Below are 57671 nucleotides of genomic sequence, written 5' to 3'. Positions count from 1 at the left end.
TACGCTTTCTACTTCACTGAGCAGGTGGCTGTTCAAGAAAACAGTTTTGCCTTCGTTACGTAATTCATCCATTAGTTCACGGACTTCACGGCGGCCAATGGGATCAAGTGCTGATGTTGGCTCATCGAGAAAAACAACCTCCGGGTCAGAGAGAAGGGCACAGGCCAGGCCGATACGCTGCTGCATGCCTTTGGAGTAGCTCCGAATTTTTTCATCTCCACGTCCATGCAGCCCTACTCGCTCCAACAGGTATGGGATTCGTGTTTTGCGTTCTGTGCGTGAAAGGCCGCATAAGTCTGCGTGGGTTTCTAACAGTTGGCGACCTGTTAGCCATTCAGGATAGCGGAATAATTCTGGAAGATAACCGACTCGCTTTCTTGATTCGATGCTTCCAATAGGAGCGCCGAGAATGGTTCCTTTCCCGCTTGTTGGAATAAGCAGGCCGAGCAAAGTTCGAACAAATGTACTTTTTCCAGCACCATTCGGGCCAAGAAAGCCAAAAACGACTCCGCGAGGTACCTGAAGCGTGATGTTGCGGCATCCAGCTTTTCCATCGTATTGCTTTGTTAGTCGTTGTGTTTCAATTACATACTCCGATTTCAATCTTTTTCCTCCTAACGCACAAAGAGAGCACCTCCTTGTTACAGGAGCCGCTCTTTGCTACTTACTTTACTTCATTTGATTTGCCAGTGAGAGTAAGGCATCTGTATGCGTTTCGTTCTTGCTGTCATATGCGTTCATGTAATGAAGTTTACCGTCTTTTTGCCAGATAAGGAATGTCTGGTTTTCCGCTTCATATATGATCCCCTTTGCACCTTGCACGGTTACTTCGCGTGTTTGGTGTTTTTCATCTATAATATACGGAATAGGCAGAGTACGCTGCCAGTCCTGGATGCTTGCGAGCTGCTGTTTTACGTTCTGCGGGATGAATGGCAAGGACAGAACGGTTTCACGAAGCTGGTTCAAGTCTACATCCTTTGGTACTTGTATTTGCGGAGCACCACTTTCCATATATGAAATGTGTGCAGACGGGTGTGCTTTTTTCGTGTCAGCATTCGCAGGCACCAATTCTATATGAACGGCTTCCGGTACTGTCAGTGAGAATGGTTTGTTGTCCAGTTTTTCGTCAAATTCTACATTGGCTTTCAACTGATGCAGCAAGGCATTTGTTTTCTTCGTATCCAGTTGCATGTGCAGTGTAAAGCTTGGAGACACAAAAATGTTTTCCGTTTTGTATCCTTCCGGTATTGCAGGGAGCGCGTAACCTGCCTTTATAGCATCCTCTCTCTTTTCAAAAGTACGTGTTCCACGGTCTCCATTTTGTTCTCCTACCCATATTTTACCGATCCCTTTAATCTCTTTCATTCCTTTTTCATTTCCCGCGACCCATCTTTCGATCTCTTGTAAATCGGATTGGGTCAGCTTAATCATTTCTACTTTATCCATGCGGAAAATGGAGAGGAACTGGCTTGCAGCCACTTGTACTTGTGGGATAGCCAGAGAGCCAAGAAGCACAGCAGCAGCAGCAGTACCTGCCATGAGTTTTTTGTATGGTTTCTTCATGTTTATCCATCCTTTTCGTTTGGTTTTTACAGGTTTAAGTTCGTGTTGCAAACGCTGTTCAAAGCGTTCCCAGGCTGCATCTGTGTCAATGGAGAGATGGGAACGCTTTGGCTCGGTAAAAGCCTCTTGTATTGCCGTTTCTGCCCATTGTTCTAGTTTTTTTGCCTGTTCCAGCGAAGTGCGGCAATTTGGACAATGCTCCAGATGGGCAGAGAATGCTTTGCGCATATCACGGTTTATTTCTCCGTCTATGTAAGCCTGAATAAACCCGATATCCGGACATTTCATTCAGCATACCCCCTTATATGTTTGTACATGTTGCGAAATTTTGTTTTAGCCCGCGCGAGCAATGTGCCGACAGATGATTGTTCCACGTTGACAGCCTGTGCTAGTTCTTTATAGGTAAAGCCAGAATATTTCATAAGGAGAAGAGTACGCTCACGTTCTTCCATATTCATGAGTACCTGTCGTACAGATGCAATTTCTTCTTGTTGAAACCATTTTTCTTCCGAAGAAGGACTATACGTTTCTGCTTCGATATTTTGCTTTTTATCTCGCGCAGTGCGTCGCTTTTCTGAGCGTAAGCTGTTATAGGCAGCATATATGGCGGCTTTGGTTAGCCAGGCTGGAATGTTTTGAATGACAGTGCGATCTGTGTGATAAAGCTGAAGGAATACTTCTTGTGCGATGTCCTCTGCTTGAGATTGATCCTTTATGATGCGCATAATTTGCCACACAACGTAAGGATAGTAGGCTTTGAACAGGTCTTTGAAATTATCGGACGCAGCCGAAGAAGTTTGCTTTTTTATCAAGGTTGCTCGAACCTCCATTTTTTCCCTCCTTTCTCGTCCGTTCACTTTATAGAAACCGCTCGCGTGGTTTTTGTGACACGTGACGTGGAAAAAATAATGAACAAACTTTCACTTCAGTGTAAACTTTCCAAGCTCTGCTTTTAATTCGTTTGAAAGAATCGTCGTTTCTTCAGCACCGGCCGCCATTTCTTCAATCGTAGCCGACTGTTGCTGTGCGGCGGTAGCCACCTCAGAAGCAGTGGAAGACTCCTGAATAATACTGGAGATTTCCTGCCATGCATATAATACATGCTCAATATTTTCACTTATGCAGTCAAGCCTTTTTTTCATACTAATCCTTTTAGACAACGATTCAAAAAAGATAAAGATATGCTTTCTTTGGAAGAATGGTATGATATTAATCTTTTCACCCAAGACGCTTGCCCTGCATACTTATGGATTATCAGTCATGATGCTGATCAGGGTGGCATGGATGAGGTGTGAAAGAAATGGATATGGTTGCACCCGTGATGGTTGCCCTGCATACACATGTAGGGAAACGTTGTATGGAGGAGGTAACAACATGTCGAGTACAAATAAAGAGAAGCAGCGTCGGGAAATCGTCACGAAAGCCGTCTGTGGCCGGGGACGAAAATTTTCCGAAGCCACTCATACCGTTACCCCATCCCACAAAATGGTCACTATCTTAGGTGCTTGGGTTATTAACCATACGTACCGGGCGGATAAGGTAGGTGAAATAGTAGAGGTGAGCGGAACGTACGAAATCAACATCTGGTATTCCTACAATAACAATACGGATGCAACATAATCTTAATTGATAACAAAGAAGCGGCAGATTTTTTGTCTTGCTTGCGTTGGATAACAGAACTAGAATAATATACAATAAAAGTAAAATATGTAAATGGAGGGGGAATCTGTGGAATTAGCCACCCGTGACATCTGTCTTAAAAAGAACACCTTATTAAAGAATACATACAGAATAAAAAACGTTATTTCTTGTAGTGAACTGTCGATTGTCTATACTGGTCGTCATGCAAAGAGTGGGGATATTCAAATTATTAAAGAGTATTTTCCAAAAGCATTAGTATTGCGAGATTTGGATGATAAAACTGTTTTATGTCGGCTTCCCTCTTCTAAAGGGAAGTATTACGAACTGATGGAGTCTTTTTTTAATGAAGCTACTATAATAAAAGAATTATGTCATAAAAACATAGTTAGATATATTGATCACTTTGAAGAGAACGGGACAGGCTATATTGTTATGGAATATTACCCAGGGAAAACGCTTGACAGATATATAGAAGAAAAAGAAGTTTCTATGACAGCCTTTTTTAATAAGACCTTGCTTCCTTTGATGGATGCGTTGGATTTTATACATAAGAAAGGAATTATTCACAGGGACATAAAGCCTGAAAATATTCTTATCAGTACAGACGGACAGCCTATACTTATTGATTTTGGCTCCGCTATTTATTATAAAAATGATCCCAAACATAAAATATTTACGACCCCTGGTTTTTCACCTTTAGAATTTTATTCAGAAAAGTCGAAGTTAGGGAGATATTCGGATATTTATAGTCTTGCGGCTACATTATACTATTATTTGAGCGGAAGGGCCCCTCTGGATGTGTCTGAAAGATTGATCGAGGATAGGATAAAAAATGTAAGGCATTATAATAGGGACGTGACGCCTCTGCTATCAAGCGTGATTATGTGGGGGCTTTCAGTAAATTATAAAAAGAGATGCTACTCACTGAAACTTTTTAAAATTGCTTTTTATCTAGAACATCTCCTTCGGAGAATCAAAAAGTTTATGAATGTATAAGGTGGTTCAAAACAAACAATACATCAATCCCAATTCATCCAGAATCGCACAAGATCCCCCGCCTCTAAGCATTAGCATAGGTGGGGGATGAATCGCGCTTCTTTTTCCTTTCGTTCTTTTTGTATAGAAAATTCTGTTTCTGATTTTGGGAAAGTCTGGTTATTTTTAGTTCGAATCCTCCTAAATATCCTCATGTTTATAGGAAGAAACATTTGCAAGGCGTACACCAGCCTTCCTTTTTTTATGAAGGGCGTGACGTAGATGGCAAATCAGATTAGAAACGCCGCGAGTTGTTTCTGTTTTCTACCCACATGTTAATTTTTTTAACAAAATCTCAATCGGAAATAATAAGAAATATGATAAACGGATATTTTATAAATTTTGTAAATAAAAATGTTTTTTAGGTATTAATAGACGGGGAAATTATACCGAATATATAAGGTGTAATTATCCTTTTTAGGTAAAAAATATAAAATAGGTATTTATAGTTAATCTTTAAAATGGAAATATTTCCTATACTAGTATATACATGTTTGATCAAGATATAAAGAGAGCTTTAAAAGATAGATCAAATAATAGGAAAAATAGCATAAAACAATAGTAGAATTATACTGTTATTTTTTATATTGACACGATACCAAGAAAAGGTTTAATTTATATGCTAGAAGTGCATTCCATATTTTTAAATAAAAGTTTTTTATTGTATATATTACAAAATAAAGGTATTTATTTTTGTCGATGCTGATAAGTCATACTTTAAATATGGCTACTCGTATATGTGGATTGTTAAAAATAGTTTTTTTTTACTATGTTATTCACTAAAAACATAGAAAGGAGGAGGCTATAAAAATTTATAAGTTGACGAGGGTTGTACTATGAAAAATTCTTTATAGTAGCTAGCTGTACAAGTCTTGGATACATAAAGTCCAAAGCGGCTTGTCTGTTTATGGAAATCACTTATAAATTTTTATGGCTGAAGATTATGGATATTATTCATCAGACCAATAGAACGATACTGTTTGAGGAAATTAATCCAGAGAAGCTTGACCTTATTACTCTCGTAGGAGATGTAAAAGGGATTGATAGTTTGAGTGATGACAAAATCAAGGAGATTAACCAGCATTTAGTTGTAAGAAGTTTTGACGAATTTTTGGATAAGTTTTCACCCAAGGTATACTCCTTCTACAATGCAGCTAACCAAAAAGTAATGTATACATTGAAAAAGCCAGAAGGTATCGCAGAAGATTGTATATCTGAAATTCATATCGATCAGAATAATGATTTTTTAAAAATGTTATTTACATTGATTGATACGAAGAGAATACAGGGGATAACCAATGTAGACTTTAAGTTTGAAAACCTACTGGACATGATATCTCCGAAAAAAGTTATGGATGATATCCGACAGGTGAGAAAAGAAATTCACTATTTATACAGTAAGTATGAGGAATTAGACGAAGGAGATCCTAAAAAGCTTGATCTTGGAGACAAGTTAAATCATTTGTTCGAAGATGCAAGTAGAAACTATAACAATGTTATGGCCATGCTGCCACTTGCTATTGATGATATTAAGACAAGACTTTTGCTTGGAGGGGCTCAGGAAGAAAATAAATCTGAAGATATACAGGTTGGTATGCTCACTATCGGTGACAACGGTGAGTTAAAAATCATTGAAGCTCCTAAAAGCGATAGCATGGAACTTATGGTAATTGATGAGAATACCAATGGACTGGCCGCCATTTTTGAAGAAGACTATGATTCTGTCACTGAAACTCCTTCTTCTTATGTGAGAGACCTTGTTGTACGCACCTTTTGCCCATTACCTGCAGTTCAGACTGAAATTGATATTGAAACAGAAGTGCAGAACTACAATACTTACCTTGAATTTTACAAGAATGCAAAAGATGACTTTGTGAAAACGGTCAAGCCTTTAGTGGAAAAGATTTTAGGTGTGAAAATGTTTTTTGACCAATATGCTACAAAAAATAAGGGGATGCAGCCTTCGCTTCTGATTACGAATAATAAGCTTGATATGATGGTTAAGAGTACCAACATAATGAGGCTGGAAACGTATCTAAATACGGTAAACTCAAAGAATGATTTTTCGGATACCGTATGGTTTGGTATAGTTCCTTCCGTAGAATTAGAGTCATCGGGAAATTCCAAAGTAAGTAGAGAGAGATTCAAGGGAAATAAAAAAATTGTAAAACAAGACGGCAATACGATGGAATCTTTGGCGATGTTGCTTCATGCAGTTAAAGATTTTAAAGTACAGATATTTTTTAGTTTTGTGACGGGAGAAGAAACCACTTTTAACAATATGGCTACTTCCGGCATTGATAAGTACATAGATAAATGCCAGGTACTGGTGAGAAAAGAATACAGTGAATTTGCTATTCCATGCCTTCCTAACTTTACGATTATTCCAAAAGATAAATCCGGGGTTGTTATTGATAGTAAGATGTTGAAAACCGAAGATGGAGTGAAGATCTCACATGAGAAGGAAGACATCCTTAAGCTGTGGATTGAGGGTGTCTATGTAGGTGCCAGTTATGTGGCCGCTGGCATTGTAGCGGCATACCAGTGTCCGGAATATTTGAGAGAATACTTTAAGAATGTAAGCAGGGAATATCCTGGAGTACGATTTGACATAGAAGCTGGGGATAACGGCCTCAGAGCCGTGACAACGATGGCCAAGGAAATATCGGGATTCACAAATAATATCAAGGACTCGATTAATAGAAAAAATTTTGGTTTTGTTTTCTCTTCTGAGAATGCACAACTAGAAGGAAAAGATATAAAAAGAATTACTGTTTATAAAGCGAGAAGCCTCGCAATGGCAGAGGATGGATTTGATTCGATCTATAAAACGCTTGTAAGCACTTATATAGAAAGGATTCTCCGATTCCAGACTAACGATTTTAAACATGATAACATTATAAAATTTTTCAGTAATAATCCGAGCAGTCAGAAGAGCAAATGGCTTGGTACGCGGGGGTTCATTAACTCCATTATCCAGGATGGAGACGACATAAACTATATCATTGATGACAAAAACAATTTGTGTCATATCGATCTTGTGTTTAATGGAAATGTGAAGAACCTTGAGGTCACAATAACTAAAGCAACGAGCGCAGCCAAAGCATAAAAAGCTGGTGCTATATTCATAAAGCGATTTTGTTAACGAACTTGTAGAGAATCCAGATGAAGTATTTATTTAGGAAAATAATAAGGATGTTAGAGGTGTGTTTTCAAAAGTACACCTTTAAACATAAACCTCGAAAGCACATCAAGTTTTCGAGAGCAATATTTAATAATGAGGAGGTTACTTCGATGGGATTTAAACTCAAAGTAGAGGGAGCCGAAACAATTGAACTAGGTATGGATAACATCATGACTGTAACTTATGAGACAGATACTCCCAATGATTCGAATGCAAGGTCTACAGATGTAGGCGCTACTCTCCAGATAACAGGAAAAATCATCACAGCGACAGATGGAGATAATGCTGATGACACGATGAAGCTAGCACTGTGGTCTCTGATACCGGCTGAAAAGGCTGATTGTTACAGAAAGGTTACTTTGGAAGTAATCGCTGCAGACCAGGTTGTGCGGAAAATTCATTTCCCTAATGCATTTGTGGTAGATTATTCTGAAAGATTTGGAGATACAGAAGGTGTAGGTGTATTTAATCTTTTAATTAAGCAGAAAAAAGATAAGACGGAGAAAACAACAATTGAAGGTGGATATAGCGTTTAATTATATGATGTGCTTTTAAGGATATCAAATTTCCAGGAAATAGCAGCTAAAATGTTAGAGGTGTGTTTTTAAAAGCACACCTCTAACCATAAAAGTAAACTTTTCTAATAGAGGAAAATACACCTGGGAATTCCTTTGAAAAGTATGGTTGGTAAAAAAGGGTAGCAAGGATGAAGAAAATGAAAAATTATTACGAAATACTAGGGATTGAAAGAAATGCTTCCCGGGAGGAAATAAAAAAGGCGTATAGAAAACTGGCGAAGCGATATCATCCTGATGTGAATTCTGGAAGTAGTGAGTCCGAGAAACTCTTTAAAGAAATTAATGAAGCATATCGTATTCTGTATGACGAGTCATTAAGAAAGACCTATGATGCCAAAATGAACGGTGTAAAGGAAGAAAAATCGAATGGAAAACAAGAATCTGATAAAAAAGCAGAAGTTCACCGAGAACATGGAGGGGATCAGTGGTTTGATATAAAGGATATGGAAAAAAATTTTGAACGTTTTTTTGGTTTTAACCCAAAAACTAAGGAAATGACATTGAAAAATAAGAGTATAAAAAATACAAATAAACATTCTATTAATACAACAAAATTTTTTGAAAGGTATTTCCGAGTAAACAAAAAATAATCATCATTTAAATTTGATTACTTTAAAGTTAGCATTAATTATCAAACGGGGGAATGGATGTGAGGGGTGTAGCGAATTTTTTTAAACGATACATAAGGAATTCAAATGAAACGGAAAGCTCCTTCTGGATAAATATTGTAGATATTTTGATTGTAGTAATAGCAGTAGCTGCCCTTATATATGTGTATGGGTTGAATATGAATACCAGCTTAAAAATAGGTGTTAGTCTTCTTCTTTTAATTGTTACGATAAGGTATGTGATAAAAAAATACCGAGTTTTTACAGTTCAACATGAGGAAAAAAAAGGAATTACAAGACTTGTTCTTTTGGATGAAGAGGGGGAAAGTGTAAAGGAATGGTATATACAGGGGGAAACCTCTTTGCTAATTGGTAAAAATTCAAGCCAAAACGAGGTTGACATCGATTTATCTGATGCTGAATATGCGTCGCTGATCAGCAAACAACATGCTGTGCTGAACTATGCTGCAGGAAATTGGTACATTGAGGATATTGATTCTAAAAATGGAATTGGAGTAAAAAAAGCTAACAAAAGTACAAAGAGAAGATTGGAGAATCAAACACCGTATAGGATTGATTCAGGTGACATTATATACATAGCGAACACACGGATATTGTTCAAATAAGAATACATCGTTTGATTCAAAATAAACGGAGGAATAAATGGTATGAGTCTGGCAAGATGCAAAAATGGACATATGTTTAGTACAAGAAAACACGGCAGCACATGCCCTTATTGCAACATTGTGATAGAGCCAGTCCTAAAGAGTGAAAATAGAAAAATGGTGGCAATGGGTGAAGATGAGAAGACAATGCCATATTTGGGGGAAGTAGAGGGAATCGAGCCTGTAACTGGGTGGTTAGTATGTATAGAAGGACCTCAAATTGGTCAGGATTATAGGATTATGGCAGAAAAGAATTTTATTGGAAGATCTGAAGAAATGCACATACGAATTATCGGAGATAATACGATCTCTAGGCGTAACCATGCTGTTATCGTATACGACCCCAAAAAGAGGAACTTTTTTCTGTTGCCCGGTGATGCGTCAGGACTTGCCTATCATAATAATGAAGCAGTGTATTCGCCTGTAGAATTAACCGCATATGATGTGATACAACTGGGCAGAAGTAAATTTATATTTATTCCTTTATGTGGCTCTCATTTTGAATGGGAAAGCAATGCGGCGGGCAAGGAATGATGATCATCATGGAAGAACAGCAATTGCTACCTTACCTGATAGTACTGGCATTTATCATATCTCTTCTTCTTTTATTTTATGTAAGACGGCTTTTGCTGAATAGGGATGCAAAGCCGAATATCCTGATTGGCAATGGGCAAACCATAGGAAGGCGGGAGGAGCAGGATGATTACTTCTCGACGGCAACGACCGCGAACGGAACGATAGCAGTACTGGCTGATGGAATCAGTGGGCTTGCAAATGGAAGGGTAGCAAGCACCATTGCTGTGACTACATTTATACAGGAGTTTTTAAAATTAAATAATACAAAAAACATCCCCCTTTTTTTTACGAAAGCTTCCCGTTTGAGCAATACAGAGATTCTGCGGAACTTCAAAGGAACAAGGGGGGGAACAACACTCGTTGCTGCTGTCATATCCGATGGCTACCTTTACTGGGGAGCTGTAGGAGATAGCATCATCATGATTTTTAGAGATGGTGAGTTTATCAATATAAATCAAAAGCATATTTTGGAGTCTTTGCTGGAGGAGCGCTATCTTGCGGGAGAAGTTACAAAAGATGATGTACTGGATCATCCGATGAGAAAGAGATTAATTAATTACTTGGGCTATGAAGGTTTTAAGAATATAGAAATTTGTAAAGCACCTATTCCATTACATAAAGGTGATAAGGTGATTTTGTGCAGTGATGGGGTTTACAACAGTGTAACAGAAATAGAATTAGAAAAAATTCTTTCCAAGAACATTTCTCCTTATGATGCTGCTCAGGAAATAATTGAAGCTGTGGAATATAAAAGACTGAGGAACCAGGATAATGCAACAGTTATCATACTAGAAAATGGCTGGTAGAATTCGGGGTTGCAGATAAAATTCTGAATGAAAAGGAGGAGTGGAGTGTACGAATGAGAAAGGACAACAGCGAGTTTAAAACAGCATTCCTATCTGAAGCAGGTACTTTCATAAATAACAAAGACTATTTTGCATTTACGGAACTTGACGATATGGCCTGCTGGGTGATAGCACACGGACTCGATTCGGATAGGGAAGTAGAAAGTGCTGAAATGGCAGTCAAAAGCATATTGGGGAATTTTATGAATAATCCTACGATGTCCAGAATGAGAATAAAAAAATACATACAGGAAGCTCACAGATTGTTGCAAGATGAGAGCAGAAGGGTAAGGCTTAAAGCGAGTCTGCTAATGGTAGTAACGGATTATTCAAAAATGATTTGGGCCGTTGCAGGCAACACGAGGCTGTACCATTTTAGGAACGGGAGACTCAATTTTAAAAGCAAGGATCAGAGTCTTGCGCAAATGATGGCAGATGAAGAGAAGATACCGGAAGATGAAATTGAAGAGCATGAAGAAAGAAACAACCTGCTGAACTATATGGGAAAACCCCATGATTTTGAACCTTTTGTATCGAAAAAGTATCAATTGATAGACGGAGATGTGATGGTGCTGTGTACCTCCGGGTTATGGGAGGGGGTAAGTGGCATCGAAATGCTGGATGCAATGGAAGAGGTAAAAGAACCTTCGGAATTGGTTGACATTCTGGAAGACGTTCTTTTGAGTAAACAGAAAAAGATAGTAAATAATTATACCGCAGTCGCAATTTTTGTAAACAAGACCTATCAAGAAGATCCCACAAAAAAAATAAGAGTAATAAAAAGAATCTCATTAGCACTGTTGCTTCTTGCATTAGTTGGGGGAGGAGCGATCGTATATAAGATACAGAACACGAAGAAAAAAGCAGAAGCAGTTGCCAGTATGTTCGAGCATGAGAAAAATGGGGATATTTTCGTGCAGGACGGGGATTATGCGAAAGCCTTAAAAGAATACAGCGAAGCACGGAATGCAGCTATAAAGATTAAAGATAAGATACATGCTCAGTTGCTCGGTAAGAAACAAAGGATAACACAGCTTATCACAGATGGGGACGCTTCCTTTAAGGAAGGCGATTACGCGAAAGCGGTAAGCAAGTATGAGAAGGCGCAAAAAGAAATGCAAGGTCGTAAAGATTTTAACATGAAAGAATTAGAGGAGAAAATACATAAATCTCAATCTTTTATCCAAGTCTTAAATTTGAAGAAAGATGGGGATATGAAATTTGAAAGACAAGATTACCAAGGAGCAAAGAATACATATCAAACAGCAAGGAAAGCGGCAATTGCAGTTTCCTTTGCTAATGGGGAAAAAGAGATAAAAGCAAAATTGGATGAAGTTGAGGAAAAAATATCCAATCTGGAAAAGGAAAAAAAGCAGCTGGATGGCGAAAAGTTAGAAAAAAAAGGGGATAAGAGCTATTCCTCACAGGATTTTGAGAAAGCCATTGAGTCCTATACTATGGCCCAGGAGGTTTATCAGGAGATTGACATGCTCGAAAAAGTTCTAAGCATAGAACGGAAGATAATGAAAGCCGAGGAAAAGCTAAATCCGATTCCAAAGGCCGGCTTAGCGGGTTCAGATGCTACTCCTAATGGCCAAGCACTCAATAATGACATGGGAGAAGCGGATGCAGTACCTAATAAAGCGGGAGGAATCAAGTAAATGGTCATGAAAGACATTGTAATGGAAAGGTTAAGTAAGATGGAAGACCTTGAGCAACGTAGATTGCTGAAAAATATTATCACAGGGGTTTTTTTAAATCTGGTGGAATATCAGGAAGAAATGAACAGGAAGTTGGAGGAACGGGTCTTTAACGAGGTGAGAGATAGCGAGGAGAAATATGATGTTTATGTGACAGTATGCTCTAGAGATAAATTGGATCCAGTCCATGAATTTCTATACCCGATGATACCTGAAGATGTAGAAGAGAAGACTTATGATATGAAGAGTTTGGCATGCAAAGTAGATCGAAAGGAAGAGGTTCGTCTACTGACGATATTTTTACAGTGCAACTTCATGAAAATAAAAAAACTTATAGATAGCCAGAGAATATTTTCAGGAGAGATAATCACCACAGGAGGACGTTATAGGATCGAGGTACGTCTTCAACAGAACGAAGCTTATATGCACGAAATAGAGAAATTATACAATATTTTCTTGATAAATGGAATTCATTGGAGAACTATAAACCATCCGTACGCGAATAAATTTTTTGATGTCATGTTGGTGGGATGTGAGGGAACGCTAAAGGAAGAGGAAGAAATACTGGAAATAACAATCGATCTGGAAGAATATGAAAAATATAAAAAACTCGATATGATCCCTTTATGGAATATAGAAAGGCTGCCTTTAAAAAACATCGGCTTTCCAGTTCCGGCTACTGACAAGGTAAATTTCGAACATGTGTTATCACTGCGAAAAATGGGCACAAAACATGGTTACCTTGTGGAGGGGAACGAGGAGATAATACGCTACATCAAACGAACGCCAGAGGAGCTTATTATTGTGTCACCTAGGGAAAAATCAGAGGTATGGAATGTGCTTAAAATCACACAACCTGTAGAAACAAACATCGGCAGGATAGAATACGAGCTGGTATCAAACAAGCGAGAAAACAGCTTCGTTAGCGGATTTGCCCGGAAGCAAGCAGTGAGCGTCAGAGCGAAAGGGGAAATTGTGAGGATCATAAACTCGTTTGAAGTCTCCAGGTACCTTGAATTAAAGCATATAGAAATTAGCAAACGGGCGCATGGAATGGAACAAACCTACGGGATGAACCGATTCATAAACGATAATATGGGAGTTGAAAGCGATAAAAAAATTATGCGGCTTCGATTCAAGGCACGCGAAAGCAGCAGCTTTATCCTCTATGATCTTATGAGCTTTCTAGTATCAGAGGTACAACTGTATTTTCCGGAATACAAATGTGAAGGAGCGTTATCTTGAATTACATATGGGACTTAATCATAAAGGCGGAACAGTCTGGCATCGAGAAACAGTATATCCGTTTCGTTCCTGCTAAAGTGTATTCGCCCTATATGGAGCTAAGCAATGAATTGATTAATACGCGGGTTATTGAACAAAAGGTAGAAATCAATCCTTACTATAGATTTTACGACATTTTCCGCGATCTGTTCGATGCCAATAACAACGATGATATAGAGTTAAGGGACACTTTGTTTGATATCATTATTCACTTTTTAGCGGATATTGATCTTATACAGGGGATGAACAAGCGGGAGTATTATATCAAGTTTGTACTCAGGGATATTGAAAGGGGTCTTCTCGGAAACAGTGTTAGAGAAAAAATAAGACGATTTAATAGAGAAGAAAGGGAAGTGCTCGCTCATAATATTTTGCGGCTATATGAAACAGGCGAGGCGTTATATCTGTTTAGAGATACGATGCGAAAAATATTTAAGAGTTGCATCATTTACGCAAATTGTGAAGAAAAGGATGAGTTGCTTATTTACATCGGTCAGGAAGAAAATGAGACAACTCAAGCAAAGCTTGAGCTTATTCAAGAAATTTTTCTCCCTGTGCGTTTTCATACGGAAATTTACTGGAAAAACCACTTTGGTATTATCGGTGTCGCGGAAACCATGCGAATGGACAACATTGCGCTCTACTAATTAGGCAGGCAAGGGAGGCAGGTTGCTATGAACACATATTCATACAGGCTGTATATAAATAAAAATAGCCGAGAAGGGGAACGAAATGCAGTAAGGTACACACGGGATGAACTGTTGGAGATGACGACATTTCAACTGAGAAACATATGTTACAAGGAAAAGTTAGTCAAAGGATTGATCAATACGTTAGACAGGGAGAGTCTAATTGATACTATCTTAAAGTTTAGAAGTGCCGAAGAAAGCTTGTTGATAAAGAGCTTTAAAAAAGACGGGTTTGAAAGAATAGAGTCCGCCCTTAAAAAATATTTGAATACACCGCTGTCGGATAACGGAAATATAAAAATTCCAGCGAAAATGACCATATATACTGGGTTAAAGGTAGACAAGCTGGATCAATATCGTGTGGAGGTTGGACATGACATTGTTGAATCTAATGTACTGCTTGTGAATGATGCTCTCGAATTGTGTGCGATTCTCAATCTCGTAAAAGACGATGTTGGGGATTATTACCTGTCTACAGAAAAAGAAGTTGAAATAAGAAGAACCGGAAACAGAAATTACAGCTTTTTGTTTTTTAGAAAGCAAGATTCAGAATATATTTATAAAACCTACTATGAGGACAGACCCCTTCCTCCTACAAACTTACACTACTATAAGATACCGATTGCAGATTTGGAGATTAGAGAGCTTGAGGAAACAGAGACAGCGCTGGCGATAGATTTTGGAACTTCCAACACAACAGCCGGAGCTTTTCTTGATAACGGATATATATCTTCTCCTTGCAGTAATGATTTGTTAAATGGAAGGATAAGGTTGAATAGCATTAATTTTGTTATGTTTCCTGATACGACTTCCAAGGAGGAATGGATAGAGCTTCTACCGACAGTAGTGAGTGTGATAGATTGCTCCGAACCTCAAGACATCAAGTATAATTTCGGCTATGAAGCACTGAAATATATGAAAAAGAACGGATACAGCGGTCATGCTACAACATTTCATGGGATCAAGAGATGGGTAAACAGCTATACGAAGATAGAGGAAGTAATGGATGGTCAGGGAAACACAGCGCAAGTGAAAAGAAGCGATATTCTAAGAGCGTATATCATGTATGTGATAAAGATGGCAGAGCACCAGTTTAAGTGCCGTTTTAAAAATCTACATATATCCAGCCCGGTAAAATTAAAAACACAGTTTATCGAGATGTTTACTGAAATATTGCCGGAGTATCACATTGAATCCGAAAATGCACTGGATGAAGGCATGGCGGTGCTTTTTAATACGATCGCTGATCAGATAGAGAAAAATAATTTTATAGATGGAGAAGAATACAAAGCTCTTGTCATTGATTGTGGTGGGGGTACCACTGATCTTTCCTCCTGCTTGTTTCGAATTGAAGATGGGCACATCTCTTATAAAATTGATATTCATACAAACTATGAAAACGGGGATACGAATTTCGGAGGAAATAACATCACCTATCGGATTTTACAATTTATGAAGATCGTATTTGCAGACTATTACAGTAATGGAAAGAGCGCAATTGATATCGACAGCTTAATTGATATTCCTGGAACGGATATTTTTCGGCATGTAGATGAGTTTGGGGTTCGATCAGTATATGAGAAATTTGAAGCTTACTACCGTGCAGCGGAAAAAATAATTCCGACCCGATTTAAGGAGTATGAGAACAGAACATTAGATGAATATCAGAGGGTAAGAAATAATTTTTATTTTTTGTGGGAAATTGCAGAGGATATGAAAAAAGAATTTTTTCGGAAAACCGGTATTTTGAGAAACCGGTTTTATTCTGAAACTAAGAACTATCGCGAAAATGACCTTAAAATCACAGCAGTGGATCGCTGGTTCTTATCAGTGTGGGAAAATGGACGATGTAAGGATGTGTATGATGTTCCAGATGTAGTCTTTAATATAAAAGAGATTAATCAGCTTATTAAAGCGGATATTTATGAAATCGTTCGTAAGTTTCTCGAAGACTTTTACCAGGAGGGAAGGCTTCAGGAATATTCAATCATAAAACTCACAGGTCAGTCATGCAGAATTGACGTTTTCCGAGAAGCGTTAAAGGAATTTGTCCCAGGAAGGAGTATCGAATTCAGACAGAAATCAGAAGATACGGGAAAGGTGCCGGACTTAAAGTTATCCTGCTTGAGAGGAGCCTTGCGATATCTCAATGCCCAAAAAGCGGGATATATCGAGGCCAGCATCACAAATCATGCCCCGGTAGTTCCTTATTCGTTAACTGCATTTACACATAATCGGCAGGAGAAAGTGTTGATCAGAAACCAGGAAAGACTGAGCCAGGTTCAGGGATCCATATCCAGGCCGATTGGGGTTACAGAGATCGAATTCTACTTAAAAGGAAACGAGGGAAGTATACGGCACAAGTATGTATACATAAATTGTGCTGAAAACTATAAGCCTGTATTGTACCGGAACATCGCCGAGAAATATGGTGGAAATATACCTCAGGACGATACGGATTCCATTGTAAATGGAGAAGTGAAATTTTTTGTGTTTGCTGACAAAGACAATTGGGGCTTTCATGTCGTTCCCGTTGCAAGACAAAATGAACAACTTTATTTAGGCAAGAAGAAATTTTTCGCCTTTGAAAACGACCTCTCGGAATTGGATTACTTTGATGGATGGAAATAATGAAATATAGAGGAAAGGGGAGGCGTCATTGTTTTTAGATCTTTATCCAAACTTCAAGAAAGGAAGAATCTTGAAGAAAGAGATGTTGGAGAGTCTAAGGGATTATCCCAGGAACTTCATCGACATTCGGTTTAAAGATTATTCGGATGGGGTTGTTGTAGGGGCTGAGATCCTCATTGAGGAAGACTGCCTTACCATCACAAGCGGAATCGTGAAGCACGGAGGCAGAATGTATATGCTTGAAAATGATTGCCAAATCCCTTACCGTGCTACAGGGGAAGAGATCTTAATTAAAATACAGTTTAAAAAAGAAGATGTACACGCAGATTTCATTTCTTATGGTACAGAAATATTTCTGGATGAAGATGTGCGGATAAAACAGGATGAACTGGAACTGGGACGGTTTAAATTAAAGCCAGGAGCCAGATTACGATCAGAATACCAGAGTTTTGCCGACTTTGCTACAGAATACAATACTGTGAATATCATCCATGTGAAATATTCCGGTTTTAGAAAAAGTACCCTTAACCCCGCTATCCTAAGGTACTTTGCAACCGAAATATTAAAAAGTGGCAGTGTAAACCCAAACCCTTATGACATCGCATTTTCTATGCAGTGCATGAACCAGGGCATTGTGGACAGGGAACTCATTCTTCACTATATAGCAAACAGGTTGGGAAAAGGATACAAGGAATACTCGAATGGACAGATACATAAATATTTGGGAAGCATTTTGGAAGAGGTCAAAGGTGGGAGCAAAGCGAAGCCAGGGCTTAGACCTGGCGGACCTCAGAGAGTGATTGTGGATTAAGTATAGCAAGGAATGGTGAGTCTGATGGAATATATGGATGAAAAAATTATTGAATTGATGAATGAAAAGCAGGAGGAACTCGCTCGAATTTTCAAGGAAAATAATGGTTATGAAGGAACTGTACGGCAGGATGTGCAAACAGACTTTATTGAAATAAACGATGAAATCATCCCATTTGAGGAAAAAAGTGTACTGGAGGATAAGGTCAAGCTACGTTTGCCTGAGACGTTTATCGTCATGCCTCCTGAAATTGCGTCTTTGAAATACCCTTCTGAAAGAAGGCCGAATCTGATCTACACAAATGAAAGTGCCTCCATTAACATTGCCTTCAACCATACACAAAGCCCGCTACATGATACAAATATGGAGGCGTTCAAAAAAAGCATGGTGCAAGTCATCAAAAAGACGCAGCCACTGGCCCGATGGTTTGAAGAAGGTGTAAGAAATGTGAACGGAAGAAACATTGGGTTCTGTGATTTTCTAGCTCCGGCATTGGACGTAAACATTTATAACTTACTATTTTTTGCTGAGCTGGAGGGAAGAGCCCTCCTGTGTACATTCAATTGCACGGAAGAAGAGATGAAGGATTGGAAACCTGTAGCAATGGGAATTATGGACTCGGTGAAAATAGTCCGATGAGAAAGGGGAAACTGATATATGAGTCTATCTGTTATTACATATAACAATTTGCAGGTATCTCCATATAAGCTCGTCAACCTGCTGGAGTTAAAAATCACGAAGAAAATCAATGATCATGCTAGATTGTACTTTACGGGAATTGTACCGGAGGAGCTAAAGGATAGTTATGTCGAGATGACTGATACTCACACACAGATCCAGATCAATCAGATAGATGAACAGTCCAACAGTACCCCTCTCTTTACTGGAATGGTATTAAGTATTGAAGTGAAAGCAGTTAGAGATATTTACTATATAGAGGTGGAAGCTGTATCCCATACGTATCGTTTAGATGTTAAACGGAAAAGCCGCTCTTTTCAAAACAAGGACATGCCTTATTCCGCTTTGCTACAAAAAGTAGCTTCTGACTATCCAGGTGTGGATGTTATGGATGTAGCTTCAAAAGCCGCTCGTATCGAAAAGTTCACCATGCAGTATCAGGAGACAGATTGGCAGTTTTTAAAAAGAATGGCCTCCCGTTTTAACACGGGGCTGGTACCGGCATCTACTTTCGACAGGCCCAAGTTTTACTTCGGGGTGCCAGAAGGCGGCTCAAAAGGAAAGCTGGAGGACTTTCACTACAGTGTAAGAAAAAAAATATCAGATTTCCGGAATGCTTCAGAGAACTACATCCAGAGTGTTGATGAAAACGACTTCATCTACTATGAAGCAGAGACAGATCAAGTGCTTGACATTGGCAGCAGGGTAGATTTCAAAGGAAAAAGTCTATTCGTTTGCGAAGCATATACACAGATGAAAAACGGCCTGTTAAAGCATCAGTACATCTTATGTTCAAAAAAAGGGATGAGTCAGAACACCTTCTATCATTCAGGAATTACAGGACTGTCTCTTCAGGGAAAGGTAATCGACGTAGAAAAAGACAATGTCAAGGTTCATCTTGACATTGATCCGGAACAAAGCGTAGCCGAAGCATACTGGTTCCCTTATTCATCGGTATATACAGCAGAAGGAAACACCGGCTGGTATTGTATGCCGGAAATAAATGACTATGTCCGCATTTATTTTCCAAGCAAGAAAGAAGAAGAAGGGATTGCGATCAGTTCGGTACGGAAAGATTCGGAGATCAGAGAAAAGAATAAGCTTGAAAATCCTGGCATTAAATATTTCAGAACGGCGGCCGGTAAAGAAATAATGCTTAGCCCGGAAGAGATTGTCATTACCGGAAAAGATGGAGAAATCTTCATCAAATTAAGTGAAAAAGACGGAATTCAAATCTTCAGCAAAAAAAATATCAAAATTGTCTCGCAGGAAGATATCTCGATGAGCGCGGGAAAGAAAATTGTCATGTCTGCTAAAGAAGAGATCAATATAACTTGTAAGGAAAGCAACATCAAGATGGATGGCAACACAAGCATCACAGGTAAGGAAGTAAAAACAAACTAAGCGCTATAGAATGAGGAGGGAGAAAGAGAATGGTTAAAGAGGAAGTAGTGCAGCAGTTCATAGAAAACGATGTAGAAAGCAAAAGTCTTGAAAGCCTGTTCGCTTTGGAAGAATACTTTCAAATGCATAAAGATGCACTCGCTCAGGGGTTTATCCAATCTTTTAAGCAACTATGCCTAAAAATAAAAGAAATGCAAGCACAAGGAGAAAAGAATAACATCGGATATATTACGTATTCCATGTTGCGTACGGAAATTTTGGAAGGAAGACATATTTATTTACTAGAGGCTTTTGATAATACCTGGTTTTTTGATCGAAAGGAATGCCAGATCGAATATGATGCTAGCTGGGCGTTTCAATTTCTAGATCGATTAGAAAGTGAACTGGAAAAAAGAAGTAAAACATACATGGGAGCCATCACAAAACCGGATATTGAGAAGATAAAGCTGAGAGAGGCTAAAAAATACAATCTGTATGTTGTCAGTCTTGCCAAGTATGCGATGTCACAGGCAACCGCATTGCCCGAATATTCGGATATCGAGAGAGAAGAGGAATTGGAAGTGCGGGTCGGAGAATACCTGGATATTAGCGAAATTGTCTATAAAGAGGATACAAGAGTAAAAGATTCCATAGAGATGAAAGAATGGCTAGAAGAAAAGCTAGAGTATGAGTACGCGTATGAAGTATTCTCCAACCTTGATTTGTCCCACGGGGATTATGAAGGCATTGACTTACGATATGCAGATGTAAAGCACAGTAACGTATCAAAAAGTAATTTGCGTGGGTGTATATTGCTTGGTACAAAATTTACTCATTGTAATTTGCAAGGAACGGATTTTAGCCACAGCCTAATTAGTGAAGCCGACTTTAGCCAAAGTAATCTAAAAGGTGCCATATTTCGTGATGTTGAAGGGTTAAGTGGTTTAATTGATTCAACCTATTGGGAAATGCCAGGACTTACTGCGGTGAACTTTGAAGGAGCAGACCTTGAGGGAGCTGACTTTGAAAATGCAAATCTCAAAGGCGCTGTGTTTGTAGGAGCCAACCTTACCGCTACTAACTTCAAAGGGGCTAATCTTGAAAATGCGGTATTCTCTGTGGAAGATATTGAAAAAGTAAGACTCGATAACAGTCAAAGGGAAAGCATTATTTTGAAATTCTAACTTCCAGGGAAGGGGACAAAGGATGAACTATTTTATCATTTCGCAGGATGAAAGGATACAGGATGCTGTCCAGCCGATGGGTATATCCCAGGTGATTACAAAAGAGATGTTGACAAAAAAGAAAGTCCGTGACATGGACAAGTTGAATCTTCAGTTTCAAATTAGGGAACAAGATACAACAGAATATGTAGACTTTATTGAAAAGCCTATTCCGTTGCTATCTGATAGAGGCAAGCAAATCATAGAAAAGTATGTGCCGAAGCTGTATTTTAAATCTGTTATGCTAAAGGACATGAAACGGTTGAGACAGGAGCTATACTGGCTGATTGTGCCGCCTCGTATAGATTGTCTGTCCGAGCAAACTGAATTTCATAAAGACGGTACGTTAAAAAGGCTAGTGATTGATGAAAGCAAAGCAGCGCCTTATAAAATTTTCAAAATAAAAGGGATTATGGAAGAGTACATTCTTATTAGTCTGGATGTGGCAGAAAGCTTATTGCGGAGAGATTTTACGGGGATTCGGCTCAAAAAAGTAGAAAAGGAAATCGTTGAAGAGAGGGGATAACCTATGGACGTCAAAATTTTTGATAGTAACGGGGAAGGGCAAAGCTATGTAGTGGCAGGGGCGGTGTTATCCTGCAGTTATGGAAGTACGAAGAGCAAACTGCAAGCTCCTTTCAGTCATGGCGTATACAGCAGGGGCAAGGCACAGTTGAACATTATGGATTATAAGCCAAACATTAACATCATGCCTTTCGGCTTGTGCAGCAGTATGGCCAACCCGGCAGTAGCGGCGGCCACAGCGGCCAATAAAGGTGTGCTTACAAGAATACTTTGCACGCCAGTTGTGACGATGCCATGGATAAACGGGAAACAGAATGTCCTGATCGGGAAATATCCCGCACTTCTCAACAAATGCACGAACCAGTGTATGTATGCTGGGATCATCAGTATTGTAGATGATGGACAGGAGTAAGAAATGGAAGGTAGATGTAGCGGGGACTGAAGAAGGAACATGTCACTTTATTATGGACTTCACAGGAAAAGTAAAGGAGGGGTGAGGTGGAAATGAGGGCAGGGTATGGAAATGTTGAGCTTATATCTCCTTATGAGGTGCAACGTCTAAATGAAATTAAAATTGTGAAAACAGTAAATGACCATGCGAAACTCTATGTCACAGGGATAATCCCGGAAGAACAACAAGACTTCTATATTGAAATGGCAAACAGTACGGATACGGTGAAAGTTAACCAGGTGGAAAATGGTCGCATCGTACGGCCACTTTTTAGCGGACAGGTGTCCCATATCGAGATCAAGGCTGTTAGAGGTATCTATTACATAGAACTGGAAGCCAGATCCCATACGTGCAGGATGGATGTGAAGCGGAAAAGCCGCTCCTTTCAAAATAAAGACATGCTATACACTGACTTGATCGAGACAATCCTCGCCAATTATTCTGGTTCTGACTATATTGATACTGTTTCGGAGACTTCCAAACTTAGGAAATGCATCATACAATATGAAGAGACAGACTGGCAGTTTCTGAAACGAATGGCCTCCCATTTTGGTGCGGTTCTTCTTCCAGAAGCGACGGCAGATGCACCAAAGTTTTGGTTCGGCATGCCGGAAGGAAGACCGGGAGAGCTATGGGAGCATCAATACAGCGTGAAGAAAACCCTTCCCATCTATATGAAAACAACAGAGAACGATTATGCAGCAGGGTTGAGCGGGAACGATTTTTTGTACTATCGAATAGAAAGCGAAGCCTATTTCAATCTTGGAGACAGAATAACCTACAAAGGGAAGGAGCGAGTGGTTGCTGAGTCTACGGCTGTGATGAAAAACGGCACCATGACCTACGAATACATATTAGCATCGGAAAAAGGCATCCGGCAAAACCTGATTTTTAACGATCAGATTACAGGGGCATCCCTGGAAGGCAAAATCCTCGATGTAGCCAAAGACACCGTCAAAATTCACCTCGATATCGATAAAACCCAGGACAAAAACGAAGCCTGCTGGTTTCCGTATTCCACACCCTACACCGCTGAAAGCAACAGTGGCTGGTACTGCATGCCGGAGCTAGGAGATACTGTGAAGCTGTACATCCCGGGCAACCGGGAAGAAGAAGCGGTAGCCATTTGCTCCATTCGCAGAGGACAAGACCGTTCTCCCAAGGTAGAAGACCCCACTATCAAATACTGGGGAACGCCGCATGGCAAAGAGATGATGCTGGGGGGACAGGAACTTATTTTTACCGCCAAGGAAGAGGGAATCTTCCTCAAGCTGCATGAAGAAGATGGCATCGAAATCCACAGCGAAAAACCGATCGTCTTTACCTCGGAAAAAGACCTGAAAATCGATGCAGGTAATGAGCTAAGTGTCCAGGCACAGGAAGCTGTCTACATGGTATGCGGTGCAAGCAGTATGATGCTGGATGGCATCACCGATATTCAGGGTTTGCGAGTGGAAATGGAAGGTACGGTGAAAGGGCCAGTTGTTGTAGACGATTTGATAGAAGAAGAGGAAGCTCCACAGAAAGAATGGGAGGGAGACAGGACGGAACTCGCCCAGCACGTAGCAGGATTGATCCCGGGATCAGGAGATGCGGACGGGAATCTTCAGGAAGGCGGGAAAGACATCGCTCGCACTGTTGCGGCATGTGTCCCTTTTGTTGGTGAGGTGGCCGCACGAGCGAAAATGGCGCTAAAAGCAGTCAAAGCTAAGAAAGCTGGGCGGAAGACATGAGCTGGTGGGGGACATTAAAAAAGAAGGCAGGACTGCAAATAAGGAAGTTTTCACAGTCGGTGTCAAGAGCGACAGCCGCTGTGCAGCGAACAGTGTCACGAGGAGTAACAGCGATAAAAAAAACGGCATCAAAAACAGGAACAGCCATAAAGAGAACGGTATCCAAGCTCACAACGACCATTAAACAGAATGGGGTAAAGGTACAAAAGTTTATAACATCGGCTGTGAAAGCAACAAAAATGGCTATAAAGAAGGGAATAAAAGTAGCCAAAACAGCAGTAAAGAAGATTGTAAAAGCGGGGAAAAAGATAGGGAAAGCAGCAAAAGCATTCGCAAAGAAGGCAGTATTACAAACACAAAAATTTTTGAATTCGATGGCAAGGGCAACGAAAGCATTTACAAAGAAGACAAAAGGGACATTGGAAGCAGCGAAACAAAAAGCGACTGCATTCGTAAAGCGTGAAGGGGGAAAGGTTGTTACCCAGGCAAGGAAGATAAAGAATAACCTCAGCCAGAATGAAAGGGTTAAGCGATTAAAAAATGACATGCGAAAGGCCCTTGTACTATCTAAAAGTTTTGGAAAGGGAGTTTGGGATGGTGGAAAAGAAGCGTTCACAGATACAGTGGAGTTAGCAAAACAACTTTGGTATAATCCAGAGCAAACGGTACAAAATATTGGTCAATCCCTGAGGGGAGAGTATAGCAAGGCAAAAAAATTTGCTGGACAAATGGTGAGTGACCCGTTCGGAACAACGAACAAAGTTATCCTTGGCATAGAGAAAGAATATGATGAATTTCAGAAATTGAGCCCTGAGCAGCGAGCTTATGTGATTGGGAAATTTGGGGGGAATAAGGTTGTAAACTTAGTAGGCGACAAAGGTTTATCGGTTGTTACTAAGCAAATGGCAAAGGCAGCAATGAGATTACCCCCCCATGTGATAAATGTTATAAATAATGAAAGAGGCTCAATATCAATTGGAGGAAGCAACAGGAATAAAACTACTCAGGGGACGGAAAAAGCTACACCTTCGAAACCTCCTACCAAGGTGAACTATGGTGACCATTATACAAGAGATGAAAAAAGAAGAAAGGTATTAAAACCGAACGTCGAATATACAACTCCATCGGGACACACCTACAAAACCGATGATAAGGGGCGTATAGTAAGTTGTGAAGGAAAACTTAATTTAGAACAAGGAAAAAGAAATACCCATGCTCAGAAGGTGGTGGGTAGAGAAGATAGACTACCAGACGATGAAGGCGGACATTTAATAGCAACTATATTTAAAGGTTCGGGTGGTCTTGACAACCTAGTTCCTATGAATGGTAATCTGAACAAAGGTGAATGGAAGAAACTTGAGAACATGTGGGCAAAGGCTTTAGAACAAAAAAAATCAGTAGAGGTAAAAATTAAGCCTAAGTATTTAGATGGCTCTCAACGTCCTGATAGCTTTGAAATAAAATATAAGATTGGAAAAGGCAGATGGGTAAAAGTCGATTTTGAAAATGTTTCGGGAGGGAAATCAGGTGGATGAAGCTAAACTAGGCAGTATATATCAAGCAATTGCACAGAATATTATTGAAACAATACCGGAGGATTGGGATAAAGTTTATTTGTATGCCGAATTAACTGAGGGAGTGCGTAAATCTTATTTCTTTTATTACCCAGTTGAGAGTGATGAACCTGTATATAGTCATGATATTCCTGAGTTGTTTGATATTAATGAAAACGAGTATGATCAATTGTGGTATCAATTATTAGATTTATTAAAAGAACTATGGGATGAATTTAAAGTTAATTCAAATCAACCTTGGTCAAATCTTACTTTGATACTTGATAATGAAGGTAATTTTAAAATTGATTACAGTTATAATGATCTTTCTAAGGCTGATCCTCATGAGCAGCAAATAATTTGGGAACATAAGTATCTAGGACTCATTCCAGAGGATGACGATGATAGGGAATTTTTAGAAGAATATCTAAAAAGTATTGAAGATAAAACTGAATGATTAGAACTATTATCTACCCCAAACGAGTATTCAAAGCTCGTCTGGGGTATTTTTTCGCCTAAAACCTTCATACACAAACCCCATGCAAGTTACGGAGGAATAGAATCATGATGCGAGGACAAACAACCATCTGCGGTGCGTTAACCCGAAAGGGGACAAGTTGCCAAAACATCCCGATGAAAAACGGGAGATGTCGGATGCACGGTGGAAAAAGTACAGGACCAAAAGACCGGAAAAAGTTGTGTAGAAACCAAAACGCCGCAGGCAACAAAGCAAGGGTTACAACCGGGGAGTATGAAACCATAACGTGGGAGACGTTGACAGCGCAAGAACAAAACAAGTTGCGGCAACACTATGGCTTACAACCTTACCAACGGATAAATAACCCATATGTCATGGAAGACGTGCGTATAGCAAGAATGCTACAGCGAAGCAGAGAGGAGACAGAGGATATCCGCTGGATTCAGATTGAAGAAGCCTTGACAAGGACACAAGGGAAAAGGTTTAAACAAATTTGCAGTATGTTACAGCGATAACCTACGAGAATCGGGTATGCTGCCATTCTACAAGGAATCCCACTGAATACACCGGACAGGGGAAGAGAACGGCATGAGCGAAAGCGCTCGTAGGCATACATGTTATTCTTGATGCCAAACGGGATATGTGTCATACTTTTGCCCATATCATACGCCTGTGCGTAGCTTGCGGATTGTCCGCATCCTTTGAAACCTTCTACACTTGCGAAAACTTATTATACAAACAAACTTCGAGCACTTGATTACCTTCTGGGTAATGCAGGTGCTTTTTTTGTTGTTGAGCCGGGAGAATGGGGAGGGGAAAATATAATGATATAGTCCAATAAGTGTTAAGTTTTTTATATATCCTACGAAAAAATTTGGTAAACAAGGGGGAGAACAAGGATGACGCCAACCGTTTCAGTAGACAAACTTGTGCTGGAATACAAAGACGTGCCGCTGTCTGTATTTTATCGGTTTTTTATGCGTGTGCTGTTGCAGAAGTACAAGGTACGCTGGAGAGTATATCGAAAATTATACTGTTATCAATTTCATATACGGATGGGAAAGGGGGAATATCTACATGTGTTTTACAAGAACTTTCGGGAGAAGGAAGGATTTTTACATACGTTGCGCCTGGAGACACGACCGGAATATTACGAACGACTGAGTGAGATATGGGAATGGTTGCGACAGAAAGCAAGCAGAGTAGAATTTGTAAGCTGTGACATTGCGTATGACGTGCCGTTTTCGCTAGAGAATGTAGTGGTGATGAGCCGCGATATACGGCGATCTTTACACTTGTATAAAACGACTCGATACTTCGGAGTGCCGCATCAGCGAAAACAAAATGGTTACTGTCGGGTGTATGATAAGAAGCAGGAGCTTTGGGACAGGCATGGGATACAAATGGAAGGGGAATTGACACGCATTGAGATTGTGTATAAGCCAGCCGAAAATATTGAACTGACACATATACGAGACTGTCCGCCGGAACAGAACAAGCAGTATTATGCGGCAGTGATAACAGACTGGGCAGCGATGAAACCGAAAAAGGCAGAACAAATACGAAACATACAGAACGGAACAAATCTATACACCCGGTATATACGAGAAGGAGTGAAAAAAGAACTTGCCAGCCAGTATGTGTTGGATTTCAACGGGCTGGCAAGGAAAGAGTGGGAGAGAATACTTGAACCTGTGTATACGGCGGTGCTAGGAGTGGCTTAGTGTTTCTCTAGAACAAGCAAGTCACTGATGGATACGTCAAGTGTTTCACAGAGAGAAGCGAGTGTACGTAGATAAATGCGCTGAACCGGTTGATTGCATAACGTACTGACAGTAGAAGGACGCAGACCAGCTTGGTGGGCAAGCTGTTTTCGCGTCTTTTTTTGTTCGGCAAGAATTTCGTTGAGACGAAGACGAACGGTATAGGACATAAGGGGACACCTCCTCTTGTATGAAATAACGGTTGCGTATAGTGTACGGTCTTCTGGTGAAGAAAACGAGCATAAAATTACGGGTTGTGCAGATTTTGGATGAGGTCGTATACTACGCATCAACGGTAAACCGTTACGAAAATTACAATTTTCTTTACGGGAGGGGAAATACATGCGACAGAAAGTCGTGGGATATGTACGGGTAAGTACCATAGGACAGGTAAAAGACGGGTACAGCCTCGCCTATCAGGTGGAAGAAATTGAACGATACTGTGAAGCGAACGGGCTTGACCTTATGCATATGTATGAGGACAGAGGAATAAGCGGCGCAAAAGTAGATGAAGAGGAGTTAACGATTGAACGGGAAGGGTTACAGGACATGTTGTATGACCTGCGATGGCGAGAAGTAGAGGGCATTGTTGTACTGAATACGTCGAGACTATGGCGTTCGGATATGGTGAAAGTAGTAGTGCAACGAGAGTTGCGCCGCTATAACGTAGATGTGAAGGCGATTGAACAGCCGAACTACAGCATTTATACGAAAGACCCGAACGATTTTTTGGTGAACGGAATGCTAGAACTGTTAGACCAGTATCAGAAGATGGAAATTGCGATGAAACTGGGAAAAGGCAGAACGAAGAAAGCGAAGGAAGGAGGGTATGCTGGAGGCAGAGTCCCGTTTGGCTATACGGCAAGAAAAGGACAAAAGAAGATACAAGTTCATGACGAACAGGCAACCATTGTTCGCCGATTGTTTGCGCTTAGAGAAACAAACTCATTATGGTCGCTGTCGCAGTTGGCGGAACAGCTAAACAGCGAAGGCTATCGTACACAACAAGGCAAACGGTTTACAAAAGTGCAGGTGAAAAATATGCTGGATCGCAAGGCGTTTTACCAGGGCTTCTATACATACGGTGGCATCCAAGCAGTTGGACAGCACGAAGCCATTTTATAAAAAGTTTTCTGCGGTATTTAAAAAATAGAACCTTTTTATTATAGATTAGGCAGGTTACGTTGAGCGAGAAATAAACGGATAGGCTGGCGTCCCAATGCGGGTCTTTAGACGAACGCTTGAACTCAGGTTGCCGACGTTTATTGTTGTTTGACACCATTCATAAACAGGGGAGATGGCTTTTTCATGCACTATAAGCAGAAGCATATTTATGTAGGAGTTGACCTGCATAAGAAAACCCATACGGCTGTGGTCATAAACTGCTGGAATGAAAAACTGGGGGAATGTACCTTTGAAAATAAACCTGCCGCTTTCCATGAACTGATGGCATATGTAAAGTCGTTTACGAAAAAAGGCATGACCCCTGTGTATGGGTTGGAAGATGTAGGTGGATATGGTCGCTCGTTAGCGGTGTACTTGTTGGAAAATAACCAAAAGGTGAAAGAAGTAAACTCCGCCTTTTCGTATGCCGAGCGCAAAAGCTACCCGACCACACAAAAAAGTGATAGCTGGGATGCGGAATGTGTAGCGAAAATCCTGTTAAACAAGCTGGACATATTGCCCGATGCAAACCCGCAAGACGTGTACTGGACGATTGGTCAACTGGTGACGAGAAGGAATGGCTTGGTGAAAGCATTGGTAGCGCTCAAAAACCAGTTGCACATGCAGCTGAGTTATCACTACCCCAGCTACCGAAAGTTTTTTAGTGACATTGACGGCAAGTGTGCGCTGGCGTTTTGGCAGAAGTACCCCGCCCCACATTTACTCGAAGGTGTTTCGGTAGAAACATTGGCGGCATTTTTACGGAAGTCTAGCCATAACGCCTGTTCTACAAGGAAAGCAGAGGACATTCTCTCACTTGTACGAGCAGATGGTGACACGACAAGAAGCTATCAGGAACAACGAGACTTTTTAATTCAAAGCCATGTGCGAGATATAAAATTCAAAAAGCAGGAAATCCAGTATGTAGAAAACGAAGTAAGTAGGATGATGGATAGGCTAGACTACAAACTGGAAACGATGCCGGGGATTGATTTGGTAACAGCATCGGCGTTAGTGGCGGAAATTGGCGACATCAACCGCTTTGCCAGTGCAGACAAACTGGCACGTTTTGCAGGAATAGCGCCTGTCAATTTCAGTTCTGGCGGGAAAGGTACGAACCAAAAAAGTAGACAGGGAAACAGGGTACTGCATGGCTTGTTTTACAATCTAGCAGTACAGCAAGTACAAGTATCCAAAGGCAGCAAAAAGCCTCGCAACCCATTATTTTATGAATACTTCAACCGTAAGAAAGAAGAAGGAAAAACGCCAACCCAAGCGTTGGTATGTGTCATGCGCCGTTTAGTCAACATTATTTACGGCATGATGAAAAACAAAACCGCCTTTCGTATGCCCGAACAGGTGGAACAACGGGTAAGCTAATCCAGCCAAAGGTGGCGTTGTTCATAACAAACAATAGCCGCCATTCGTTGTAGATCGCCAGCTTTACAACATAGGGGACGGGTAAAGCTCCTAATAAGACTTTTGTCGATAATCCATTTGATGATGCAGGGAAACTTAAACCGAATGTGAAGTATAAAGCTGGTGAGCACCAATATGATTATGAAACAGATCATCTTGGTAGAATTGAAAAGTTTAGTGCTGATGATTTAAAATTGACTACAAGAGATAAACGATTACCGCATGCTTCAAATACACCAGGTAAACAGCCAGGAGACCATGCAGGTCATCTGGCGGGAGATAGGTTCGGTGGTTCTCCTGAGTTAGACAATCTTGTCTCGCAATCAAGTGAAGTAAACTTGAGTAAATATAAAAAGCTTGAAAATAAATGGGCAAAAGCAATAAAAAACGGAAAAAATGTAAAAGTTGAGGTTAAAATTAAGTATGACGGTGAAAATCCTAGACCTACAGAATTTGAAGTGATTTATGAAATTGATGGAGCTATTGATAAGCTTGTTATAAAAAATTAAGGAGTGATTCTATTGACTAAGAGTTTTGAAGATTACTTTTCAGAGTTACAGGCTGATATGGTATCTGTATGTTTAGAATACGTAGACCATAAAGCAGAGGATATTTATTTATATTGTTCTTATGAACCAGAGACTTATTATTTCAATGTGTTTTATAGGATTAATAAGACATTTGTACTAAAACATAAGGTTAACGACGCCGTTAGATTAGTAAATGGAACACAAGAATATAATTATGATGTTTCAAGAGATAGACAATTAGGGCTCTTAAATATTTGTATTGAGGATTTAAAGAAAATACATGAGGTATGTAATGCTTTCAATCGAGAGATGCCGACTGAAATGAAATTGCATTATAACGTAGAAAAAAATAGTTTAGTGGCAAATTATAAATATGAGTTAGTATATTCAAATGATGATGAATTACTTCCAGATGATCTATTTGAACAATGGTTTGAAGAGATTAGTAAATCACAAGCGTAGTACACTTCAAGTTTGTAAAATATTTTGTTCAAGTGAAATAATGTATTGAGTATTGAAAATGAGAAAAGGATAGGTTAAGTTTCTAATTTTTATTCGCCGGGTTTACATTTTAGAGGCAGGATCGTACAATCTTATAAACACTTGATAAACTTTCAAAGGCTTATTCCAACTCGAACAATGAGGAGGAGTAAGCCTTTTTTGCATGTGAAAAAATGAGGAAGAAAAATATGGTGTAACCGTCAAGTACCTTTGAACAAAATTCGCTAATCTATTTTCAACAACACACCAGCCTGATCGATACCATCATAGCGGATTACCCCGGGGTGTTAAAGCCGATGATAAAATCCCCAATATAGCCGGAATAAAATTCCCCAACCTACAATAAGAACCATAGACATCTGAGAGGAGCTATGGTTCATGATTACGAGAGGGGAATTTTTTATGATCAAGGAGTTATACCGGAAAGGAATGTCTATCTCTGACATTGCCCGGCAGTTGGGGATTGATCGAAAAACAGTTCGTAAGTATCTTGGGGAAAACTCCCCGCCTTTGAAAAAGAAACGAACGAGCCGAGGAAGTAAACTAGACCGCTATAAAGACTACTTGCATAAACGCATGATAGAAGATGGTGTGTTTAACAGCGAGAAACTGTATGGAGAAATCCAGAGCCTTGGTTATACAGGGGGAAGAACGATCCTGAAAGACTACATCAAGCCCTTTCGGGATACGCATAGAGCGAAGTATACCGTACGGTATGAAACGTTGCCTGGAGAACAGATGCAGGTAGACTGGAAAGAAATTGGCACCGTGATCCTACATGGCGAACCAGTCAAGCTGACAATGTTCGTTGCCGTATTAGGATACTCCAGAATGAAGTATGCAGAAGTGACAACGTCTCAAGACCAGGAGCACTTGATGCAGTGTCTCATTCATAGTTTCAAGTATTTTGGCGGTGTTCCGCAACATATCTTGTTTGACAACATGAAGACTGTGACAGATGGACGGGAACAAGGTGTGGTGAAGTGGAATGAACGATTTGCGGAGTTTGCCTCTTACTACTCCTTCACTCCGAAGGCTTGTAAGCCCTACAGGGCTCAAACAAAGGGCAAAGTAGAGCGAGCCATTCAGTACATTATAAATTCATTCTATGTAGGGACATCTTACGATTCGGTAGAGGATCTGAACCAACAGCTTCTTCGATGGCTGGATCGCGTTGGAAACCGCAAGAAAAACGATACGACAGGGGTTTCTCCGCAAGAGCGTTGGGCAGAAGAAAAGCTTCAGCCGATTCTCCAGAAAGCGGACTATGACACAAGTTATCGTTCCTATCGCAAGACGCATTTCGACGGGACGTTCTCCTATCGTGGCGTGAAATGGATTGTGGATCCAGAGTACTCACAAAAAGAGATACTGGTCAAAGAGTCCCTAGATGGACAAGTGACAGCCTACTATCAAGGAGTGCGCATCTCGTGCAAACAGCTTCACGAGAACGTGATTTTCCTTCCGCAAAAGCAAAATGAGAAACAGGACATTGGAGTTGGCCGCTCTCAACCCGCTTCTCATTTTGAGGTACATACTCGTTCGCTTTCTGAATATGACGAGCTCACCGGAGGTGAGATGTCATGATGGAGAAAATCGAAGAGTACTGTCAAAGATTAAATTTACCGACCATATGCGATATGTGGTCGGAAGCAGCAGAACAAGCTGCCAAGAATAATGTACCATACTCTGCGTTTTTATTCAGCCTTCTAGAAGCAGAAATTGCGCAGAAGCATCAACGTACAACGGAAACGTTACTCAAGTTGGCGAAACTACCGTTTCGCAAAACGTTGGACGAGTTTGACTTCTCTGTGCAGACTTCTGTAGATGAACGGCGTATTCGAGAATTGATGACCCTTTCATTCTTGAAACACAAAGAGAACCTCATCTTTCTTGGTCCTCCCGGCATTGGGAAAACACATCTTGCCGTTTCCATCGCTCTTGAGGCAATTGGACAAGGGCATAAGGTATATTTCATTACAGCACAGGAGCTAATCTCCCAGTTACGAAAAGCGGACCAAGAAGGAAAGTTGGAGAAAAAGCTTCGCACATTCGTAAAGCCAAGTTTACTCATTGTGGATGAGATGGGTTATATGCATCTAGAGCACGGAAGTGCCCACTATCTTTTTCAAGTCATCTCTCGCCGCTATGAACGTGGTTCTATCATCATGACCTCCAACAAGTCATTTGGTGAATGGGGAGAAGTATTGGGAGATCCAGTTATTGCGACAGCGATGTTGGATCGACTTCTGCATCATTCTCGTATCTTTAACATGAAAGGTGAAAGCTACAGATTACGGGAAAAGAAGGCTGCATCACGAAAACAGAAGGGTTCGTGAGGAGCCCTTCTGGGGAATTTTAAAACGGCGATTTTGGGGAAGTTATAGCCGGCCTTGACACGGGGCAGACTATATCGATCAAGCGTCGGAATCTTTTCAATTGGGTAAGTGTATCATTCAATATGATGAAACAGACTGGCAGTTTCTGAAACGAATGGCGTCCCATTTTGGGGCCGTTCTGCTGCCGGAAGCGGCGGCGGACATGCCCAAGTTCTGGTTTGGCATGCCGGAAGGAAGGCCGGCGGAGCTGTCAGATACACATTACTGCGTGAAGAAAAACTTGTCCGAGTTCATGGAAACGAGCGAAAACTACTTCGCAGGACTGGACGAAAAAGCCTTTATGTGTCATGTCGTAGAGACAGACCGCTATGTGAATATAGGGGATCGGGTTACCTTTAAGGGAAAAGAATGGATGGTTGCCCGCTCCACAGCCGAGATGAAAAACGGCATCTTGAGATACGAATACATACTGGTCCAAGAAAAAGGCATCCGGCAAAACTTGATCCACAACGAAGCCCTCGTTGGCGATTGGCGCTTCGCTGGAAGGAAAGATCATCGATGTCGCCAAAGATACCGTCCGGATCCATCTGGACATCGACAAGGAACAGAAGAAAAGCGAGGCATATTGGTTCTCGTATTCCACCTTTTACACCGCCGAAGGGCACAGCGGCACTGCATGCCCCAACTCGGTGACGCGGTAAAGCTGTACTTCCCCGGCAGCCGGGAAGAAGAAGCGCTGGCCATCAGCTCGGTGCGAAAGGGAGGGGGAAGCTCTCCCAAGATGGCGAATCCTAGCGTGAAGTACTGGGGGACCCCTCACGGCAAAGAGATGATGATGGCCGGAAAGGAACTGGTCTTCACCGCGAAACAGAGCGAGGAAGGAAACATTTTTCTCAAGCTGCATGAAGAGGCCGGAATCGAGATTCACAGCATGAAGCCCATCGTCTTTGCGGCGGAAAAGGATGTGGAAATCCAGGTGGAGAAGAAGGTAAGCATCCAGGCGCAGGAGGGGATCTACCTCTTGTGCGGCGCAAGCAGCATCGTGCTGGATGGAACCTCAGACATACAGGCGCCGCGGCTCGAGATGGAAGGTTCGTACAAAGCGCCTGTAGTGGTGGAAGACCTGCCGCAGGAGGAAGAACTGGAAACGGAGCCGCCACAGCAGGAGGAAGAGTCCGGCTTTTGGGGCAATCTCCTGGACGGCGTGCAGCTCGCCCTGGACGTGGTCGGCTTGATCCCCGGCGTGGGCGAAATCGCGGACGTGGCCAACGGAATCATCTCCTTGGCCAGAGGGAACTACGCGGATGCCGCATTATTGTTTGCCGCCTGCATCCCCTTTGCCGGAGCCGCAGCTACGGGTGCCAAGTTCGCCAAACGGGCCATGAAAGCGGCGAAAACGGCGAAAATCGAGAAAAAGATGGTCAAGGCAGCGGACAAGGCGAAGGATTTTGCTAGATTGGCGAAGAAGGCAATCGACCCGTTGAAGGGGAAAGTGCTGACGGCGGCGCGGACGATTAGGAAAGTCGGTAAGGAAATTGCAGCCGCGATTGCGAAATTGAAAAAACGCATTAAGGATGCGATACTAGCGGCAAAAGCCGCTATCAGAAAGATAGCAAAGAGCGTCAAGGATAAGATTAAGCGGGATATTCAAGATATTCGTACAGGGTAGAGGTCAGGGCAGTAGATACCGGAACTGGCTCCCAATTCCCTACTGTGATGTTCATTAAAAAAGAAGGGAAGGATGCCGCGACAGGGGGAGCTGAGAGGGTAGCTAAGGGGACGGCAAAAGCTACACCTTCGAAACCTCCTACTAAGGTAAACTATGGTGACCATTATACAAGAGATGAAAAAAGAAGAAAGGTATTAAAACCGAACGTCGAATATACAACTCCATCGGGACACACCTACAAAACCGATGATAAGGGGCGTATAGTAAGTTGTGAAGGAAAACTTAATTTAGAACAAGGAAAAAGAAATACCCATGCTCAGAAGGTGGTGGGTAGAGAAGATAGACTACCAGACGATGAAGGCGGACATTTAATAGCAACTATATTTAAAGGTTCGGGTGGTCTTGACAACCTAGTTCCTATGAATGGTAATCTGAATAAAGGTGAGTGGAAGAAACTTGAGAATATGTGGGCGAAGGCTCTAAATAGTAAGCCACCTAAGTCTGTAGAGGTAAAAATTAATCCAGTATACAAAGGGGATTCACAGCGCCCAGTAAGTTTTGAAATAGAGTATAAGATTGGAAACAAGAAGTGGGTACCTGTACGATTTAATAATAAGCCAGGAGGCAAATAAATGGACGAGAACAAATTGGGAAGTTTGTATACAAAAATTGCTCAAACGGTTATCCAAATGATTCCGGAAGATTGGAAAAAGGTTTATTTATACGGAGAAATTACCGAAGATGTGGGGAAAACGTTTTTTTATTACTATCCAGAAGGAGAAGAAAAACCAGTATATTTCTATGATGTTCCTGAGTTGTTCAATATAGATAAAGAGCAATTTAAATTACTGTGGCATCAATTGTTAGACGAACTTCAGGAATTATGGGAAGAATTTAAAAATGCTGGACAAGATCCATGGACAAATCTTACTTTAATTTTTGACAATCAAGGCGAATTTAAAATTAATTATAATTATCAAGACTTATCAGATGCTGATGATAACGAGAGAAGTATTGTTTGGGAGTACGAATATCTAGGCTTTGTGCCTGAGGATGAAGATGATAAGAGATTCTTAGAAGAATATTTAAACAGCATTAAAGAGAATGATGAATGATATTTTTACCGGGTTTACAGCTTAGCAACAGGAGATCGTACAATACCACCAACAAACCAAACACTAAAAACTTGACAAACACTGATAAATTTTCAAAGGCTTTATTTTAACTTGAAATCTGAGCAGATTAACCCCAAACGAGTACCAATATTCGTCTGGGGTATTTTTTCGTCTAAAATCTTCAAACACAAACCCCATGCAAGTTACGGAGGGATTAGAACAATGATGCGAGGACAAACAACCATATGCGGAGCAACAACTAGAAAAGGGACAAGTTGCCAAAACATCCCGATGAAAAACAGCAGATGCCGGATGCACGGCGGAAAAAGTACAGGTCCAAAAGATCGGAACAAGCTGTGTAGAAACCAAAACGCCGCAGGCAACAAAGCAAGACTTACAACCGGGAAGTATGAAACCATAACGTGGGAGACGTTGACGGCGCAAGAACAAAACAAGTTGCAGCAATAATATGGCTTACAACCTCACCAGCGGATCAATAACCCGTACGTCATGGAAGACGTGCGTATAGCAAGAATGCTACAGCGAAGCAGAGAGGAGACAGAGGATATCCGCTGGATTCAGATTGAAGAAGCCTTGACAAGGACACAAGGGAAAAGATGTAAACAAATTTGCAGTATGTTACAGCGATAGTAAGATACGGAGATTTAGTAGAATGGGTTTGGGGCCCTGTATTCCTCTATAAGTTGGTGTAAAGCCCTTTTTGTGGTCAAAAAATCCTTGCGGCTCTAAGAGCAAAAATTATGCAAAACGCCCGATTACATAACCTTCCCAATTTCGCTCATTTTCTTCATATCGAGAATCTGAATCTTCCGTCCTGTGATTTCAATCAATCCCTGCTGTTTCCATTTCTGAAAAGTTTTATTTACAGTGATGCGTGAAGTCCCAATATATTGAGCAAACGATGTTTGGTCAATTGAAATATTCCCATTTTCGTGCACTAACTTTAGTAAATAGTAAGCCATCTGGTGTTCTATTCCACTATCAAGGAGGGATATAATTTCCGCTAGTATCCTAAATTTGTAGATGAGAGAATGGGTAAATATCGTTGCAGCATTTGGATGATCCGCACAGACTTTTGATAAATCTTCATCAGAGAAGTAATACAAAACAGAAGGAGAGGTAGTAACTGCCGTAGTTAGATAATTCTCTTTATGAACTCCATGTTCTCCTAACAACATCCCTACCGGAACGTAGTTAATAATCCTTTCGTTCCCTTGATCTGAGAGAAATAAAATTTTGACCCCTCCCTTACTCAAATAGTAGAAACCTTTTCCACTCTCTCCTTGGAGGTAGATTACGGTGTTCTTTTTCAACTCAAGTTTTTGTCCATAGTCTAAAAAGGGTTCCCATGTGTAGCGAAGTTCTAACATTCGATCACCTATTTTCGATCACCTATTCTAGTATGTTAATTATTTATAGAGTGAAATCCAAATCCAGAGTATGCATTGAAGTTATAACAAATGATTCCTGCTAAAAAACTACATTTTTCTTCAATATGATAAAGGACAGATGATCTTCGCTCAACTTCAATTTCTAAATTAAATACGAATAAAAATGAATGAAAATTCTTCACATATTTTTTTCTTCTTACCCTAAATGATCAAACATTTTTACTTAAGCTATGTGAGGGCTCCTTTACAAGCCTTTTTAATAGTTCCGGTCTTTTGATAATAAATCTGCGATTTTGGATCTGTATAATTTTATCTTCTCTCCATTGTTTTAGTATTTTGTATACGGTGATTCTGGTTAGACCTGTACAGTTTGCAAGATCTTGTTGTGATAGAGGAACTTTATAGTTTTTAAAATCATCATAAATATTTAGGAGGAGTATGGCGATTTGCTGTTCGGATGAAAGCGTGTTCAATTTTATGCCTTCAAGAAGAATACGCATTTTGTGAATGATAGTTTGAGCAAAGAGATTTCGTAGATCGGGATATATCATTATTAAATCCTTAAATTGATCGCGAGGAAAATAATAGAGTACACAATCTTTTACGGTTACAGCTGTTGTAAAATGAGCGTACTGATCCAGGGATTGAATTCCTAAAATTTGGCCGGGAACTACAATGTTTAATATCCGTTTTCTCCCTTTTACTGTTGAAGTCACAATTCTCACTAAGCCTTTGTGAAGATAATAGAACCCGTCCCCAATGGAACCCTGGTTGTATATCACTGTTTTTCTTTTTACAAATTGCCTTGTTCCATATTTTAAATAAGGTTCCCAATTGTATTCGGTTTCAAATATAGTTGCCATCATATCACCCCTAAAATATGAATTTTATAATATTATCTAAAAAATAGAAATTCTTAAATTTATTATAATTATTTTTCAAATATTTACAATAATTATATTGATAAAAGTATTTTTTCTCTTCTATGGCGAGCGGGAGTCAATGTTACAGAATTAGTAAAGAATACGATGTCTATGTTTCTACTTGGTAGGAATATTTATGCTGCTTATCATTACTTACCGGGGAAGTGCTGTCCTGCACATTTCTGGATGTTAGGATTATAAACACAGTGCTGAACGAGCATTGAAGCATTAGAGGATTCAAAATTAGATCCCTTGTTTGGAACTCTAGGGTTTTGAATCATAAAGTTTGATGAATGTATCTCATCAGGTTTATGTATGATCTTATGTTTTAGTATGATTTAAAAAAAATTATAAAATACGTTAATGAGTTTACAGTTATTCTGACGATCCAATATTATAATGCAGCTATAAGGTACGAAATAAAAATATAAGTTAAGGATAAAACCGAAAGGAGATAAGAAACGAAAAAACAAGATTTTACTTCTAATTTAAAATGTAAGTGTTTTCAAATGCCGAATATGGGAGGGATCATGATGGGAATTCGTACAGGTGAGCAGTACATTAATGCAGTAAAATCACGAAAGCCTGAGGTTTGGCTGGCAGGAAAAAAGGTTGAAAACGTATTTGATGAACCTGTATTAAGACAGACAGTAATTGAAATCGCAAAGCTATATGATATGCAACATGATCCGGAATATCAAGATAAGATTACTCATTTCTGTGAAGAAACTGGGGAAAGAGTGAACAATGCGTTTTTGATTCCGAAGAATTACGAAGATTTAATTAAGCGTAGAGCGGCGTTTGAAGCTTTCGCGAAGGCTACTTTTGGTTTAATGGGAAGATCTCCGGACTTTTTAAACGTAGTAATTACCTCCATGTACAGCCATTCTAGTTTCTTTGAAAAGTACAATAAGCAATGGGCTGAAAACATACGCAGATATTATCGATTGGTTCGTGATAATGACTTGTTTTTAACGCATGCCATCATCAATCCTCAAAATGATCGAAGCAAATCCTCTCATGAGCAACAGGATATGTTTACTCATTTAGGAGCTGTGAAAGAGACACCGGAAGGACTTGTTGTGAGAGGTGCTAAATTTTTGGCTACACTCGCTCCTGTGGCAGATGAAGTTATTATTTACACCTTCCCAGGATATAAACCCGGTGATGAACGTTATGCGCTAGCATTCGCGCTACCAATTGATACGCCAGGCCTTCGAATTATTTGTCGTGAACCGATGCAGGATGGAAAACGTCCGTTGTTTGATCATCCATTGGCATCACGCTTTGAAGAAATAGATGCGTTGTTAGTCTTTAAGGATGTTTTAGTTCCCTGGGATCGAGTGTTTATTTATAACAATGTGGAAGCCGCAAACCTCCTTTATCCAAAAACAGGAATCGCCCAGCAGCCAGCTCATCAGTCTGCAGTGAGAGGACTCTTAAAACTTCAATTTGCTACAGAAGTAACATGTAGGTTAGCTGACTCAATTGGAGTAGATGTATTTTTACATGTTCAGGAAAGCCTTGGTGAGTTAATCCAAGCTGTAGAATCTATAAGGGCATTATTGCGTATTGCAGAGCATGAGTATGAAGTTACTCCTGAGGGGGAGGCTATGCCAAATTGGGTACCCCTTGAAACGATTCGAGGTTTATTACCAAAGATGTATCCACGTGCTATTGAACTGATGCAAACCATAGGAGCTGGTGGATTATTGCTGTCTCCAACTGGTGCTGATTTTGAAAATCCGGAATTAAGAGAAGATATAGAACGTTACTATATTGGAAGAGCGGGTGTATCTGCAACGGATCGTGTAAGCGTATTCAAGCTTGCTTGGGATTTGTGCGGCGAAGCTTTCGGTCAGCGCTTACTTCAATATGAACGTTATTATACAGGCGACCCAATCCGGAAGAAAGCTATATTTTACAATTCAATTAAACGTCAGCGTACGTTTGACATGGTTGATGACGCATTACAGGTAAGCAAGTTGAAAGAACTAGTAACAAATAAATAAAAATAATATGAAATATTTGATCTTCCGTATAGAAATCTAAGGACATTTTTGAACAATATCAATTAGCTTTAAAAAATGGCAAAAGACTTTACTATCATTTTACCATAATTGAATCAACCACACCACCAAATCTTTTTAGGCGCACATATTTTGACTCCTGTTCAAAAAAACTGGTTCGATTAGAACAGCTGGGAATAGATCATGTGATCATTGCACGGTTTGAAGAATGATATGCTAGCCGCTGTCCTCATAAAGGGACAAACAATGCAACCATTATTAAATGATGGGAGGAGTGTATAAAACAATGAGCGCGTTCGTACCGATCCATTTGTGGAATTTTATCGAGGAAAATAAAGACCTGTTAAAACCTCCGGTAAATAATAAAGTGATTTGGAAAGATGCAGAATTGATGGTTCAGGTGATCGGAGGGCCGAATAAACGGCGCGATTTTCATGTGGACCCGTCTGAAGAAGTGTTCTATCAAATAAAAGGAGATTGTTATGTTGAAGTGATGAATTCAGAGGGAAAGCGTGAGGTAGTAACGGTAAAAGAGGGGGAAATGTTTTTGTTACCGCCGAATGTTCCTCACTCTCCGCATCGGGTATCAAATACGATTGGTATTGTTATTGAACGTAGTAGGGCTGAAGGAGAATTGGAGGATTTTATATGGTTTTGTGATCAATGCAATCATGAAATGCATCGCGTAACCGTTCAGTTAACCAATATTGAAATTCAGGTAAAAGAAGCTATCAACGGATTTAATAATAATTTGGATCTTCGCACGTGCAAAAATTGCGGATATGTGATGCCGCCGGAAGCGAGTGAGTGGAAGTGCGAGTAGATTTCCATACGCATATTATTCCCGAAGACATTTCCCATTTGACTGAAAAACTCCAAGGTGACCGCTGGCCTATTCTTAACAGGACATGCACATGCGGCGCCAATATCATGGTTGCAGGAAAGGTGTTCCGTGAAGTAACAGATCAGGTATGGGACCCTGCGAAACGTATTCATGATATGGAACGGGAAAATGTAGACATACAGGTACTATCCCCCATCCCAGTTACGTTTTCTTATTGGGCACCTGCTGAAGAAGCGGAAGTGATGGTTCGCATCCAAAATGATTTTATCGCAGAAACGGTAAGGCAAAATCCGGAGCGTTTTATTGGACTTGGTACGGTTCCCTTGCAAAACACGGAAATAGCGATACACGAAATGGATCGCTGCATGAACGAACTAGGATTAAAAGGGATTGAAATCGGTACGAATGTGAACGGAAAAAATCTCGACGATCCATATTTGATAGAATTTTTTGAAATGTGCGATCAGTGGAAAGTCCCCATTTTTATTCACCCGTGGGAAACATTGGGCAGAGAACGGATGCCTCGTCACAACTTAATGTATACCGTAGGCATGCCAAGCGAAACCTCCTTAGCTGCGGCAAGTTTAATCCTGGGCGGCGTGATAGAAAAATTCCCTCGGCTAAAAATTTGCTTTGCTCATGGGGGAGGCTCATTCCCTTATATTCTTCCTCGTCTTGACAAAGGGTGGAGGGTTTGGCCACATCTGAGGTTAATTGAGCAGCCGCCGAGCTATTATGCTAAAAACTTTTATTTTGATTCGTTAGTAAACGACCCTTTAAATATTCAATATCTGGTTGATCGTTTTGGATATGACAGGATTTTAATGGGATCGGACTACCCCTTCTTGTTAAGGGAAAGTCCTCCAGGCGAAGTCATTGACAAAACGTTGGCGATAACAGAAGAACAAAAACGGGCCATGCTGGGAGAAAATGCTCTTCGTTTTTTAAATATCAAATAAAAAAAGGGATGAAATCATGAATCGTATTGAGGTTACACCTGAACAAAAATTACAGGAACTAGGCTTAACCTTGCCCACCCCGCGTCAAGCCGTCGGAAATTACATCGGTTGCGTCCGAACGGGGAACCTCATATTTACGGCTGGTCAAGGCACGGATGAATACCGCGGCAAGCTTGGTGAAGATGTAACGGTTGAGGTAGGATATCAAGCGGCCAGGCAGTGCATGCTAAATCTTTTGGCGGTCGTAAAACAAGAAATCGGAGAACTCAGCAAAGTAAAGCGTATTGTCAAAATCCTCGGGTTTGTGAACAGTGCCCCTGATTTCACAGAACAACCTAAGGTGATGAATGGTGCTTCAGATCTGTTGGTACAAGTATTTGGGGAGAGGGGAAAACACGGACGATCCGCTGTTGGAATGGCCCAGCTTCCAAACAATAATGCGGTTGAAGTGGAAATGATTTTAGAGATTGAGGATTGGGAGGAGAAATAATATGAGTAAGATTTTAGAAAATCAAATGAAAGTCAAGGATGCAAAGCTATTCATTAATGGCGAATATACAGATGCGATTTCCGGGGAGACGTTTGATACGATTGATCCTTCGACCAATCGAAAGCTAGCATCCGTAGCGAATGCGAATGAGCGAGATGTGCAAAGAGCGATCGAAGTGGCTCAGCGCACGTTTGAAAGCGGTGTTTGGAGCGATATGCCGGTTGAAGAGAGAGCGAAGATTCTTTGCAGAATGTCCGACCTTGTGATGGAACGTGTCGAGGAGCTGGCCCTTGTGGAAACGATGGATGTTGGAAAGCCGATTAAAGAGAGCCGGGGCTTTGATATTCCCAGAGCGGCCTCCAATCTGCGTTTCTTTGCCGAAATGGCCAAATATATCAATTACGAACATTATGATCAATCCAAGCACATGAGCTATTCGAAATATGCGCCAGCAGGTGTAACAAGCTTAATCATTCCATGGAATCTTCCTTTTATGCAAATGACCTGGAAGGCATCCGCAGCACTGGCTGCCGGGAATACCGTGGTTGTGAAGCCAGCTTCTTATACTCCGCTCAGTGCCGTGATGTTAGGGGAAATCGCCAATGAAGCAGGTCTTCCTCCGGGGGTACTGAACATTATTACCGGTCCAGGCAGAACAGTCGGTACAGCAATGACGACCCATCCTTATGTTCGACGTATCTCTTTTGTTGGGGAAACGACCACTGGGAAAACGGTGATGAAAAATGCTGCCTCTCAATTAATCCCTGTATCGCTGGAATTAGGCGGAAAGTCAGCCAATATTGTTTTTGAAGATGCTGATCTGGATGAGGCAGTAAAAGGTTCGATTGAGGCCATTTTTAGGAATCAAGGAGAAATTTGCTTGGCTGGCTCCCGCTTATTAGTACAAGAAAAGATTTATGATAAATTTCTGGAAAATTTTATTGATAATGTAAAAAAGATTAAGGTTGGCAACCCTCTGGATGAAGATACAGATATGGGAGCCCTGGTTTCGAGAAGTCATTTGGAAACCATTGAAAATTATGTGCAAATCGGAATATCGGAAGGTGCGAAGCTTGCTATTGGCGGTAAGCGGGTTGAAGGATTGGCGGAGGGCAATTTCTATGAGCCAACTGTTTTTTATGATGTAGAGAACAAGATGAGGATAGCTCAGGAAGAAATATTTGGTCCGGTACTTGTTGTGATTCCTTTTAAAACGGAAGAAGAGGCAGTGAAAATTGCTAATGATTCGATGTACGGTCTTGCGGGTGTAGTCTGGACCAATGATCTGCGGCGTGCCCATCGTGTAGCTTCTCGAGTAACTTCAGGTTTGCTATGGATCAATTGCTGGTATCACAGAGATTTAAGAACTCCTTTCGGAGGATCGAAGGCGAGCGGAATCGGCCGTGAAGGTGGACGCCATAGTTTTGAATTCTATACCGAAGCGAAAACTATTACGATGAAATTATAGCGGTAGGTTGTAAAGAGTGGCTCAAGAGTCACTCTTTATGTATCCAAGGAGAAAAGGAAGGAGCAGGCTTATGAATTTATTATTAGAAGTAATTGCTAATGAATTGATAGAAGCAGAGCGAAGCAAGCGACCAGTGCTCCCTCTTACACAGCGATATACTGAATTGAATGTAACAGATGCCTATCAAATTCAGCTGGAAGTCATAAAGAAAAAGAGAACAGAAGGACGTCAGGTTATTGGGAAAAAAGTAGGACTTACCAGTGTAGCTATGCAGAAAATGCTTGGGGTTAATGAGCCGGACTATGGACATTTGCTAGATGATATGCGGGTATCCGATGGAGCAACCGTAAAAATTAGCGATTTGGTTAGTCCGAAAGTCGAAGCAGAAATAGGGTTCGTCCTTGCTCAAGATTTAACTGGCCCGAACATTAACTATCTGGATGTATTAATGGCTACCAAATATGTAGTACCAACGATAGAGATTATTGATAGCCGCATTGCGAATTGGAAGATTCAATTAATTGATACCGTCGCAGACAATGGTTCTTCAGCGAAAGTGGTTGTGGGAAACAAGCTGAGTAGGGTGGATGGTTTGGATTTGCGGAGTGTAGGGATGGTTCTTTATAACAATGGGGAACTTATGGCAACCGGTTCTGGAGCTGCCGCTCTTGGACATCCGGCACAGGCGATTGCATGGTTAGCGAATAAATTGCATGAGTTTGGCATTCAGCTTAAAGCAGGAGAATTGATTCTTTCGGGAGCTCTTTCCGGGGCATTGACTGTTAAACAAGGGGATACGATTTCAGCTCATTTTGGATCGCTAGGTTCTGTATCCGTAACCTTTCAGTAAAGGAGGTTGTTAATGTGAGTAAAATGAAAGCAGCTATTATTGGTTCTGGCAATATTGGTACAGACCTCATGTATAAGTTGGAAAGAAGTGAAGTCATCGAATTAACTACTATGATTGGGATTGATCCTGAATCTGACGGATTAAAACGTGCGAAAGATCGAGGGTATCAGGTGTGCTCAAACGGGATTCAAGCCATCATCGATAGTCCTGATTTGGCAGATATTGTTTTTGATGCGACATCAGCCAAAACACATGTAAGACATGCAAAAGTCCTAAAGGAATTGGGAAAATTGACGATTGATCTTACCCCTGCTGCCAGGGGACCGTTTGTGAGTCCGGCCGTTAATTTGGGTGCCAACCTTCATGCTAAGAATGTCAATATGATTACATGTGGCGGACAGGCAACAATTCCTATTGTCCATGCCGTTAATCGTGTGGCTGACGTATCCTATGCAGAAATTGTGGCTACGATTTCAAGCAAAAGCGCAGGTCCGGGAACACGTGCCAACATTGATGAGTTTACGATTACTACAAGCCGAGGAATTGAACAAGTGGGCGGTGCTGATCGGGGAAAGGCCATTATCATCCTCAATCCGGCCGAGCCTCCCATTCTCATGCGCGACACTGTCTATTGCGAAGTAAAGAATATGGATCAAGAAGCGATTCGCAGATCCATTTATGACATGGTAGAAATCGTGCAGCAATATGTGCCGGGTTATCGACTCAAACAGGCCCCCCTTTTTGATGAAAATCGCGTGACGGTTTTCCTTGAAGTAGAAGGAGCAGGGGATTACTTCCCGAAATATGCAGGGAATTTAGATATTATGACTGCTGCAGCGACACGCGTAGCTGAGGATTTTGCCCGTAATATTTTAAATTAGGCAACAGTCGAAATGGCTGCAAGTGAAGAATAGACAGAAAGGAAGAGGTGAGTACAGATGAAGCGCAAAAGTGACAAACCTATTAAAGTCACAGAAGTATGCTTACGTGACGGAAGTCACGTTATGGCACATCAATATACGGAAGAACAGGTTCGCAAAGTTACACGCGCATTGGATGATGCAGGCATGCACTATATTGAGGTCAGTCACGGCGATGGCTTAGGAGGTTCGACACTTCAATACGGTCGTTCTCTTATTGATGAAATGAAATTGATTGAAGCTGCCGTAGAAGAGTGTAAACAGGCAACAGTGGCGGTTCTTTTGCTGCCCGGAATTGGTACCGTTCATGATCTGAAACAGGCACGACAGCTCGGAGCAGGATTGGTTAGGGTTGCGACGCATGTAACAGAAGCGGATGTATCGGCTCAGCATATTAGCGTGGCACGCGAATTGGGAATGGAAACATTAGGATTTCTTATGATGGCCCATATGGCTCCTGTAGAGAAGTTGGTGGAACAAGCCAAACTGATGGAAAGTTATGGTGCGCAAGCGGTGTATGTAACCGATTCGGCTGGTGCTCTTTTGCCTGATCAAGTTCGTGAGCGAATCAGCGCCCTTCGTAATTCCTTAGATATTGAGGTTGGTTTTCACGGACATAATAATTTATCTGTTGCCGTTGCCAATACGCTTGTGGCCATTGAAGAGGGGGCCACGCGGATTGATGGCAGCATTCGTTGTTTAGGAGCAGGTGCGGGAAATACACAGACGGAAGTCTTATTAGCTGTATTGGATCGAATGGGAATTGATGTAGGAATCGATCTTTACAAAACAATGGATGTTGCTGAGAATATTGTCGGACCGATGCTTCCTCGACCACAAGAGATTAATAAAGGAAGCTTGGTTCTGGGGTATGCGGGCGTTTATTCTAGCTTTCTCCTTCACGCGGAGCGGGCGAGCGAGCGGTTTGGCCTTGATCCACGGGATATCCTGATTGAACTTGGAAAGAGAAACGTGGTTGGGGGGCAAGAAGACATGATCCTTGACGTAGCAGCCGAATTGGCCAGAGCTCAAAAAGTGGAGGCGTAAAGATGGAAATTGTGCAAGGAACAGATATGGAAATTGTTGATTATCTTTTGTCAGCGGAGAAGGAACGGCGGGAAGTCGTAAAAGTCACGGATAAATACCCGAATTTGACTTTTGAGGAAGCGTATGTCTTACAGGAAAAATTGATTCAAAAAAAAGAACAAGAGGGTGCTCGACGAATTGGGTTGAAACTTGGTCTAACAAGTAAGGCCAAGCAGCAAATGATGGGGGTTCACGAGGCCATTTACGGATATTTGATGGATAATATGCTGGCTTTGGAATGGGAACCCATTGATTTCAATCAACTCATCCATCCAAAAGCGGAACCGGAAATCGCGTTTTTCATCGGAGAAGATCTTCAAGGAACCAATATTACTGCAGCGGATGTTTTGCAGGTAACCCAATATGTAGCACCAGCAATCGAAGTTATTGACAGCCGCTACTTAGATTTTAAATTCACTCTTGCGGATGTAATTGCAGATAATTGTTCTTCAGCACGTTTTGTAGTAGGAAGCAAATGGATGTCTCCTGCCGGACTGGATTTGGGAAATTTAGGAATGATCATGTCCAAGAATGGGGAACTGTCTACAGTAGGAGCAGGTGCTGCCGTTTTGGGACATCCTGCTACCTCGGTTGCTTGGGCGGTGAACAAGCTTGGAGAGATCGGAAAAGGCTTAAAGAAAGGGGATATTGTGCTGAGTGGCGCCATATCCGAAGCGATCTCCTTCCAGCCGGGCGATTCGATTATCGTTCAGTTTGCGGAATTGGGGAGCGTTTCATTTACATGTAAATAAATCAAAAAATTTAGCATGTAGATAAATGGAATAGTGCTCTATCAAATTTGTCGGCGTTTAGTAGAAACTGCTAAGCGCTGTTCCGATTGCTGCTAATTAATATCATTCAACTGAACCGGGCGAATGCCCGGTTTTTCTTATTCTTCATCTAGTAACATGCCAGTTATATATACCATACGGAAGGCCATGTGGTAAGAGCTAGCCACCTCCCTCTAATTAAGCGAAAAATTCGCGGGAATTTTGTGTCTGCTTTATTAACCTAATATCACATGCTCTGTAGTAAGTCATTTTCATAAAACATGTAACTAAAATAAGTACAGGCATAAAAAGTCGTACAAGATATTTTAGTAAATCCTTCACCATAAAGATAATATCGGGTGATGCTTATGATTCGAATTCTTAACATTGAATACGGCAATGAACCCATTTCACAATATTTCATTGAGCAAATCCTTATCTTTCATAAGGAGAGATATGGAAATGATGTGGAAGTCGAAATTTTTGAGCCGTCTGCGTGACGGTCTTTTTTTGTAGGTTGGCGGGCACACCGGGAAGTGACATTACAATAAAAGGGTGATGACATGATACCTGTTGCCATCTATGCCAGAGTTTCCACTGATCAGCAAGGGGACTCCATTGAGCATCAGATTTCTTTAATGAAGGACTACATGAGTCGAAACTTCACTTCGGATTATTATACGAATGAAAGTTTTATCTATGTAGACGAGGGATATAGCGGATACTACACGACGATTCTGGAACGGCCGGCGATGAAGCAGCTACTCGAAGATGCGAAAAGTGGGAAATTTAAAGTTGTATTATTTAAAGAAATTACGCGGATGGGACGTGACGAGGAAGAAAATCTGAAAATCGTGCGGATTCTGGAAGCATCTGGTGTCCGAATTAAATCGAATGACGGGTATGATTCAGAACGCCCGGAATCGAAGCTACTATTCAAGATTAGCAACTTTATGGCAGAAGTGGAATCTGAGCGCATCAGCAGTCGTGTATCAGCGGGGTTTAGGGAAAAGGCACGTTCAGGTAAATGGCCAGCTTCCAAAATTCCGTTCGGATATGTACGTAATGCGGATACACATCGTCTGGAAATTGATGACGTGCAGGCAGAAGTTGTTCGAATGATTTTCAATTTGTATGTAAACGACAGAATTGGCACGCTTACTATTGCCAATCGATTAAATGAGATGGGGTACAAGACAGCCAACAATAACCGTTTCCAGCAAGCTACGATCCGCAAAATACTGGAGAACCCAGTGTATACCGGTGATGTCGTATATGGAACAAAACGGGCAAAGCTGGAGCGGGTATATGATTCAAATCAGAATCTTGTGAAAAAGAATCGAAAATATGTTGAAACCGGAAATCCTGTTATTGCGAAAGATGCGCATCCTGCGATTATTGATCGCACTACATTTTTAAAAGCGCAAGAAATTATGAAAGAGCGGCAGGCCAGGGTAGGACAAACATCAAACCGGGCCAAGTATCCGTTGTCAGGCATTCTGTATTGTGCCAAGTGCGGAGCAGGGATGGTGTCGATTCGTTCTACAAAGCCATATAACGAAAAGTACAATTATCGCTATTACAAATGCGGAAGGAATCATAAATACGGAAATACCGTTTGCGTACATGATCCGGTTCCGGCTCAGAATTTAGAGAGGACGATTTTTGAGTTACTTATGAATGAGCTTAAAAAATCCACAAAGCAGTCATTTCGTTCACGGAACAAAACGAAAAGTAATGCTTTGGAGGCTAAATTGCAGGCCTTGCAAGAGCAGAGAAAGAAGCTACAGAAAAAGCAGGTGAATATCGCTGCGAGCAGTGACTTGTTCGATGCAGAAGCCTTTCGTGAAGTTTTGTCAGGATTAAAAAGCCAGATGAAGACGGTGGATCAGCAGATAGAGACTGCCCGTAAACAGATGGAAGAAAACGAGAAAGCAGAAAACAGGGTGTATACATTAAATGAAGTGCTGGATAACCGTCATAACATTGATCTTAATGATATCCAGGCACTGCGTGCGCTGTTCCATAGATTGATCGAGCGAATCGATATTTACGATAAGACGAGGATAATGAACGTAAAGTTTAAATTTGATTTATACAATTAGAGTACTAACAGAGAAACAACCGTGTTGAAGGAAACCGTGAAGTTTGTGGATGTCGTTCCCCTTTCCTACTACGACCACAATTGCCGTGGAGATGTGGAGGTAACGGCGCGCGTGACACAGGAGCCGAACTGTGTGGAGGCGAAGGTAAAGCCCGGCGGGGGGATCGTGGTCACGGTTGAGCGTGAATACGCGGTAGAGGTGATCGGTGAGACTAAGCTTTGCGTCTTTGTTTGCGATTTGTGCGACGATGACGACAAAGACGACATATTCATCGATGAATTCGAAGAACTGGACGACTTTACGGACTTAGATCCTGATACATTCCTCGATTAAACCGCGCATAAGGAGCTTATAACCGTGGGAGGGAACGTCCTCCCTTTTTCTTTTTCAATCATTATTATTGGGAAAGGGGCCATAGCATGGACTGTTTTTTGCTGTATCCGAATGATAGGCAGCCTGATGCCGCTTTGCTTGTTCAGTGGAAGGGTAAAAGCGGCTCTGTCGTACCTTCCTCTTGCCCAGATATTATATTACAGTGGGAAGACGCGGGATTGTCGTGCCTAGAAACGTACGTTGTCGTGCTAAATGGACGGGAAGCGCTCCACAATGCTTCACAGCCGGAAACGAAACGAGCGATGCTTACGGCGGCAGACATTCCATATATTCATAATGTATCTGCTGCAAAAGAGAAAGATATTTCCGCCACAATCAGGCGTTACATAGCGATCGTGTTTCAGCAGGAGATAGTGAGCCTGTATCGCTCCTCCGGCCGTAGTCTTTGGCTGAACCATCGCATTCGTGAAGGGGAGGACAAATATCGGGAGATAGAGGTCAACCAGAAAATCAGGGAAATCCGGCGTGTTACGCAATACGCGGTACAAAGTGTATATGCACTTGGCCTCGATTTTGCGGCGGTATATTTCGGGGTAGATTTGCGTGGAAGAATATATGTGCTGGATGTTGCTCCTACTTTTCGTATGACACATACGTTGGCACGCAAGTTTATAGCGTGTGTGGAACGTTTTTGTCAGGGATACGCATGTGATGCAGTCGATATTACGCTTGGTGCTGATGTGGAATTTGTACTGCGGAACGCCGAGGGAAAAGCGGTCATGGCGTCCAGTTACCTTCCGAAAGAAGGGGTTGTCGGGTGTGACAGGATCTTGTTGAGAAGTGATCTTACTCATAAACATTTGCCTTTGGCTGAAATCCGGCCTGAGCCGGGGGCGGATGCCAGGGAGCTGTTTCGCAATATATATCACGCTATGATGATAGGTATCCGTAAAATTGGCTCGGAGCAAATTGAGTGGGTGGCAGGCGGGATGCCGCTCTCCGGCTATCCGATCGGCGGACATGTGCATTTTGGCGGGCTGCCCCCAAATTCGCAATTGCTGCGCGCGCTGGACACGTATCTGGCGCTTCCAGTTTTTATGATCGAGAGCTCTCGTTCGCTATTGCGCCGCCCGAAGTATGGGTGTTTGGGAGATATGCGGTTCCAGTTTCATGGAGGTTTTGAGTATCGCACGCTACCAAGCTGGCTTACGTCTCCGAAGGTGGCGCGCGGCGTGCTGGCATTAAGTCATGTGATTGCGCTGTCATATCGGAAACTGCGCCAATTGCCATTGCTTGATCCGGAGATGTACCGGGCGTTTTACAACGGCGATCGTGAGGCGCTGGCGCCGCTGCTCCCGTTTCTCTGGAACGATTTACGTCTTCTGGAATCCTACGCAAGATATGAATCGTATCTCGAACCGTTCGCGCAGCTTGTACTATCCCGTGTTGAATGGGAAGAGTTTGCTGACATCCGCCCTGTTTGGAAGCTTCCGCCGTTTCATCCGGAGTTGACGGCCAGTCGAGCGTACGAGCATAGTGTGTTATAATAAAACAAGAGAAAAAGCAGACACAGGAGAGAAGAAACCGATGAAATATACTCCGATGATTCAGCAATACCTCGCGATTAAAGCCCAGTACAAAGACGCATTTCTGTTCTTTAGGCTGGGTGATTTTTATGAGTTGTTTTTTGAGGATGCGCTCACCGCTTCTCGGGAGTTGGAAATTACGTTGACCGGACGGGACGGGGGCGGCGAGGAGCGAATTCCGATGTGCGGTGTTCCGTATCATTCGGTTGACACATATATTGCTCAATTGATTGAAAAAGGGTATAAAGTCGCCATATGCGAACAGGTGGAAGACCCGAAGCAGGCCAAAGGTGTTGTGCGTCGTGAAGTGACACGCGTGATTACGCCGGGGACGGTAATGGAAGGCAAGTTCTTGCAGGATAAAGAAAACAACTATCTGGTGTCTGTCTTCCAGAAGGATGGTGTGTACGCCCTTGCGGCGTGCGATATTTCTACCGGGGAATTTTATACGACAGAAGTGGGAACGCGGTCGCTTCTGCTTGATGAAATGATGCAGTATCGCCCGTCAGAAGTCGTGCTGTTGACGGGAAGGGAAGAGGACGACGAGCTGGGAGAAATGCTTGTGCTTTATCCGATCGTAGTGACGAAGCGGCCGCCGGATGTCGCAGAGGATGGGGAAGATGTCCGTGCAGGCTTTGCAGCGTTATTTAGTGAAGTGAAAGGAACGAAGGAAAGCACGCCAGCGATGCTGACGGCGACACGCGGCCTGCTTTCCTATTTGCGCGAGACACAGAAACGTTCGCTTGAGCATCTGCATCAAGTTACGCTGTATGAAGCGGCTTCGTTCATGGTGCTTGACCAGTTCACTCGCCGTAACCTTGAACTGGTGGAAACAATCAGGGACAAGTCCAAGAAAGGTTCGCTTCTCTGGTTGCTGGATCAGACGGTGACGGCAATGGGAGGGCGCTTATTGCGCCGTTGGATTGACAAACCGCTGCTCAGCAAAAGCGAAATCGAGAAGCGGCAAGCGGCAGTGCAGGCGCTTCTGGACGGCTGGATGGCACGGGATGAAGTGCGCGCATGCTTAAAAGAGGTGTACGACTTAGAACGGCTTGCGGGGCGCATTGCATACGGAACAGCCAGTCCGCGTGATTTGGTGCAACTGAAAACATCGCTGCTCGCGATTCCGGCACTTAAACAGGCGCTGCGCGAAGTGGCAAATGATTCTGCTGCGTTGCAGGAAGTTCTGGATGGGCTGGATGAATGCCCGGATGTGATCGAAACGATCGACCGCGGCATTGTCGACGATCCGCCGGTTGCTGTAAAAGAAGGCGGATTGATTAAAGAAGGATATCACGAGTATTTGGACAAGCTTCGTACCGCAAGCCGTGAAGGCAAGCAATGGATTGCGGCCCTTGAACAGCAGGAACGTCAGGCGACAGGTATCCGTTCGCTTAAAGTCGGCTATAACAAAGTGTTTGGCTACTATATCGAAGTGACGAAAGCAAACCTTTCGTTGCTTCCAGAAGGACGTTACGAGCGCAAGCAAACGCTTGCCAACGCGGAGCGTTTTATTACGCCGGAGCTAAAAGAAAAAGAAGCCCTTATTCTTGAGGCGGAGGAAAAGCGATCAGAACTGGAGTACCAGCTGTTTGTAGAAATCCGGGAAAAAGTAGCGCGCGAAGTCAAACGGTTGCAGGCGCTGGCTCTTAAGGTGGCCACGGTCGATGTCTTGCAGTCGCTCGCGACAGTAGCGCAGGACAACCGCTATGTCAGGCCAGAAATTCTTACGGAGGGCCCGCTTGTGATTCGGGACGGCCGTCATCCAGTAGTAGAGGCGGTGCTGCATGGCGAACCGTTTGTGCCGAATGACACAGAACTTGGTACCCATCAGCAAATCCTGCTTATTACCGGGCCGAACATGGCCGGGAAGAGCACCTATATGCGCCAGGTTGCTTTAATTGTGATTATGGCGCAGATGGGCAGTTTTGTGCCGGCTGAATTTGCGCAGATTACGCCGGTAGACCGTATTTTTACCCGCATCGGCGCCGCGGATGACCTAGTGGGTGGCCAGAGCACGTTTATGGTAGAAATGAAAGAGATTGAAGTGACGCTGACCAATGCGACAGAACGTAGCCTTGTGATTATTGATGAATTGGGCCGGGGCACATCAACATCGGAAGGGATGTCCATTGCCCAAGCGGTTATCGAATATTTGCATAATGATATTGGCTGTAAAACGCTTGTTTCTACCCACTATCATGAACTGTCTCATTTGGAGACGACGCTGGATAGACTGAAAAATTTCCACATGGCGGTCAACGAGACGGACAACAACGTGATTTTCCTGCGTAAGCTTGTCAGCGGCCCGGCGGATAAAAGTTACGGTATTTACTGTGCACAAATTGCCGGTTTGCCGCAGCGTATTATTGATCGGGCGAACCGGTTGCTGGAGGAGTATGAGGGCGCAGTAGTGCGGGAAGCTGCGCCGGAAGAAGCGGCGAACAGGAACAAGATGTCCGGCCCGGAACAGGAACATATGTCGGTGACGGCTTTTGCGGCGGCCGAAGAGCCGCAGCAACTCGCTTTGTTCAGCGAGCCGGTTCAGCCGAAACCGGAGAAAAAATCCGGCGTTGCTACGCTGGGGCGCGCAGAAGAAAAAGTGCTGAAAAAACTGCGGGAAGCCGATTTGCTGAATATGACGCCCATGCAGGCGATGAACTTTTTATTCGAGTTAAAGCAACAAGTGTAATGATATGTTTTGGTTATTTCAGCACTTATATTGTCGTAGAGAACAGGAGTCTATATTTAGGGAGTGATGCCGATGGCGGTTATACAGGTCATGGATACCCAATTAGCTAATCTGATTGCGGCTGGTGAGGTAGTTGAGCGCCCGGCTTCCGTTGTAAAGGAATTGGTAGAAAACGCGATTGATGCAGGAAGCACACGCATTGAGGTACATCTGGAGGAAGGCGGGCTTGCTTCGATCCGGGTTGTGGATAACGGCTGCGGCATGGCGAAAGAAGACTGCCGCTTGGCATTTGAGAGGCACGCTACCAGCAAGCTGAAACGGGAACGAGACCTTGCCCGCATTCGAACGCTTGGATTTCGCGGCGAGGCACTGCCGAGCATCGCGGCCGTCTCCCGCGTGGAACTGAAAAGCACGCCCAAAGATGGGACAGGCGGAACGCGCATTCGCATCGCGGGCGGCAAGGAGGAAGGATACGAGCCGGTTGCCCATCCACGTGGTACGGAAGTGATTGTGTCAGATTTGTTTTACAACACGCCGGCCCGCCTGAAATATATGAAGACAATTCATACGGAAGTCGGCCATGTGTCTGATGTAATGAATCGGCTTGCGCTGTCGCATCCGGATATCGCATTTTTACTGACGCATAACCAGAAGCAGTTGTTGCGCACATCGGGCAACGGAGACTTGTTGCAGGTGATCGCTGCGGTGTACGGTATGAACGTCGCCCGCAATATGGTCAAAATTGAGGCGGCATCCCTTGATTTTACGCTGTTTGGCTACCTTGCCAAACCGGAGATTACCCGTGCCAGCCGAACGTATATTTCTACATTGGTGAACGGGCGCTATATTCGGAATATGGGGCTTGTGAACGCGATTCTGCGCGGCTACCATACGCTCTTGCCGATTAACCGCTACCCGATTGCGGTACTTGCGCTTGAAATGGAGCCTACGCTTGTGGATGTGAATGTACATCCGGCGAAGCTGGAAGTGCGTTTCAGTAAAGACCAAGAATTGTACGGATTTGTCGAGCAGGAAGTGAAGAATGTCTGGAGCCGGGAGCGTCTTATTCCGGAGCCGGGGCGCCAGCGTCCGACATCCTTTGGGCCGCGTCCGAAAAAAAACGAGTACCAAGCGTCGATGGATTGGTCCTTATTTGTGCCAGCGCAAGATGAACGGAAGGAAGCCGGAAATCATGTTGGGGTTATGGACAGCGGGAATATTTTTTCCGATCGGGAGAAGGCATGGAACCGGGAAGAGGAACGCGCCTTCAAGTGGTCGGAGCAGCCGGAAAAGCGTGATCTGGAATGGAAGCGGGAAATGGTCAAAGCACGGGACGAGGATGAAGTGGCAACATACTCTTCGCAGGATGGTTTGTCTTATGATGGATATCAGTCGGACCGAGATGCGGATTATGTGTCCGAACACCGAACCTCGACAGATGTGTTATCGGAAGAGGAGCGTCAAGTGTTTCCGTCCAATCTTGCGGAACCACATCGAAGCGAGTACGGAAAACATGAATGCAAGGAAGTAGAGTCACAGGAAGCGTGTGAGGGTAGTATGCGGGTGCCGGAGATGTATCCGCTCGGACAGTTGCATGGTACCTATATTCTTGCGCAAAATCCGGACGGCATGTTTATGATTGATCAGCATGCGGCACAGGAGCGGATTTTTTACGAGTATTTCCTTGATAAGTTGCGAGAAGAAGCGGTGGAGAGCCAGGAGCTTTTGATTCCAATTACGTTGGAGCTGACAGCGGTAGAAGCGGCGGCGGTGGAAGAGTATCGCGACTGGTTTGAGCGCGTTGGTGTGCATATGGAGCCGTTCGGTACGAACAGTTATATTATTCGTTCCCATCCCCGCTGGTTGCCGCGCGGCGAAGAAGAAGCCATCCTGCGAGAGATGGTGGAAATGGTGCTAATGACGAAAAAGGTGGATGTAGTGAAGCTAAGGGAAGCGGCGGCGATTACGATGTCGTGCAAGGCTGCCATCAAAGCCAACCGTTACCTGACGCACGCAGAAATGGAAGCACTTATTGAGCGCCTTCGCCGTACGACAAGCCCGTTTACCTGCCCGCATGGCCGACCGATCATTATTCATTTCTCAACGTATGACATTGAGAAGATGTTTAAAAGAGTCATGTAAACATATCTGTAGTGAATAAAAAAGAGGGGATGCAGAAAATCCAGTATTATCAAGGGTTTTCTGCTTTTTTAATCTTTTCTCTTATTCCTTGAAAGGTTCAATTGCTAACATTTTGCTAACCTTTATTGTGCTAAAGTGATTGCTTGTAGTGTTTTATAGCTTGTTCAAAACGGTCGGACGCTTCTTTCTGCATATCCAGTGTGACATGGCTGTAAGTATTTAATGTCATTTGAATACTCGAATGACCAAGACGTTCAGAAACAATTTTAGGATGTTCACCAAGCTTCAGCATAATGGTAGCGTGTGTATGTCGTAAATCATGAAAGCGAATGGGAGGAACATTTGCTTTTTGAAGCAATTTCTTAAAATGATTAAAGATATAATTAGGATTAATCGGTTCGCCGTTTTCTTTGGAGATAATATATCCGTTATCCTGATAAGCATTTCCAAGCCTAAGTTTCATTTTTTGCTGATACAAGCGATACCTCTTCAATTCCTCAATCAGCATTTCGGATATAGAAACGATTCGATTGGAACGCCCTGTTAAACAATGCCCTGTCCTTTTATATAAGAGAGCGTTTTGCTAACGCTAATCTTTCCTTCATCAAGCATACAATCTTTCCAGCGAAGTGCTAAGATTTCTCCTCTTCGCATACCCGTAAAGATAGCAAGGAGATAAAGCATATAAAAATGGGGTTTTGTTTTCTTAGCTTCTTCTAAAAAACGT

At 42.1% G+C, this 57671-nt stretch carries 56 protein-coding genes and 1 pseudogene (2 of these 57 cut by a window edge); 48 read left to right on the top strand and 9 right to left on the bottom strand.

The genetic code is table 11. The features are described 5' to 3' along the window. The 4 genes from ACH33_RS11935 to ACH33_RS11920 all read right to left on the bottom strand — a co-directional run. Positions 1–603 carry the 5' portion of an ABC transporter ATP-binding protein gene (locus tag ACH33_RS11935; RefSeq protein WP_057899225.1) on the bottom strand. The gene continues 369 nt to the left of window position 1, outside the view, so only the first 603 of its 972 coding nucleotides appear in the window; the start codon lies at positions 601–603; its stop codon lies off the left edge, out of view. A gap of 66 nt (positions 604–669) precedes the next feature. Further along, the gene (locus ACH33_RS11930) at positions 670–1851 is read right to left on the bottom strand and encodes an anti-sigma factor family protein (RefSeq protein ID WP_057899224.1); all 1182 of its coding nucleotides are present in this window, start codon (positions 1849–1851) and stop codon (positions 670–672) included. Beyond that, positions 1848–2393: an RNA polymerase sigma factor SigX gene (locus ACH33_RS11925; protein ID WP_057899223.1), complete on the bottom strand. Its 546-nt coding sequence runs from the start codon at positions 2391–2393 to the stop codon at positions 1848–1850. The genes ACH33_RS11930 and ACH33_RS11925 overlap by 4 nt, the downstream gene beginning before the upstream one ends. Positions 2394–2483: 90 nt before the next feature. Then, complete coding sequence (locus tag ACH33_RS11920) at positions 2484–2705, bottom strand: hypothetical protein (RefSeq protein ID WP_057899222.1); 222 nt, start codon at positions 2703–2705, stop codon at positions 2484–2486. A 232-nt stretch (positions 2706–2937) separates the two neighbouring features. Here ACH33_RS11920 and cotE (ACH33_RS11915) point away from each other — a divergent pair, with 232 nt between their 5' ends. From cotE (ACH33_RS11915) to ACH33_RS11805, 23 genes are all read left to right on the top strand, one after another. Next, complete coding sequence (gene cotE / locus ACH33_RS11915; RefSeq protein WP_057899221.1) at positions 2938–3183, top strand: outer spore coat protein CotE; 246 nt, start codon at positions 2938–2940, stop codon at positions 3181–3183. Positions 3184–3291: 108 nt separating this feature from the next. Then, positions 3292–4200: a serine/threonine protein kinase gene (locus tag ACH33_RS11910; protein ID WP_236781877.1), complete on the top strand. Its 909-nt coding sequence runs from the start codon at positions 3292–3294 to the stop codon at positions 4198–4200. Between the two features lie 982 nt (positions 4201–5182). Next, complete coding sequence (locus ACH33_RS11905) at positions 5183–7348, top strand: hypothetical protein (protein WP_057900357.1); 2166 nt, start codon at positions 5183–5185, stop codon at positions 7346–7348. 185 nt (positions 7349–7533) lie between these two features. Further along, positions 7534–7959, top strand: a complete 426-nt coding sequence (locus ACH33_RS11900; protein WP_057899219.1) for a hypothetical protein — start codon at positions 7534–7536, stop codon at positions 7957–7959. Positions 7960–8138: 179 nt separating this feature from the next. Further along, a complete protein-coding gene (locus ACH33_RS11895) occupies positions 8139–8591 on the top strand; it encodes a J domain-containing protein (RefSeq protein WP_057899218.1) in 453 nt (150 codons plus the stop codon). A 53-nt stretch (positions 8592–8644) separates the two neighbouring features. Then, on the top strand, positions 8645–9235 hold the full coding sequence (locus ACH33_RS11890; RefSeq protein WP_057899217.1) for an FHA domain-containing protein: 591 nt from the start codon (positions 8645–8647) through the stop codon (positions 9233–9235). A 42-nt stretch (positions 9236–9277) separates the two neighbouring features. Further along, entirely contained in the window at positions 9278–9808 is a 531-nt protein-coding gene (locus ACH33_RS11885) for an FHA domain-containing protein (RefSeq protein ID WP_057899216.1), read from the top strand. Continuing rightward, positions 9808–10656: a PP2C family protein-serine/threonine phosphatase gene (locus tag ACH33_RS11880; RefSeq protein ID WP_409359894.1), complete on the top strand. Its 849-nt coding sequence runs from the start codon at positions 9808–9810 to the stop codon at positions 10654–10656. Before ACH33_RS11885 ends, ACH33_RS11880 begins: the two co-directional genes overlap by 1 nt. A 53-nt stretch (positions 10657–10709) precedes the next feature. After that, complete coding sequence (locus ACH33_RS11875; protein WP_057899214.1) at positions 10710–12356, top strand: PP2C family protein-serine/threonine phosphatase; 1647 nt, start codon at positions 10710–10712, stop codon at positions 12354–12356. Positions 12357–12362: 6 nt separating this feature from the next. Next, positions 12363–13640 (top strand): hypothetical protein, encoded by a 1278-nt coding sequence (locus ACH33_RS11870; RefSeq protein ID WP_057900356.1) that lies wholly within the window; start codon positions 12363–12365, stop codon positions 13638–13640. Further along, positions 13637–14326 (top strand): hypothetical protein, encoded by a 690-nt coding sequence (locus tag ACH33_RS11865; protein ID WP_057899213.1) that lies wholly within the window; start codon positions 13637–13639, stop codon positions 14324–14326. Before ACH33_RS11870 ends, ACH33_RS11865 begins: the two co-directional genes overlap by 4 nt. 27 nt (positions 14327–14353) lie before the next feature. Beyond that, on the top strand, positions 14354–16999 hold the full coding sequence (locus ACH33_RS11860) for an Hsp70 family protein (protein WP_057899212.1): 2646 nt from the start codon (positions 14354–14356) through the stop codon (positions 16997–16999). 28 nt (positions 17000–17027) lie between these two features. Then, positions 17028–17810, top strand: a complete 783-nt coding sequence (locus ACH33_RS11855; RefSeq protein ID WP_057899211.1) for a hypothetical protein — start codon at positions 17028–17030, stop codon at positions 17808–17810. 24 nt (positions 17811–17834) lie between these two features. Then, on the top strand, positions 17835–18449 hold the full coding sequence (locus ACH33_RS11850; protein WP_057899210.1) for a hypothetical protein: 615 nt from the start codon (positions 17835–17837) through the stop codon (positions 18447–18449). 18 nt (positions 18450–18467) lie between these two features. Continuing rightward, positions 18468–19892, top strand: a complete 1425-nt coding sequence (locus ACH33_RS11845; protein WP_057899209.1) for a contractile injection system protein, VgrG/Pvc8 family — start codon at positions 18468–18470, stop codon at positions 19890–19892. Positions 19893–19921: 29 nt separating this feature from the next. After that, positions 19922–21055, top strand: a complete 1134-nt coding sequence (locus ACH33_RS11840) for a pentapeptide repeat-containing protein (protein WP_057899208.1) — start codon at positions 19922–19924, stop codon at positions 21053–21055. A gap of 22 nt (positions 21056–21077) precedes the next feature. Then, a complete protein-coding gene (locus ACH33_RS11835) occupies positions 21078–21620 on the top strand; it encodes a hypothetical protein (protein ID WP_057899207.1) in 543 nt (180 codons plus the stop codon). 3 nt (positions 21621–21623) lie between these two features. Beyond that, entirely contained in the window at positions 21624–22031 is a 408-nt protein-coding gene (locus ACH33_RS11830; protein ID WP_057899206.1) for a DUF4280 domain-containing protein, read from the top strand. 92 nt (positions 22032–22123) lie between these two features. Beyond that, on the top strand, positions 22124–23803 hold the full coding sequence (locus ACH33_RS11825) for a contractile injection system protein, VgrG/Pvc8 family (RefSeq protein ID WP_236782026.1): 1680 nt from the start codon (positions 22124–22126) through the stop codon (positions 23801–23803). After that, a complete protein-coding gene (locus ACH33_RS18780; RefSeq protein WP_082706035.1) occupies positions 23800–25338 on the top strand; it encodes a DNA/RNA non-specific endonuclease in 1539 nt (512 codons plus the stop codon). The genes ACH33_RS11825 and ACH33_RS18780 overlap by 4 nt, the downstream gene beginning before the upstream one ends. Then, positions 25331–25813, top strand: coding sequence for an antitoxin YezG family protein (locus tag ACH33_RS11815; RefSeq protein ID WP_057899204.1), 483 nt, complete (start codon positions 25331–25333; stop codon positions 25811–25813). Before ACH33_RS18780 ends, ACH33_RS11815 begins: the two co-directional genes overlap by 8 nt. A 107-nt stretch (positions 25814–25920) precedes the next feature. Next, positions 25921–26349: an HGGxSTG domain-containing protein gene (locus ACH33_RS11810; RefSeq protein WP_057899203.1), complete on the top strand. Its 429-nt coding sequence runs from the start codon at positions 25921–25923 to the stop codon at positions 26347–26349. A 384-nt stretch (positions 26350–26733) separates the two neighbouring features. After that, complete coding sequence (locus ACH33_RS11805; RefSeq protein WP_057899202.1) at positions 26734–27558, top strand: hypothetical protein; 825 nt, start codon at positions 26734–26736, stop codon at positions 27556–27558. Here the strand turns inward: ACH33_RS11805 and ACH33_RS11800 are convergent. Next, positions 27555–27767 carry a helix-turn-helix domain-containing protein gene (locus ACH33_RS11800; RefSeq protein WP_057899201.1) on the bottom strand — a complete coding sequence of 71 codons (213 nt, stop codon included), beginning with the start codon at positions 27765–27767 and terminating at the stop codon, positions 27555–27557. The two genes, ACH33_RS11805 and ACH33_RS11800, sit on opposite strands and share 4 nt — an antisense overlap. 172 nt (positions 27768–27939) lie before the next feature. On the opposite strand from ACH33_RS11800, the gene ACH33_RS11795 reads away from it, so the two are divergent. The 10 genes from ACH33_RS11795 (at position 27940) to ACH33_RS11750 (ending at position 36802) form a co-directional block, all read left to right on the top strand. Beyond that, positions 27940–28722, top strand: a complete 783-nt coding sequence (locus tag ACH33_RS11795; RefSeq protein WP_057899200.1) for a recombinase family protein — start codon at positions 27940–27942, stop codon at positions 28720–28722. A gap of 183 nt (positions 28723–28905) precedes the next feature. After that, the gene (locus ACH33_RS11790; protein WP_057899199.1) at positions 28906–30141 is read left to right on the top strand and encodes an IS110 family RNA-guided transposase; all 1236 of its coding nucleotides are present in this window, start codon (positions 28906–28908) and stop codon (positions 30139–30141) included. A gap of 146 nt (positions 30142–30287) precedes the next feature. Beyond that, positions 30288–30689 carry a DNA/RNA non-specific endonuclease gene (locus tag ACH33_RS11785; RefSeq protein WP_091260491.1) on the top strand — a complete coding sequence of 134 codons (402 nt, stop codon included), beginning with the start codon at positions 30288–30290 and terminating at the stop codon, positions 30687–30689. 12 nt (positions 30690–30701) lie between these two features. After that, positions 30702–31172: a hypothetical protein gene (locus ACH33_RS11780; RefSeq protein ID WP_057899198.1), complete on the top strand. Its 471-nt coding sequence runs from the start codon at positions 30702–30704 to the stop codon at positions 31170–31172. 417 nt (positions 31173–31589) lie between these two features. Then, positions 31590–32798, top strand: coding sequence for an IS21 family transposase (gene istA / locus ACH33_RS11775; protein ID WP_057897356.1), 1209 nt, complete (start codon positions 31590–31592; stop codon positions 32796–32798). Then, the gene (gene istB / locus ACH33_RS11770; RefSeq protein WP_057897355.1) at positions 32795–33550 is read left to right on the top strand and encodes an IS21-like element helper ATPase IstB; all 756 of its coding nucleotides are present in this window, start codon (positions 32795–32797) and stop codon (positions 33548–33550) included. Before istA ends, istB begins: the two co-directional genes overlap by 4 nt. A 100-nt stretch (positions 33551–33650) precedes the next feature. Next, positions 33651–35219, top strand: coding sequence for a hypothetical protein (locus ACH33_RS11765; RefSeq protein WP_057899197.1), 1569 nt, complete (start codon positions 33651–33653; stop codon positions 35217–35219). A gap of 47 nt (positions 35220–35266) precedes the next feature. Further along, on the top strand, positions 35267–35851 hold the full coding sequence (locus ACH33_RS11760) for a DNA/RNA non-specific endonuclease (protein WP_057899196.1): 585 nt from the start codon (positions 35267–35269) through the stop codon (positions 35849–35851). Beyond that, the gene (locus ACH33_RS11755) at positions 35852–36334 is read left to right on the top strand and encodes an antitoxin YezG family protein (protein ID WP_057899195.1); all 483 of its coding nucleotides are present in this window, start codon (positions 35852–35854) and stop codon (positions 36332–36334) included. 222 nt (positions 36335–36556) lie between these two features. After that, positions 36557–36802, top strand: a complete 246-nt coding sequence (locus ACH33_RS11750) for an HGGxSTG domain-containing protein (protein ID WP_057899194.1) — start codon at positions 36557–36559, stop codon at positions 36800–36802. 308 nt (positions 36803–37110) lie between these two features. Here ACH33_RS11750 and ACH33_RS11745 read toward each other — a convergent pair whose 3' ends face one another. Beyond that, positions 37111–37725 (bottom strand): Crp/Fnr family transcriptional regulator, encoded by a 615-nt coding sequence (locus ACH33_RS11745; protein ID WP_057899193.1) that lies wholly within the window; start codon positions 37723–37725, stop codon positions 37111–37113. A 230-nt stretch (positions 37726–37955) separates the two neighbouring features. Continuing rightward, entirely contained in the window at positions 37956–38609 is a 654-nt protein-coding gene (locus ACH33_RS11740) for a Crp/Fnr family transcriptional regulator (RefSeq protein WP_057899192.1), read from the bottom strand. A gap of 593 nt (positions 38610–39202) precedes the next feature. Here ACH33_RS11740 and ACH33_RS11735 point away from each other — a divergent pair. From ACH33_RS11735 to mutL, 15 genes and pseudogenes are all read left to right on the top strand, one after another. Then, complete coding sequence (locus ACH33_RS11735; RefSeq protein WP_057899191.1) at positions 39203–40681, top strand: 4-hydroxyphenylacetate 3-hydroxylase family protein; 1479 nt, start codon at positions 39203–39205, stop codon at positions 40679–40681. Between the two features lie 304 nt (positions 40682–40985). Continuing rightward, positions 40986–41522 carry a 3-hydroxyanthranilate 3,4-dioxygenase gene (locus ACH33_RS11730; RefSeq protein ID WP_057899190.1) on the top strand — a complete coding sequence of 179 codons (537 nt, stop codon included), beginning with the start codon at positions 40986–40988 and terminating at the stop codon, positions 41520–41522. Then, entirely contained in the window at positions 41507–42502 is a 996-nt protein-coding gene (locus ACH33_RS11725) for an amidohydrolase family protein (RefSeq protein ID WP_057899189.1), read from the top strand. The genes ACH33_RS11730 and ACH33_RS11725 overlap by 16 nt, the downstream gene beginning before the upstream one ends. 16 nt (positions 42503–42518) lie before the next feature. Then, positions 42519–42992 (top strand): RidA family protein, encoded by a 474-nt coding sequence (locus tag ACH33_RS11720; RefSeq protein WP_057899188.1) that lies wholly within the window; start codon positions 42519–42521, stop codon positions 42990–42992. 1 nt (position 42993) lies between these two features. Next, entirely contained in the window at positions 42994–44460 is a 1467-nt protein-coding gene (locus ACH33_RS11715; RefSeq protein ID WP_057899187.1) for an aldehyde dehydrogenase, read from the top strand. A 70-nt stretch (positions 44461–44530) separates the two neighbouring features. Then, complete coding sequence (locus ACH33_RS11710) at positions 44531–45310, top strand: 2-keto-4-pentenoate hydratase (RefSeq protein ID WP_057899186.1); 780 nt, start codon at positions 44531–44533, stop codon at positions 45308–45310. Between the two features lie 14 nt (positions 45311–45324). Beyond that, positions 45325–46191 (top strand): acetaldehyde dehydrogenase (acetylating), encoded by an 867-nt coding sequence (locus tag ACH33_RS11705; RefSeq protein WP_057899185.1) that lies wholly within the window; start codon positions 45325–45327, stop codon positions 46189–46191. A gap of 57 nt (positions 46192–46248) precedes the next feature. Further along, on the top strand, positions 46249–47277 hold the full coding sequence (gene dmpG / locus ACH33_RS11700; RefSeq protein ID WP_057899184.1) for a 4-hydroxy-2-oxovalerate aldolase: 1029 nt from the start codon (positions 46249–46251) through the stop codon (positions 47275–47277). A 2-nt stretch (positions 47278–47279) separates the two neighbouring features. After that, positions 47280–48068 carry a 2-keto-4-pentenoate hydratase gene (locus tag ACH33_RS11695; RefSeq protein WP_057899183.1) on the top strand — a complete coding sequence of 263 codons (789 nt, stop codon included), beginning with the start codon at positions 47280–47282 and terminating at the stop codon, positions 48066–48068. Positions 48069–48454: 386 nt separating this feature from the next. Beyond that, entirely contained in the window at positions 48455–48586 is a 132-nt protein-coding gene (locus tag ACH33_RS20380; protein WP_257721571.1) for a hypothetical protein, read from the top strand. Positions 48587–48649: 63 nt separating this feature from the next. After that, the gene (locus ACH33_RS11690) at positions 48650–50191 is read left to right on the top strand and encodes a recombinase family protein (protein WP_057899182.1); all 1542 of its coding nucleotides are present in this window, start codon (positions 48650–48652) and stop codon (positions 50189–50191) included. A 15-nt stretch (positions 50192–50206) separates the two neighbouring features. After that, positions 50207–50524 (top strand): annotated as a pseudogene (gene cotE / locus ACH33_RS11685) (outer spore coat protein CotE); the annotation flags it as partial. An 86-nt stretch (positions 50525–50610) separates the two neighbouring features. After that, positions 50611–52071, top strand: a complete 1461-nt coding sequence (locus ACH33_RS11680; protein ID WP_057899180.1) for a putative amidoligase domain-containing protein — start codon at positions 50611–50613, stop codon at positions 52069–52071. A 55-nt stretch (positions 52072–52126) separates the two neighbouring features. Continuing rightward, the gene (gene mutS / locus ACH33_RS11675; protein WP_236781875.1) at positions 52127–54802 is read left to right on the top strand and encodes a DNA mismatch repair protein MutS; all 2676 of its coding nucleotides are present in this window, start codon (positions 52127–52129) and stop codon (positions 54800–54802) included. A gap of 72 nt (positions 54803–54874) precedes the next feature. Beyond that, positions 54875–56944, top strand: a complete 2070-nt coding sequence (gene mutL / locus ACH33_RS11670) for a DNA mismatch repair endonuclease MutL (RefSeq protein WP_057899178.1) — start codon at positions 54875–54877, stop codon at positions 56942–56944. Positions 56945–57074: 130 nt separating this feature from the next. On the opposite strand, the gene ACH33_RS20135 is transcribed toward mutL, so the two are convergent. Both ACH33_RS20135 and ACH33_RS20290 read right to left on the bottom strand, forming a co-directional pair. Beyond that, complete coding sequence (locus ACH33_RS20135; protein WP_250636708.1) at positions 57075–57452, bottom strand: tyrosine-type recombinase/integrase; 378 nt, start codon at positions 57450–57452, stop codon at positions 57075–57077. Positions 57453–57487: 35 nt separating this feature from the next. Next, positions 57488–57671, bottom strand: partial view of a site-specific integrase gene (locus tag ACH33_RS20290; RefSeq protein ID WP_250636707.1) — the 3' portion only. It continues 29 nt past the right edge of the window; the window shows 184 of its 213 coding nt (coding positions 30–213); the start codon falls outside the window, past its right edge — the gene reads right to left on this strand; its stop codon occupies positions 57488–57490.

This window comes from Aneurinibacillus sp. XH2 (assembly GCF_001439585.2).
In the GTDB taxonomy this organism is placed as follows: Bacteria; Bacillota; Bacilli; order Aneurinibacillales; family Aneurinibacillaceae; genus Aneurinibacillus; species Aneurinibacillus thermoaerophilus.
This window is presented reverse-complemented; position numbering and strand designations above follow the sequence as displayed.

Coding starts and splice junctions, on each gene's coding strand:
- ACH33_RS11930 (WP_057899224.1), bottom strand. CDS start 1,851: ATGAAATGTCCGGATATCGGGTTTATTCAGGCTTACATAGACGGAGAA.
- ACH33_RS11925 (WP_057899223.1), bottom strand. CDS start 2,393: ATGGAGGTTCGAGCAACCTTGATAAAAAAGCAAACTTCTTCGGCTGCG.
- ACH33_RS11920 (WP_057899222.1), bottom strand. CDS start 2,705: ATGAAAAAAAGGCTTGACTGCATAAGTGAAAATATTGAGCATGTATTA.
- cotE (WP_057899221.1), top strand. CDS start 2,938: ATGTCGAGTACAAATAAAGAGAAGCAGCGTCGGGAAATCGTCACGAAA.
- ACH33_RS11905 (WP_057900357.1), top strand. CDS start 5,183: ATGGATATTATTCATCAGACCAATAGAACGATACTGTTTGAGGAAATT.
- ACH33_RS11900 (WP_057899219.1), top strand. CDS start 7,534: ATGGGATTTAAACTCAAAGTAGAGGGAGCCGAAACAATTGAACTAGGT.
- ACH33_RS11895 (WP_057899218.1), top strand. CDS start 8,139: ATGAAAAATTATTACGAAATACTAGGGATTGAAAGAAATGCTTCCCGG.
- ACH33_RS11890 (WP_057899217.1), top strand. CDS start 8,645: ATGGATGTGAGGGGTGTAGCGAATTTTTTTAAACGATACATAAGGAAT.
- ACH33_RS11885 (WP_057899216.1), top strand. CDS start 9,278: ATGAGTCTGGCAAGATGCAAAAATGGACATATGTTTAGTACAAGAAAA.
- ACH33_RS11880 (WP_409359894.1), top strand. CDS start 9,808: ATGATCATCATGGAAGAACAGCAATTGCTACCTTACCTGATAGTACTG.
- ACH33_RS11875 (WP_057899214.1), top strand. CDS start 10,710: ATGAGAAAGGACAACAGCGAGTTTAAAACAGCATTCCTATCTGAAGCA.
- ACH33_RS11870 (WP_057900356.1), top strand. CDS start 12,363: ATGAAAGACATTGTAATGGAAAGGTTAAGTAAGATGGAAGACCTTGAG.
- ACH33_RS11860 (WP_057899212.1), top strand. CDS start 14,354: ATGAACACATATTCATACAGGCTGTATATAAATAAAAATAGCCGAGAA.
- ACH33_RS11850 (WP_057899210.1), top strand. CDS start 17,835: ATGGAATATATGGATGAAAAAATTATTGAATTGATGAATGAAAAGCAG.
- ACH33_RS11845 (WP_057899209.1), top strand. CDS start 18,468: ATGAGTCTATCTGTTATTACATATAACAATTTGCAGGTATCTCCATAT.
- ACH33_RS11840 (WP_057899208.1), top strand. CDS start 19,922: ATGGTTAAAGAGGAAGTAGTGCAGCAGTTCATAGAAAACGATGTAGAA.
- ACH33_RS11835 (WP_057899207.1), top strand. CDS start 21,078: ATGAACTATTTTATCATTTCGCAGGATGAAAGGATACAGGATGCTGTC.
- ACH33_RS11830 (WP_057899206.1), top strand. CDS start 21,624: ATGGACGTCAAAATTTTTGATAGTAACGGGGAAGGGCAAAGCTATGTA.
- ACH33_RS11825 (WP_236782026.1), top strand. CDS start 22,124: ATGAGGGCAGGGTATGGAAATGTTGAGCTTATATCTCCTTATGAGGTG.
- ACH33_RS18780 (WP_082706035.1), top strand. CDS start 23,800: ATGAGCTGGTGGGGGACATTAAAAAAGAAGGCAGGACTGCAAATAAGG.
- ACH33_RS11810 (WP_057899203.1), top strand. CDS start 25,921: ATGATGCGAGGACAAACAACCATCTGCGGTGCGTTAACCCGAAAGGGG.
- ACH33_RS11805 (WP_057899202.1), top strand. CDS start 26,734: ATGACGCCAACCGTTTCAGTAGACAAACTTGTGCTGGAATACAAAGAC.
- ACH33_RS11800 (WP_057899201.1), bottom strand. CDS start 27,767: ATGTCCTATACCGTTCGTCTTCGTCTCAACGAAATTCTTGCCGAACAA.
- ACH33_RS11795 (WP_057899200.1), top strand. CDS start 27,940: ATGCGACAGAAAGTCGTGGGATATGTACGGGTAAGTACCATAGGACAG.
- ACH33_RS11790 (WP_057899199.1), top strand. CDS start 28,906: ATGCACTATAAGCAGAAGCATATTTATGTAGGAGTTGACCTGCATAAG.
- istA (WP_057897356.1), top strand. CDS start 31,590: ATGATTACGAGAGGGGAATTTTTTATGATCAAGGAGTTATACCGGAAA.
- istB (WP_057897355.1), top strand. CDS start 32,795: ATGATGGAGAAAATCGAAGAGTACTGTCAAAGATTAAATTTACCGACC.
- ACH33_RS11760 (WP_057899196.1), top strand. CDS start 35,267: ATGTTCATTAAAAAAGAAGGGAAGGATGCCGCGACAGGGGGAGCTGAG.
- ACH33_RS11755 (WP_057899195.1), top strand. CDS start 35,852: ATGGACGAGAACAAATTGGGAAGTTTGTATACAAAAATTGCTCAAACG.
- ACH33_RS11750 (WP_057899194.1), top strand. CDS start 36,557: ATGATGCGAGGACAAACAACCATATGCGGAGCAACAACTAGAAAAGGG.
- ACH33_RS11745 (WP_057899193.1), bottom strand. CDS start 37,725: ATGTTAGAACTTCGCTACACATGGGAACCCTTTTTAGACTATGGACAA.
- ACH33_RS11740 (WP_057899192.1), bottom strand. CDS start 38,609: ATGGCAACTATATTTGAAACCGAATACAATTGGGAACCTTATTTAAAA.
- ACH33_RS11735 (WP_057899191.1), top strand. CDS start 39,203: ATGGGAATTCGTACAGGTGAGCAGTACATTAATGCAGTAAAATCACGA.
- ACH33_RS11730 (WP_057899190.1), top strand. CDS start 40,986: ATGAGCGCGTTCGTACCGATCCATTTGTGGAATTTTATCGAGGAAAAT.
- ACH33_RS11720 (WP_057899188.1), top strand. CDS start 42,519: ATGAATCGTATTGAGGTTACACCTGAACAAAAATTACAGGAACTAGGC.
- ACH33_RS11715 (WP_057899187.1), top strand. CDS start 42,994: ATGAGTAAGATTTTAGAAAATCAAATGAAAGTCAAGGATGCAAAGCTA.
- ACH33_RS11710 (WP_057899186.1), top strand. CDS start 44,531: ATGAATTTATTATTAGAAGTAATTGCTAATGAATTGATAGAAGCAGAG.
- dmpG (WP_057899184.1), top strand. CDS start 46,249: ATGAAGCGCAAAAGTGACAAACCTATTAAAGTCACAGAAGTATGCTTA.
- ACH33_RS11695 (WP_057899183.1), top strand. CDS start 47,280: ATGGAAATTGTGCAAGGAACAGATATGGAAATTGTTGATTATCTTTTG.
- ACH33_RS20380 (WP_257721571.1), top strand. CDS start 48,455: ATGATTCGAATTCTTAACATTGAATACGGCAATGAACCCATTTCACAA.
- ACH33_RS11690 (WP_057899182.1), top strand. CDS start 48,650: ATGATACCTGTTGCCATCTATGCCAGAGTTTCCACTGATCAGCAAGGG.
- ACH33_RS11680 (WP_057899180.1), top strand. CDS start 50,611: ATGGACTGTTTTTTGCTGTATCCGAATGATAGGCAGCCTGATGCCGCT.
- mutS (WP_236781875.1), top strand. CDS start 52,127: ATGATTCAGCAATACCTCGCGATTAAAGCCCAGTACAAAGACGCATTT.
- mutL (WP_057899178.1), top strand. CDS start 54,875: ATGGCGGTTATACAGGTCATGGATACCCAATTAGCTAATCTGATTGCG.
- ACH33_RS20135 (WP_250636708.1), bottom strand. CDS start 57,452: ATGCTGATTGAGGAATTGAAGAGGTATCGCTTGTATCAGCAAAAAATG.